Genomic DNA, 54,654 nt, shown 5'->3' with positions numbered 1-54,654 from the left:
GGGCGTCAGCGAGCCGGGCCTCCGGCGAGCCGGGCGCGATGCCGGGTGCGCTCGACGCGCTGACCGGCGACGCGTGTGCGGCCTGAGTGGGCGTCTGGGCTGCGGCCGCCGGGCTGCCGACGGCCGCGCCGGGGACGGCCCGCGAGCCGTTCGGGACGTACGGGTTGCTCGTCGCCCGCTTCAGCGCGGCGACGGTCAGCTCGGCCTCGGCGACGGCCTTGGCCGGCTTCGGCTGCACGGTCTTGAGCCGGCGGATGCCGACGAGCGCCAGGACGCCGGCCACGAGGAGGAAGAACACGGTGACGATCAGGTAGCTGAGCCACTTCGGCAGGCCGGCCGCGGTGATGCCCTCGGCGATCGTGATGAAGATGAAGTAGACGGAGTAGAAGGCGATGACGCCGGCCGCGGCGAGCAGGACACCGCCCATGCCGGCCTTCTTGACCTGCGAGCTGAGCTCGGCCTTGGCGAGCGCGATCTCCCCGCGGATGATCGTCGAGAAGTCCTGGGTGGCGGAGGCGACGAGCTGGCCGAGGGTTCGCTCGTTGCGGTCCTGCCCGGGCTTCATGGTGCTCATCGGCTGCACTCCTCACCTGGCTGACGCGCGCCCGCCGGGCGCCTGACCGTTCTCACCCTACTGTGCCCACTGCGAGCAGGGCTCAGACGCGGCGGGTTACGTCACGCTCGGGCTGGCTCCCGTCGGCCGGTATGCCGCTGAGCGGGGTCCCGCTCGACCGTCGCCTTTGGCGCGTCGTCCCACCGCGGGGTCGATGTATTACCGCGGCGTATCGGCCTCGGTTTCACATCCACCGGCCGCTCAGTCCCAGGGGTTCTCTTCCCCGGACGCGACCTGGTACTGGGTGCTCACGCGGGCGTGCGGCCCGAGCCACATGTCGATCGACCCGGGCTCGTTCGGGTCGAACCATCGGGGAGTCCAGCTCGCGTCGTCCTCGATGCGGCGCACGCCGTAGGAGTACTCGTAGGTGAGGCCTTCGGGACCCTTGAAGTAGAGGAAGATCGCCGTCGACTGCGGGTGGCGTCCCGGGCCCTGTTCGATCTCGACCCCGTTCGCCTCGAGGAAGTGCCAGCTGCGCATGACGTCGTCGATCGACTCGACCTGGAAGTTGATGTGGCAGAGGCCTGGCCGCTCGCCCTTGAAGATGGCGAGCTTGTGGTGCACGGGGTCGATGCGCATGAGGCAGGCGCCACCGCTGACCCAGTCGGACACCTTGGCGTTGAAGTGCCGCGTCCAGAACTTGCTGGCCTCGAAGATGTCGGGGGCGTCGAAGCACATGTGCCCGAACTCGGTGATGCCTGCGGGCCGGTTGAACTTCACCGGGGTCGGCAGGGTGACCTGACCAACGACGAGGTCGATGCGGTTGCCGAAGGGGTCCTCGAACTGGATGAAGTCGTGGACGTGGCGGCTCAGGGCGCCCTCCTTGGAGCCGCGCTTGACCATGAGCCCGGCCTGTTCGAGCTCGGTCTCGGCGTTCTCGAGGGCGTCGAGGTCGGCGAGCGTGAAGCCGGAGCTGAGCACGCCCGACCTGCCCTCGACGAAGGCGAGGCAGTGGTGGCGCTGGTCGCCGCGCAGGTAGGCGACCCCGTCCTCGTGCTTGACCAGCTCGAGTCCGACGATGTTCGTCGCGAACTCGACCGCGGTGGTGATGTCGGCCGCGCCGGATCGGACGTAGGCGATGTCCATGAGCTCGATCACTGTGAGTGCTCCTTGTCGATGAGGTGGTGCCAGATACGAGTCAGCAGCTCGGGGGCGACGGCGCGCCAGGCCTCCTGCTCGTCAGGGGGCAGGGGGGTCGGGGTCCCCGCGGCCGCAGCGGCGGCGTTCAGCTCCGCGCTCGCCTCGAGCACCCACATCAGGGCCACTGCATGTGCCACGGTCGGACCGACCGTGACGGCACCGTTGCCGCGCATGATGACGGCGTCGCCCCGGAGGCTCTGCGCGAGAGCCCGCCCGCTCTGCTGGTCGCGCACGAGGCGCGAGTCGGGGTGGACCGGCACGCAGTCGCCGAGGAAGGCGCCCTGGCCGTGCAGCGGGCGGATGGTCACCTCGGCAGAGCTGAGTGCCGTCGTGACCTTCGGCTGCGCCCGGCAGACCGCCTGCACGTCCGGGCGGCTGGCGTAGAGCTCGCGATGGATCCACGCCTCCTTCGGCACCCCCGGCGGCAGCCCGGCGTCAGCGAGCGAGACCGCCATGACGTCACCCGCGCCGAAGCGGTTCAGGGGAACGGGCGGGGAGATGACGAAGCTGTCGTCACCGGTCCGCACGGAGACGTGCCCGAACGCCGTGACGAGACCGCTGCGGGCGAGCGCAGCCCCGGCCTGCACGAGCAGGGCGGCGTGATCGGGCACCTTTGCCTCCAGTCAACGACGATGGGCCAGACGCTACCGTCCTAAATAGGAATAGTCCATAGTCGGAATACCGTCTACGCTCGACCCATGTCCCTGAGACACGCACTGCTCGGGGTGCTGAGCGCCCGGCCGATGAACGGCTACTCCCTGGCCCGCTTCTTCCTCGCCTCGCAGAACTGGGTCTGGTCCGCGCCCCGCAGCCAGATCTACTCCGCACTCAAGTCGCTCGAGGACGACGGGCTGATCGACGCATCCCGCGAGGAGGGCCGGAACGGGCTGGTCACGAAGGTCTACTCGCTGAGCCCTGCGGGGCAGGCCGAGCTCGACCACTGGGTCTCGACGCCACAGCCGCCGTCGCCGCATCGCGACGCTTTCGCAGTCCAGGCCCTGCACTTCGACGCGATCGACCCCGAGGACGCAGCCACGGTGCTCCGGGCCTACCTGGACGACCAGCGCCGGCAGCTCGCCGAGTGGGAGAGCCACCGGGACGCACTGGCAAGCAGGTCCACGCCGTTGCTCAAGGAGCGGCTCGCCTCGCGGCCCGCCGGCGAGCACGAGCGCATCGCCACCCTCAAGGCGCACGTCTTCGAGGGGCAGGCCATGCAGGCGCTGGCCCGGATCGCATGGGCCGAGCAGGCGCTCGAGCTGGTTGCCGCCGGCGTCTCCGTTGCGACACCGACGGGATGACATCAGCCCAAATCATTACTATGATTTCTGCTCGTGACGACTGGTGAAACGACGCTCCGGCCTACCGCGGGCGCTCGAACCTCGAGGGCTGAAGCCGTGGCAAGTGACCTGGCCGAGCAGATCCTCGGCAAACAGGTCCAGGCCGGCGACCGGCTCGGCACCAAGGATGAGCTCCGGGAGCGCTATGGGGTCGCCTCCGGCACTCTCAACGAGGCGATCCGGCTGCTCCAGACGCGGGGCCTGGTCGACCTGAAGCCCGGGCCGCGCGGCGGCATCTTCGTCGCGGCGCCGCCCGCCCACATCCGCCTCAGCCACCTGATCCTTGCCCTCGGTGACGAGGCCCTGTCGGTGGCCGACGAGTTCGAGGTGCGCAACGCGCTCGAGGTGCCCATCGCCGTCAATGCTGCCAAGAGCGCCGGGTCTCGCGACATCAGCCGGCTGCGGCGGCTCGTGGACCGGATGGGGAAGGCGGGCGAGGACCCGGCCGAGTACCTGCGCCGCAACTGGGAGCTGCACGAGGCCATCGCCCGGCTCTCGCCGAACGAGCTGCTCCGCACGATCTACGTGACGCTCCTCGACAGCGCCCGCGACGCCGTGCGCACCGTCGCCCCCGACGAGGAGTTCCGTGCCTCCTGGCGGGACAACTGGCAGCTGCACGTGGACCTCGTCGAAGCGATCGCGTCCGGGGACCCGGCCCGCGCGGTGGCGGCGGCCGAGGCACACCGCCCGATGTCGGCGATGGTGCCAGGGCTGGGCTCCTGACGCCTCGCTCGGCCTGAGGACTTGCCCTGTAACCAATATAATGATTACAGTTGGCCGCACGGCCATCCCAAGGAGGGCAAGTGGGCAACGTCGCCGCGCCAGTGCAGGCACACGCATGAGCGCCATCACGTCGAGGATGGTCAGGAAGCAGTCCGGGCGCCGCCGGGCCGGCGGACGGGTCGGCCGTGGCATCGTCGGGGTGGCCGTCGCCGTCCTCGCAGCGCAGCTGCTCTCCGTGAGTGGCGCCATCTCGCCGACGTCGCTGCCGCCGATGTTCGAGGTGCTCGGCTCGACGGGCCACCTCTTCGTCGACCCGTCCTTCCTTCGCGAGGTTCTCGCGACGATCCAGGCGGCGGTGACCGGTCTCGCGATCGCGACGGCGATCGCCGTGCCAGCCGGTCTTGTCCTCGGGTCGTTCCGGCTCCTCAACCAAGCGGCGTCGGCCGTGGTGGAGTTCCTGCGCCCGATTCCCTCCGTCGCGCTCATCCCGCTGGCGATCCTCCTCTTCGGCCAGGGCGCGCAGATGAAGGTGTCGCTCGTCGTCTATGCCTCCGTGTGGCCGATCTTCTTCAACACGATCTACGGCGTGCGTGATGTGGAGCCGCTTGCCAAGGAGACGGCTCGGATCTTCCGGATCCCGCCCCTGCGAGTCCTCACCCACGTGCTGCTTCCGTCTGCCGCGCCGTTCGTCGCGACGGGCATCCGGGTCGCGGCCGCGATCGCGCTCATCGTCACGATCAGCGCCGAGCTGCTCGCCGGCTCCGCGGACGGGCTGGGCGCGTGGATCCTGCGGATGAGCAGCGGGGGCGCCAACCTCGCCCTCGTCTATGCCGGCACGATCTTCGCCGGCCTGCTCGGGCTGGTCGTGAACTGGCTCCTCGTCCGGGGCGAGCAGCGTCTCTTCCGTTGGCGGCGTGAGGGAGTGGGGGCGGCATGAGCACGGTGTCCGGGCGAACCGACTCCAAGGCGGCCCTCCCGGGGGCGGCGACCCGGCGGTCCGGCCCGATGCTCCGCTGGCTGGGCACCCGCGGTCCGCGGGAGTTCGTGCTGCGGTGGGTCGTCCTGTTCGCGCTCTTCATCGGGTGGGAGCTCGCCGCGAAGGCAGCGGAGTCGCCATACTTCCCACCCCCCAGTGAGTTCGCGGCGCGCGCGGCCGAGCTGTGGCTACCGGCCGACGGAACCTGGCTGACCGAGGCCACGGCCAACGACGTCCTGCCGAGCCTCGCGCGGATGTTCGGCGGGCTCGCCCTCGGTTCGCTCGTCGCGGTCGTGCTCGGCGTGGCGATCGGGCTCAGCCGTCGTCTGGGCGACTATGTCGACCCCCTCATCCAGTTCTCGAGGGCGATCCCGCCCCCGGCGCTCATCCCGATCTTCCTCGTCCTGTTCGACCGAGGGGCGCTGATGCGCGTGCTCCTCATCGCGTTCGGGGCAATGTGGCCGGTCCTGCTCAACACGATCGAGGGGGTGCGCAGCGTCGACGTCATCAAGTACGAGACCGCGTCGATCTTCCGCATCGGGTTCGCCGACAAGCTGGTGCGGATCGTCCTGCCTGGCGCTGCACAGAAGGTCTTCGCCGGGCTGCGCACCTCGTTGGCCCTCGGCCTCATCCTCATGGTCATCTCGGAGATGGTCGCGAGCACGGGCGGCATCGGCTTCCACATCGTCCAAGCGCAGCGCAGCTTCCAGATCCTCGACATGTGGGCAGGGATCCTCCTGCTGGGGGTCCTGGGCTACCTGCTCAACCTCGTCCTGACAGTCGTCGAACGCCGGGTCCTCGCCTGGCACCGGACCACCAACCGCGAGATCGCCTGAGCCCGGGAGGGACCCCTCATGCTGACTGCCAACCACCTGTCCCACACCTATGGCTCTGGCGCGGGTGCCCACGCGGCGCTCGCCGACATCGACTTCACCGTCGAGCAGGGCGAGTTGGTCTCCATCGTTGGGCCCTCCGGCTGTGGCAAGACCACGCTCCTGCGCACCCTCTCCGGGCTCATGCGGCCCACCGGCGGCAGCGTCACGTTCCACGGTGACGAGATCGTCGAGGTGCCGACCGGTCTCGCCATGGTGTTCCAGGACTACAGCCGCTCGCTCTACCCCTGGCTCACGGTCGAGGACAACGTCCGCTTCCCGCTCCGACGACTGCATCTCCCCAAGGAGGAGCTCCGCTCCCGGATCGACGAGGCGCTCGCCGCCGTGGGCCTGACCGGCCACGCCGCCAAGTACCCGGGCCAGCTGTCCGGCGGTATGCAGCAGCGGGTGGCCATCGCGCGCGCACTCGCCTACCGCCCCGAGATCCTCCTCATGGACGAGCCGTTCGCCTCCATCGACGCCCAGACCCGAGAGGACCTCGAGGACCTCGTCCTGGAGGTCAAGCAGCGCTTCTCGATGACGATCATCTTCGTCACCCACGACATCGACGAGAGCGTCTACCTCGCCGACCGGGTCGTCGTCCTGTCGAAGCCCCCGACGCGCGTGGTCACGATTCTCGACGTGCCCCTTCCCGGCGAGCGCGACCAGATCTCGACCAAGGAACTGCCGGAGTTCATCCGGCTCCGCGGTGAGGTGGCACGGCTCATCCGCCACCCCCGCGACGCCCAGGAGCCCGTCGCTGCGGCTGCCGGCTGAGCATGGACCTCGGGCTCGAGGGGTGCCGCGCGTCGTGACCGGTGCCGCCGCCGGCATCGGTCGTGCGGTCGTCGAGGCACTCACCCGTGAGGGCGTCAACGTCCTCGGCGTGGACCGCAACGAGGCGGTGATCAGGGAGCTGGGGGAACGGCCGGCCGTCACATCGCTCGTCCAGGACCTGCTCTCCCCGCCCGCCGGCCACATCACAGGCACGGTCGTGGCCGTCCATGGCGGCATGGCAACGCATCTTCTCTGACCCCGTTGACACTGGTATTGATTGTATTCAATACTCTGCACATCACTCCTTCAGAAGGGACTGTCCAATGCGTACACGCTTCTTCCGGTGTGCTGGCGCGGGTCTCGCCGCCGGTGCCCTCGTCCTCGGGCTGGCCGCGTGCGGTGGCGACGAGGTGCCCACGGCGGACGCCAAGGGCAAGGGCGGCGTCGAGGTCTCCAAGCTCACCGTCGGCATCGTCCCCGTCATCGACCACGCCGCCATCTTCGTCGCGAAGGACAAGGGCCTCTTCACGGCAGAGGGGCTGACCGTCGAGCCCCGGCCGCTCCAGGGTGGCGCCGCCGCCGTCCCGGCCATGATGTCCGGCGACCTGCAGGCCGCCTTCGCCACCTACCCGTCGTTCCTCCTCGCCGAGGCCCAGGGCATCCACGTCAAGATCGTCGCCGAGGGCGTCCGGGCAACGGACAAGACCGGCGGCGTCTACGTGTGGAAGAACTCGCCACTGAAGGACGCCGCGGAGCTCGCCGGCAAGACGATCGCCGTCAACACGCTGAACAACACCGGCGACGTCACGATCAAGGCGGTCCTCAAGGAGAAGGGGGTCGACCCGAACAGCGTCAAGTTCATCGAGCTCCCGTTCCCTGACATGGCCGGTGCCCTCGAGCGCGGCAGCGTCGACGCAGCGTGGGTGGTGGAGCCGTTCCGGACGGGGATCGCCGCTGCCGGTGGTCGCCAGATCCTCGCCTCCTACTCGGGGATCGCCGAGGGCATTCCGGTCTCAGGACTGGGGATGTCGGCCAACTTCGTCAAGGACAACCCGAACACGGCTGCCGCCTTCGCGCGGGCGATCGAGAAGGCGAACGCCCTCATCGCGGACGACCCCAACCTGGCGCGCAACGAGGTGACGAAGTACTCGAAGAGCACTCCGGAGCAGGCGAAGGCGATGGAGCTGCCCAAGTGGGTCAAGGGAGCGCCTGACGTCAAGGAGCTGACCCGCGTCAACGACCTGATGCTGCAGACCGGGGCGCTCAAGAAGCCCGTTGACGTCGCCTCCATGGTGCTGACCAAGTGACGGCCCCGACCCAAGCGGGCTGGACCCTCGAGCGGGTCGCCGACGAGCTCCTGGCCGCCGAGGCGGAGCGCCGTGACCGGGGCCCGATCACCGACGAGTTCCCCGGGCTCGACCTCGCCTCGGCGTATGCCGCTCAGGACCTTCTCGTCGAGCGCAAGCTCGCGACGGGCGAGCAGCTCATCGGTGCGAAGCTCGGTCTGACCTCCGAGGCGAAGCAGCGGCGGATGGGCATCGATGCACCCTTGACCGCCTGGCTGACCGACGCGATGCCGATCCCCGCCGGCGAGCCGGCCCTCCTGGGCGAGCTGATCCATCCTCGCGTGGAGCCCGAGATCGTCTTCGTCCTCGGTGAGGACCTCGCCGGGCCCGGTGTGACCGCCGAGCGTGCCCTCGCTGCGGTCGACCGCGTCTACGGCGGCTACGAGATCATCGACTCCCGCTACCGGGACTTCAAGTTCACCCTGCCCGACGTCGTTGCCGACAACGCGTCCTCGGCCCGCTTCGGGATGGGCGCGGTCGAGCTGCGACCGGACGAGCTCGACCTTGCCGCCGAGGAGGCCATCGTCGAGGTCGACGGCACCGAGGTCGACCGGGCGACGGGCGCCGCCGTGCAGGGTCACCCGGCCGAGGCCCTCGCCCTGGCCGCCAACGCCCTCGGGCAGCGTGGCCGGTCGCTGAAGGCCGGATGGGTCGTCCTGACCGGGGGGATGACCGACGCGGTCTTCCTCCACCCGGGGAGCACCGTCACTGTGCGGTTCACCAACCTCGGCACCGTCAGCGTGAAGGGAGTCTGACCATGCCACTTGTCGAGGTGACGCTGACCGAGGGGCGCGCACCGGAGGCGCTCCGCGAGCTCATCCACCGCGTCCACGCCGCGGTCGAGTCCTCGCTCGGTGCCAATCCCCAGAGCATCCGGGTGATCGTGCGGGAGGTGCCGCGCACGCACTGGGCTGCCGGTGACCAGACCCTGGCCGAGCGTGACGCGGCCCAATCGGCCGCCGCCCCCGCCGAGCCCTCGACCGAGCACACGACCGAGCACACGACCGCCCCGCCGTCCCAGGAAGGAGACTGACGTGGAGTCATTCGGACATGTCATCGACGGCGAGGAGATCTTCTCCGAGTCCGGCCAGACCTTCACGTCCATCGACCCCTACACCGGGGAGGCCTGGGCCGAGTTGCCGCTCGGAGGTACTGCCGAGGTCGACCGGGCGGTTGCGGCCGCCCGCCGAGCCTTCGACGAGGGCCCGTGGCCGCGGATGGGCCGAGCGGAGCGGCGCCGGATCATCAACCGGTTCTGCGAGCTGATCCTCGAGCACGGGGACGAGCTTGCCCTGGCGGACACCCGCGACATGGGCAAGCCGATCACGCAGAGCCGCGGCAACGACGTGCCCCGCACGGCCGACAACTTCAGGTTCTTCGCCGACCATGCGCTGCTTACGCCTGCCGAGGCCCTGCCCATGGACACCGGGCATCACGCCTACACCAGGTACGAGCCGGCGGGCGTCGTCGCCGCGATCGCGCCGTGGAACTTCCCGATGATGCTGGAGAGCTGGAAGGTCGCGCCCGCCCTCGCCTGGGGCAACACCGTCGTCCTCAAGCCGGCAGAGGACTCTCCCACCTCGGCCACGATCCTCGCCCGGCTCGCCCTCGAGGCCGGCATCCCGCCGGGCGTCTTCAACGTCGTGCACGGCTACGGACCCGACTCGGTCGGGGAGGCGCTGACCCGGCATCCGGACGTCGACCGGATCACCTTCACCGGCGAGTCCACGACCGGACGGATCATCTCGGCCGCCGCGGCCGCCAACCTCACCCCGGTCAGCCTCGAGCTGGGCGGCAAGGGCGCAAACGTCGTCTTCGAGGACGCCGACCTCGACAAGGCCGTGGCGTGGTCGATCCGCGCGATCTTCACCAACTCCGGCCAGGTGTGTCTCGCCGGCTCGAGGCTCTACGTCCACCGGTCGATCCTCGACGCGTTCCTCGAGCGGTTCGTCGCCGCGGCAGAGGCGATGGTGGTCGGTGACCCGAAGCAGCCCGCCACCCAGATCGGACCGCTGTCCTCGCAGACCCACTACGAGAAGGTCCGGCGCTACTTCGACACCATCGAGCAGGAGGGCGGCACGGCGGTCACGGGCTCCGTCGGTGACGGGCTCTTCATCCACCCGACCGTCGTGACCGGCATGCCCGAGGACGCCCGACACCAGTGCGAGGAGATCTTCGGCCCCATCGTCACCGTGTCGCCGTTCGACACGGAGGCGGAGGTCATCGGCCTCGTCAACGACTCGCCGTTCGGCCTCAACGCGATGCTCTTCAGTGAGAATCTCTCCCGCGCCCACCGGGTCGCAGCGAAGCTCGACGTGGGCACCGTCTGGGTCAACTGCTTCTTCATCCGCGACCTGCGAGCGCCCTTCGGCGGGGTGGGCGACTCGGGAGTCGGGCGTGAGGGGGGCTCCTACAGCCGCGAGTTCTTCACCGAGCCCAAGGCCGTCGTCATGCAGATCGACGAGAGCGCGTGAGCGGGTCGTCCATGCCAGACACGCAGACAACGGCCTCCGACCTCGTCACCGCCGCGGTCGAGCGGCTCACCGCCGCAGCGGAGAGCGGCGTGCCCTGCGCCCCCGTCCGGGACCTGATCGGCACCGACGACGTCTCCGTCGCCTATGCCGTGCAGCAGCAGCTGACGCGGGGCCGCCTGGCCGCGGGCGCGCGGGTCGTCGGGCACAAGATCGGCCTGACGTCCCCCGCCGTGCAGCAGCAGCTGGGCGTCGACCAGCCGGACTTCGGCGTCCTCTTCGACGACATGGACGTCACGACCGGCAGCGAGGGCGGTGCCGGAGTCGTCCCGTCGGGGCGCCTCATCCAGCCGAAGGTCGAGGCCGAGATCGCCTTCGTCCTGGGTGCCGACCTCGACGATCCTGACCTCGACGACCCGGACCGCGGCCCAGCCATCGTGCGGGCGGCGGTCGACCACGAGGTGGCTGCCATCGAGGTCGTCGACAGCCGGGTGGAGGGCTGGGACATCCGGATCACCGACACCGTCGCCGACAACGCCTCGAGCGGGCTCTTCGTCCTCGGGGGCCAGCGCCGCAAGCTCGCGGAGGTCGAGCCCGCGGACACGCCGATGCGGCTCTATCGCAACGACGAGCTCGTGTCCGAGGGCACGGGCGCGGCGTGCCTCGGCGACCCGCTGACCGCCCTGCTCTGGCTGGCCCGGACGGCCCGCAACCACGGCGACCCCCTCCGGTCCGGGCAGGTCGTCCTCTCCGGCGCGCTCGGCCCGATGGTGCCGGCCCTGCCGGGCGACGTCGTGCGCGCCGAGATCTCCGGCCTCGGCACGGTGGCCGTGACCTTCGCGAACGAGGAGTGATGATGAGCAGGACCAAGGTGGCCGTGATCGGCTCCGGCAACATCGGGACCGACCTCATGATGAAGGTGCTCCGGCTCTCGGAGACCCTCGAGATGGCGGCGATGGTCGGCATCGACCCCGACTCCGACGGCCTCGCCCGGGCGCGAAGGCTCAAGGTGCCGACGACCGACCAGGGCGTCGACGGGCTGATCGCCATGGACGGCTTCGACGAGATCGCGATCGTCTTCGACGCCACCTCAGCGAAGGCCCACGTGGCCAACGCGGCCAAGCTCGCGCCATACGGAAAGAAGCTCGTCGACCTCACGCCGGCGGCGATCGGGCCGTATGTCGTGCCGCCCGTCAACCTCGACGTGCACCTCGACGAGGGCGCGGACAACCTCAACATGGTCACGTGCGGCGGCCAGGCGACGATCCCGGTCGTCCACGCCATCTCGAGGGTGACACCCGTCGCCTACGCCGAGATCGTCGCGTCCATCGCGTCCAAGTCGGCCGGGCCCGGGACGCGGGCCAACATCGACGAGTTCACCGAGACGACGTCGGCTGCGATCAAGAGCGTGGGCGGGGCGCGCCGCGGCAAGGCGATCATCGTCCTCAACCCGGCCGAGCCCCCGCTGGTCATGCGCGACACCGTCTTCGCGCTCGTCGGCGACGCTGACCACGACGCGATCCGTGCCTCGGTCGCCCAGATGGTCGAGACGGTCGCGGAGTACGTGCCGGGCTACCGGCTCAAGCAGGACGTGCAGTTCACGGCGGTTGCGCCCGACGAGCCGGTCCACACGCTTCTCGCCGACGGCGCGGCGGAGGTCACGACGAAGGTGTCGGTCTTCCTCGAGGTCGAAGGGGCCGCCCACTACCTGCCCGCCTACGCCGGCAACCTCGACATCATGACGTCGGCAGCCCTGCGCACCGCGGAGGCGATCGCCACCCGGCTCGGCGCCACGACCGCCGGGGTCTCCCGATGACCGCCACCACCCACGCGACTCCCGTGAGGACCACCCCGATGCAGGATGCCACCGCCCCGGTCGACCTCTACGTCCAGGACGTCACGCTCCGCGACGGCATGCACGCGGTCCGGCACCGGATCCGGCCGGAGGACGTCGCCACGATCGTCGCCGCGCTCGACGCAGCAGGCGTCGACGCGATCGAGGTCGCGCACGGCGACGGGCTCGCCGGCGGGTCGCTCAACTACGGCCCGGGGTCCAACACCGACTGGGAGTGGATCGAGGCGGCCGCCAGCGTCATCGAGCGAGCGACGCTGACGACGCTGCTCCTGCCCGGCATCGGCACGATCGCCGAGCTCGAGCACGCCTATCGGCTCGGTGTCCGCTCCGTCCGCGTGGCCACGCACTGCACCGAGGCCGACGTGGCGGCCCAGCACATCAGCACCGCCCGCGAGCTCGGGATGGACGTCTCCGGCTTCCTCATGATGAGCCACATGGCCCCCGCGAAGGAGCTCGCGGCGCAGGCGAAGCTGATGGAGACGTATGGCGCGCACTGCGTCTATGTCACCGACTCGGGCGGCCGGCTCACGATGGACGGTGTCCGCGACCGGATCCGCGCCTACCGCGACGTCCTCGACGAGGGGACGCAGATCGGCATCCACGCCCACGAGAACCTCTCGCTCTCCGTGGCCAACTCCGTCGTCGCGGTCGAGGAGGGCGTGCGTCGGGTCGACGCCTCGCTCGCCGGACACGGGGCAGGGGCCGGGAACTGCCCGATCGAGGCCTTCATCGCGGTGGCCAACCTGCAGGAGTGGAAGCACCGCTGTGACCTCTTCGCACTGCAGGACGCGGCCGACGACTTGGTCCGCCCGCTGCAGGACCGCCCGGTGCGCGTGGACCGCGAGACGCTGACACTCGGCTATGCCGGCGTCTACTCGAGCTTCCTTCGGCACGCCGAGCGCGCCTCGCGCGAGTACGGCCTCGACGTGCGCACGATCCTGCTCGAGGTGGGCCGTCGCAAGCTGGTCGGAGGGCAGGAGGACATGATCGTCGACATCGCCCTCGACCTGCTCTCCGAGCAGCGGGCCGGCTGACACTAAGGCCGTATGCCGCTGGGCTTGGGCCCGCTTCGACGGCTCGGTCCGGAGGGGGTCGGGTCAGTGGCGCCGACGGGAGGAGAAACGGGTCAGGCCGAGACACGCCAGCATCCCGGCGGAGAGCCAGACGACTCCGGTGATGATTGCGGCGATGACGTCCATGCCGACGAGGTACATACGGACCTCCCGTGGAGGGGGAAGGAGAGAGCCATCGTCTACCCCGTCCTGACACCGCTGCACCGGCGCGCCCCGAAACGTCCGGCTTTCTCCCGCGTGTCGCCCCCACGGCCGCCCTGCCTCCTCACCCCCCCACGCCGGGTCGATGTATCTGCGAGGCGCATACGCCGCGGTGATACATCGACCGCGAGAGGGGGCGCGTGGGACGGAGAGGCTCAGGCGGCAACGATCTCGTCCGTGAGCCCTCGGACGACCTGATCGAGGAAGCGGTCGGTCTCGAGCCGGAGGCCGATGATGTTGATGCGGAGCACTCGGTCGCCCTCGAGCACCACGTCGTTCTGGCGCAGGTTGTCTTCCATCACGGCCAGCTTCTCCTGGTGCTGGGCCCCGTCGATCTCGACGGCCAAGGCGTATTCCTCCCACCCGACGTCGAGGTAGATCCGACCTCCGGCAGTCTCTCGGACCACCTGACGGCTCGGCTCGGGGAGGCCGCGCTCGCGACAGAGCCGGGCGAAGTCGAGCTCGCCGAGGCTCTGGACGCCGAACGCGATGTCTCGCACGACCGCCCGAATGAAGGCTCGGCGGGTCCTGCCTCGAACGAGCCGTTGTGCTGCGGCAAGGCGCCGCGGTGTCGTGAGTCGCTGCTGGACGGTCATCAGCAGGATGAGCGCCGCCTGTCGATCGGAGACCGCCCAGTGCGCCGCCCGGATAGCAGCGACCTCTGGGCGTGCCCGTGGGAGACCGGCGCCCACGAGCTCTCCGGTGACTCGCCGGATCACCTTGTGGATGACGGCGCCCTCGAGCCGGCTGGTGTTGTGGTTGTGCACCGCCGAGATGTGAACGCGGCCATCGACATAGCCGGTGAGGCCCGCATGGTGCAGGGCCGACACACCGTCGACGGCAGCAATGTCCACACCGGTCTCCCAGATCGCTTGCCAGCGGCGGGCCAACTCGGTGACCGGCCCCGTGTGGACGGCGACTGTCTGGCGGCCGGCGCGTCGCCAACGGCCACTGGCAACCTCTGTGGCGACGTCGTGGCGCGTCACGCCATGCGCCGCGAGCTCGGCCCGGGAGACCACGCCATCATGGGGCTCGGCCAGGTTTGCCGCGACAGCACGCCGTCGGTGTCCATCCATCGGTCGAGTCTGTCGACGAGCCGATCCGTCGGCAGCGCCCGACGTCCGACCTGAGGACAACCGTCGAGGAGTCACCGACGTTGTGGACAGCGGCCCTCGTCCCGCCTCCGAGTCGATGTATTTCCGAGCCCGATACGCCGCGCCAATACATCGAATCGGGGGTTAGGTTCACATGTCGCGGCGCTCGTCCTGCTGGTAGGCGTCCGGCACCCCGTCGCCGTCGTAGTCGGCCTGCTCCTCGGCCTGGATCCTGGCGTAGTGCCGGTTCCGCCGCCGGAGCACGACCGTCGCGAGAACGGCGGCGAGGACGCTCCCGACGAGGACCGCGAACTTCACGTGGTCCGTCTGCGCCGACCCAGCGCCATACGACAGCTCGGCGACGAGCAGCGCGACAGTGAACCCGACCCCGCCGAGCACCGAGAGGCCGAACACGTCGGTCCAGCTGAGCGACGGGTCGAGCTCGGCCCGCGTGAACCGGGTGAACGCCCACGTCCCGCCGAAGATGCCGACGGCCTTGCCGGCCACGAGACCGACGACGACGCCGATGGCGGCCGGGTCGCGCAGCGCCTCCCCGAAGCCGCCGCCGACGACGGTCACGCCGGCTGCGAAGAACGCGAACACCGGCACCGCCACCCCGGCCGAGAACGGCTGGAGCCGGTGCTGCATCCGCTCGGCGATCGACCGGTACTCCGGGTCGTCCTCGGCCCACCGCGCGACGGGCACGAGCAGCCCGAGCAGCACGCCGGCGACGGTGGCGTGGATGCCGGACGCGTGGACGAGGCCCCACGTGACGAGCGCGATGACGGCGAGCACGACCGGGTTCGTGAACCGGCGCCGCAGCAGGACGTGCCACACCACGAGCGGCACGACGGCGAGGGCGAGCCACAGCAGGTGCAGCTCCTGCGTGTAGAAGACGGCGATGATGGTGATCGCGATGAGGTCGTCGACGACGGCGAGGGTGAGCAGGAAGGCCCGCAGCGCGCTCGGCAGGTGCGTGCCGATGACCGCGAGTACGGCGAGCGCGAATGCGATGTCCGTCGCGGTGGGGATCGCCCACCCATGGAGTATGCCGCTGAGCTCGCTCCCGCTCGCGCCTGAGGTGAACATCGCGGTGATCACGAACAGCGCGGCCGGCAGGATGACGCCGCAGGCCGCGGCGGCGATCGGGAGGGCGGCCTTGCGCCGGTCGGCGAGGTCGCCGGCGACGAACTCGCGCTTCAGCTCGATGCCGGCCACGAGGAAGAAGATGGCGAGCAGTCCGTCGGCGGCCCAGGCGCCGATGCTGAGGTCCAGGTGCAGTCCGCCGGGCCCGAAGGTCGTGTCGCGGAGCCCGGTGTAGGCGTCGCGCCACGGGGAGTTGGCCCAGACGAGGGCCACAAGGGCGGCGATGAGCAGGACGGCGCCGCCGACCGTCTCGGTGCGGAGCAGGTCCTGCACGTAGCGGACCTCGGGCCAGCTCCCGCGGGAGAGGATGCGGCGCGGGAGGGAGGGCTTCGACGGGGAGGGAGTGGGCGGCATACGACGGAGTCCTCAATGGGTAGGCGTCAGGTCACGCCGACCAGACTTCCCGGCACACCGCCGTCCAGTCTACGGGTGGTCTGCCCGACCGCGTCAGAGCAGGCTACGAAGGAAGAGTGGAGAGGCGATGGCGACGACGGCTCCGAGCAGCATCGAGGGACCGTAGGCGAACTCGTCCTTGCGACCCTTGCGTCGAGTGACGAGCAATGCGGCCGCGACGACGCCGCCGATGAGGAAGGTCGCCATCGTGGCGATGATGATGTGCGACCAGGTCAGCCAGCCGAGCAGCATGCCGAGCAGGCCGGCGAGCTTGACGTCGCCGAACCCGATCGACCCGGCGGGAAGCACGAAGATGAGCAGGAAGTAGAAGAGCCAGAGGGCTGCCCCGCAGATGCCCGCCCGCAGCAGTGCACCCCAGTCGCCGGTGAGGTGGCTGCACACGGCAAGGAGCGCGGCGAGGACCGGGTAGGCGGGCAGCTGGATCTTGTCGGGCAGGCGGTGGACGTCGAGGTCGATGAAGGCCAGCGCGACCATGACCCAGCCGGCGACGACATAGGTGGCCGGGATGAACGGCGGGAAACCCGGCGCGAGGATCGCCCAGAGAAGCATGGTGAGGACACCGGTGACCGGGATGATCCACACGGCCGAGCGCTTCGGCAGGTGGTGCTCGTCCTCGAGCCGGTAGCGCAGGTGCACGAGCTGGGACTGCATGGCGGCGCCCGCCACCACCCCCGCGAGAGCAGTGCCGAGCAGGACCGACAACTCCGGCATACCGGCACTGTATTCACCGGGGCTGCCCCGGAGCAGCCAACCCGCTGAGTGGGCAGCCGCGATCTTGCAGCCTTCTTGCAGATATCGCACGGAAGCCTTGAGATCCGTTCGGCAGAGTCACTCCTGTCAGCGGAACCGCTGGCGACGCGGGAGCGGGGGGAATGCCGGGGGGAGGCGAGGTCGATGGGTCAGTCGCATGACTGGGGGGCCATCGACCCCACCGTCCTCGAACGGTTGGCCGAGGAGTTGGGGAGCCTTGGCGTGGCTCAGCGGATCGGCCGGATCTATCTGGAGCTGCTCGAGGAGCGGGTGAGCCGGCTCTGCACGGCGTGTGAGGCAGGGGACGTTGATGCGGCGCTCGAGACGGCGCTGACGCTCAAGGTGACCTCGGCGACCGTGGGAGCGGCCGCGGTCTCGGGCTGTGCGGAGCGAGTGGAGCGGGGGCTTCGGAACGGTGGGCTCCGGGGGGAGGGCGGCTCCCGGGGAGTCAAGCGGCTCGAGGCGCTGCGGCGGGCGGCGACGGACACGCTCGTCACCGGGTTTGGCCTGGGGAGGCCGACGGGGAGGGGGCGCTGACCGGCTGGGTCGGGGGACCTGGTCATCAGAATTGGAAGGGTGTGGCGAGGTGGGGCGCGACACCCTTCCAAACTTGGCACCTTGGGGCACGCGCATATGCGGCAAGTACGACATAGCGGGACATTGCGCCCACAAAGTGGCCGAATTCGGCTGGCGTCAAAGGCGTTTCTCGGAGGGTCGGATGTCGACCCTCGATAGAGTCGGTAGCGGGGATTGTTCAACAAGGGGTGGATTGATGAACGACAAAGCTGGATGGTTCTATGTCGGCGACGGCTTGCTCCGCTATCGCGACGAAGCCGGTTGGACCGAGCACTTCCTCGAGGCCGAGTCGGTGAGGGGATTCGACGGGCCGCCGCCACCACCCGTGGGCAACGACGAGACCAGGGTCGATGTCGTCGAGGCGACACCTAGTCTCGAATCGGGGAAAGGCGGCGGTCTGCAGATCCGCGCACGGCGACTTGCTCTAGGAGGCCGGCGGCGCCGGTGAGCACGTCGCTCGCTGGCCGTCGAGCTGGGCCGGGTCCTCCATCCGATAGCCGACGCCGCGAACGGTTCGGATGAAGGGGAGCGGCGCAGTCGGCTTGGCGGCCCTGGACAGCTTGCGGCGAAGGTTTCCGACGTGGACCTCGACGAGGTGTTCGTCGTCGGTCCAGCCGTCCCCCCAGATCGTGCGCAGCAGCACGTCGCGACCCCAGACCCGACGCGGCTTGGCGATCATCGTGGCGAGGAGGTCGAACTCCGTCCGCGTCAGCTCGACCTCGTCGTCGTCGATAGACGCTGTCCGGCTGTCGGTGTCGACGCTGATCCGACCGAGGACGATATCGGCCCCGTCAATGGGCGCGTGTGACTCGGGCGGTGAGACGGAAGCCGGGGCGGTCGTTGGGGCATCGGCGTCGGCCGCTGTCGGCTGCTCCATCCATCCCTGCGGGGCTCGCGGGCGACGGAACATCGCGTTGACTCGTGCGGTGAGCTCGCGCGGGCTGAAGGGTTTCGTCAGGTAGTCGTCGGCGCCGATCTCGAGCCCTACGAGCCGGTCGACCTCGTCGACGCGGGCACTGATCATGACCACGTAGGCATCGGACTCCTGGCGGATCCGGCGGCACACCTCAACGCCATCGAGGTCGGGCAGCCCAAGGTCGAGGGTCACGAGGTCCGGCGCCCGCTGCCTGACAATCTCGAGGGCGCGGTGGCCCGAAGATGTCGAGTGAACCGAGAAGCCTTGCATCGCGAGTGAGTGGGTCAGCAGTTCGCGAATGTCGGCGTCATCCTCTACGACGAGCGCCACCCGTTGGGCGGTGTCCATGCCGGTCAGTCTCTCAGAAGCGGATATACCGGGCAGAGGAATGGCGGAGAGTGGCTGTGACCACGGTCGTTGACTCGCCGACATCCTGCCAAGCGTGAAGGCCAGCCAGGGCGCAGCACGGGGCGCGCCTCTGGCGGAGCTGCACCTGCTGAATGGGGTGTTCCCCTGCAGCGTGCTCACTCGTGGGATACCGTCCGAGGCGGCGTCCGGAAGCCTGGGTGCGAGGACCACGACCTGCGGAGTGTGGATCGAGTGGCAACTTCACGAGGAGGCGTCGCGGCCCAGGTGATGACCCTCTCGGTCATTGGACTCGTGGTTGCGCTCCTGTCGTATGGCGTCACGGTCGGCTCCGACACGATGTGGCTCGTGGCGCTCGGGAACGACATCGCGGCTCATAGGGCTATTCCGGTCGGCGTCCCGTTTCTCGACGCAGACACCACCCACTGGGTCAATGTTCCGGTGCTCGGAGAACTGGTGATGGCAGGAGCAAATGCTCTCGGAGCATGGGGCTTGGTGACCCTTCAACTGCTCCTCGTCGTCGTGACCCTCGTGCTTCTGGCGATCACTGCCAGCAGGCTGGGCGCCGCGGATGGGGCCGTCGCCGTAGTGCTCTTCCTCTTCGTGGTTGGGTCCCTCTCCAGCCTCGGAGTGGTGCGCGCACAGACCCTCTCGTTGCCGTGCTTTGCCGCACTCCTGCTTCTGCTGCGGCGCGAGCAAATGAGGCCGAGCAAACTCATCTGGCTCGTGCCCGCCATCACCCTCGTGTGGGGGAACCTGCACGGTGGGGTGCTGATGGGCGTTGCTGTCGCGGGTTGTCACCTCCTCTTCTCCCGTGCACGACGGGACCCGCGAACCGCGATGGCCGTGGGTCTGGCGATGGGCGTCTCGCTCTGGGTCACTCCCGGTGGCCTGCGAACCCACGTCTACTACTGGGACGTGCTCAACAACGCGGCGGCCAAGCGAGGAGAGGGGTTGTGGGCGCCCCTCAGCCTGGGGTCCGCTCTCGACATCGCGTTGGTCTTTGCTGGGCTGGTGCTGCTCGCCCTCGCCCTCGTGGGCCGGCTGCCGGTCTGGGAGTACGTGGCCGTGGTCGGCCTGCTCGTCGCCACCGGGCAGACATCCCGGCACGGCGTCTGGCTGTTGATGCTGCTGGTGCCGCACGCAGCTCGTCACCTCGACCGGCTGGCCCGAAGACGCGTGCGAGTCCCTCGACCCGCGCCAGGGGCTCTCCTTGGCACACTCGTGATCGTCGTCGCGCTCGGAGGGGCGCTACCCGGCGTCGCACAGCGAGCCGGTGCCGTGGCCGCAGCTGCCGATCGCGCGGAACGGCTCGCGGCCCAGGCGGGCAGCGACCGTCCCACGCTCGCCCCGTCTCCATTGGCGGAGTCGCTGGCGGTGGCTGGTGTCCGCCTCTGGGCAGCGAACCCCATCGACGCCCTGCCGCAGGGCAGACAGGCGGCCTACCTCGACTTTCTGGCCGACCCAGCTCGATTCGCCACGACGAGAGAGCACGCGCCGCAGGTCGTCGTGTTGCCTGCGGGGCAACAGCCTCCAGCGTGGATCGGGGCCCGCTACCGGTTGGAGGCGCAGAGCGGCCCATACGTCGTCTACAGCAGTCCGCGGTGAGCCAGGAGTCGGAGACCCCTCAGGGCATGAAGGTGCCGGGCGAGACGACGAGGAACTTGTCGATGTAGTAGACCTGCAGGGCGAGGCCCAGCACACAAGCCGCGGTGACGACGAGGACCCGGTTGCGGGGTGTGAAGATGCCTCGACTCGCTGCCGGCAGGAGGGCGACGCTCGGGCACAGGGCCAGGTAGCGCAGAATCCCACCCGACATGCCGGTGGCAGCCAACAGGAAGGTCGGATAGACCCACAACCAGCTTCGAAGGGTGTGTGGCCAGTCATCGGTCCAGCGGTTCCGAGAGATGGCGAAGAGGATGAGCACCAGGATCGCGAGGGTGACAGCGAAGGGCCAGTTGCCGTCGCGTACAGAGTGGCCGAACCAACCCAAGTTCAGCATCGAACCGGAGGAGGTGCGCTTTGAGGCGGCTGCCGAAGTCGACTGGAGGTGGGCTGCCATCCCGGACCAGAGCCAGATGCCGACGATCCCAATCACTCCGACTGCGGCCAGACCGAGGGCGTCCCGTCGGGAGAGCCGCGCCCCTCGGCGCCAAGCGATCGACGCGAACAGCAGAGCACAGACGACCGTCAGGGGCACCGTGATGAGGCGGGTGAAGGCAAGGAGGGCGGTCAGGCTTGCTGCTGAGAGGTAGTGGCGCCCTTCGATGGCCCACAGGGTCGATACGAGCAGGAGGAGGGCCAAGGATTCGCTGTAGGCCATCTGCAGGATCGGGGCTCCGATGAAGCACGACGTGAGCAGGACTGCACTGACTCCAAGCGCGACGCCACCCGTTCGCTCCACGAGTCGGTAGAACACGATCATGGCCGCGGCCCCGAACAGGAGGTTCAGGGCTGTCGCGGCAACGGGCATCGAGAGCCCTGACATCAGCATGACGGCACGGACCGCCATGGGGAAAAGGGGTGGGAAGGCCCAGGCCCAATAGGGATCCGGATTCGAGCCGGTTGCCGTCCCGGCGGCTCCTGCGCCTGGATAGCCCTCCGCCGCGATGTACTCGTACCACTGTCCATCCCAGTTGATGATGACACCAAAGTATCCGGGGTCCGGTGGCAGATCTTGATAGACAAACATGCCCGGATTGCTCCCGCTCGTCAGGGCCATTTGGTCGTGCGAGGCAAGGATGATGATCAGGGCATCGAAGGCCCGGATGAGGCCGAAAGCCGCCACCGGGAACCACCAACGGAAGCTCCGGGAACGGGCGCTGCGTGCGATCGTCGCCCTCAAGCGGTGCCGACGGGACCGCTCCTGACTCATGGCACCGCGTGCGATCTGGGCGGTGCCGTCGATCGCCTTGGATGATCCCCTCACGGCCCAGAGCCTGCCATGGGGCCTGCCCGGATAGTGCCATTTCGCGGCAAGTGATCCGCTCCTACCGCACAACTGGTTCGGCTGCCTCCCGAGGGTGGGTCGAAGGCGGGCAACACGACTTTCGGGGGTTTTGTCAATTCTGTCCCCCGTCGAGCAGAGATGCCCTACCGTTTCGCTCGGGAGGTGGATCTCATGGGGTGGCACTGGATCCAAGACTGGACTCTTCGAGGCCGGCGGAGGCACGACTCGGGGGCGACGGCGGTGGAGTACGCCATCATGGCGTCTCTCATTGCCGCCGTCATCGCGGCAGCCGTGGCGCTCATCGGGCCGCCTCTTGAAACCATCTTCGCGTCTATGGCGAACGGCCTCTAGCCGGTACGCTTCACTTTTTCAGGACAAAGTAGCATTAGAGCACATACGGTTGCCTCGGGACACACGGGGTGGCCCACCGCAATGGGAGGAAATTCAGATGACCAAGCTTGCTGCCAAGCTCCAGACCATCCGCGCCGAGAAGGGCGCCACCGCCGTTGAGTACGGGCTCATGGTTGCCCTCATCGCCATCGTCATCATCGTGGCCGTGACCCTTCTGGGCGGCAACCTCAGCAACCTCTTCAACACGGTTGCGACATCGATCTGACCGCCGCGCTGGTGGCTCTCGGGAGCGAGGCTCCTCGGAGCCTCTCCTTCCGGGAGCCACCATTCATATAGGCGGTGGGGGCCGCTTGACTTTGGGGGAGGGATGGGAATGATGCTTGTTCGGCGACGCACCGATCGCGGCGCTTCGGCGGTCGAGTTCGCGTTGGTTCTGCCCCTCTTCCTGCTCGTGATTGCTGGCGTTGTCGACTTCGGACGAGCCCTCTTCACCCAGGTGGTCCTCACCAACGCGGCCCGTGAGGGCGCCCGCGCTGCCATATTCACTACTTCGACACCAGGGCCATCGGTCCGCGCCAGCACGGCCGCGCCTGGTGTCAGTCCGTTGGCGATTCAGGTGATCGCCTGCCCCAGCACGTCGACCACGGCCGTGTATGCGACGGTCGTCGCGGCCGTTCCGACGTTCGACTGGATCATGCTCAAGCCCGTCATGAATATGTTCGGCGCCGGCGGTGCACTCCCCACATCGCTGTCAGGTAAGGCGGTCATGAAATGCGGAGGATGACTAGGCGAGGCCAGTTCAAATTTTCGGGCCATCGGACCCGTGAACGTGGCGCGGTCGCGGTGGTCACGGCGATCTTCACCGCCTTCATCGTCATCGCAGCCTTGGCGGTGAGTGTCGACGTCGGTCGTATCACCTCCGAGCGTAGCCAACTACAGAACGGGGCTGACGCAGCGGCTGCTGCGCTGGCGAGCTTCTGCGCCGACGGCTCCGTCAGGTGCAGTGCCGACCCTTCGGTGAACAAGCTGCAGGAGTTGGCGGGACGGAATGCTCAGGACGGCAGTGCTGACCTAAGCGGAGGTAGCTACGGTGGAGGATCGTGGGATCCAGCTTGCTTCCACGGGACTTTAGACGTCCCGCTCCCGGGCGTGAACTGTCCAGCCGGTGAATATGTGGACATCTCGAATTGCCCGCCGGCTCCTGACTGGCTCACGGCCGACTTTCCGTATGTCGAGACGCGACCACACACCCTCGAGAAGGACTCGACCACCATCCTGCCGAACATCTTCGGCAAGGCGCTGTCGGGAGCCTCGACTGGCGACACGTACCGCACCTGTGCGCGAGCAGCATGGGGCTCTCCGAAGAGCTACTCCAGTACGGTTCCCGTCACGTTCTCCATGTGCGAATGGCAGGAGTTCATGGCTACGACCGGGAACGTGTATGGGGACAAGCCCGTCGGGAGGCCAGGGTATGGAGGCGCCGACCAGCCGCCTTGGCCATCGGCCAACTATGACCAGGTCATCTACTTGGCCAACTCCGACAAGTCGGCGCCCTGCACCAAAGATGGAAGAGACGGACCTGGCGGGTTCGGCGATGTGCAGGCTCCGGGGTGCCAAGCCACGGTGTCAACCGGCGGATGGCTGGTGGGCGACAATGGAGAGAACATCGCAAGCGACTGCAAAACCGTCCTTGCCAACCTGAGGGGCACCGTCGTTTCGATTCCCGTATTCGATTGCCTCTACAAGCTGAACACGACGTACAACGGCCCACTGCCCGGTAACGATGTCTGCGACGGAAGCGGCAGTGGGGGCACGTACAACTACCATGTCGCAGGTTGGGCCAGGTTCTACATCTCCGGATACTCGTTCCCGGGCGTGCGGTCGCCCAGCTACATCGCGGCGACAAATACGAGTCCTCAGGGCTATCCCTGCACCAACAGCGAGAGCTGCATCTCCGGCTGGTTCGTCAAGGGCGAGCTGGAAGCGGATGCGATCCTCCCCCCTGATGGATCGAGCGACTACGGCTCGTACGCCATTGTTCCGGCAGGCTGAACGAGAGAGAGCATGAAGATGAACCGACGCTTGATCGTGATCCTGTCGGCCGTGCTGCTTGCGTTGCTCGGGACTGCCCTCGTCATCAACTACGTGCGAAGTGCGGACGCTCGCGCCATTGCGAGTCAGCAGCCGGTCAAGGTCTATGTCGCCGAAAAGCTGATCCCGGTCGGAACGACCCTCAAGGATGCCCAACGCACCCAGCTGATCGCCGAGACCCACGTTGCGGCGCAAGCACTTCCCAAGGGCGCCCTTCAGGACATCAATCCCGAGAACAACACCCTGCTGGCGCTCTCGGACATCCAGCCCGGTGAGTTCCTCATGTCGGCCCGTTTCGGAAACACGCCGGTCGGGGAAAAGGCGATCGAGGTTCCGCCCGGCATGCTGGCCGTGTCCCTGCAGCTCTCTGACCCGGCTCGCGTCGGCAAGTTCGTCACCCCCGGCTCGCACATCGCGATCTTGGCCACGCACACCATCAAGGCAGTCGGAACGGATCCGGAGGTGAAGGCGTTGAACGACCTCGCCCTCACCGGCACGTCACCCCTCCTGCCCGATGTCCAAGTCATCGCCATGGGCGACACCCCTCTCGCCGCCCCTAACCAGGACTCGAAGGATCAGGCGAAGACGCCGGGCTTCCTCGTCACGGTCGCGGTGTCACCCGACGACGCGGTGCGTCTCGTCCACGGCATCAACAACTACACCCTCTATGCCGGGTTGCGCGGTCCCGACGTGAAGATGGACGCCAACACGCAGGCGAACGACGCCACGCTCTTCAAGTTCGACCCCAAGGCCCTGCTGAAGGAGGTGCAGTAGCGTGACCATTCTCTGGGATCTTGACCCGACGACGACCGAGAGCTATCGGTTCGCTCTCGGTGGCAGCGTCGAAGTCCTCGGGCACGGTCACGCGGTCGGCCGCAGCATCGAGGAGGGCGGGGAGCACCTCGTCGTCATTGGGCCCGACGTGGCACTCGCCGCTGCCTGTGAGCTGGCGGAGCAACTGCGGGTCTCGCATCCGGAGGTAGGAGTGATCCTCCTGCGCCACCGGCTCGAAGTGGGAGTCCTCGCCCAGGCGTTGCGGAGCGGCATACGAGAAGTCGTGCAAGCAGATGACCAGGCTGCCTTGGCCGATGCGGTCAGACGCAGCGAGGCCCTGACCGCCCAACTCGGTGGAACGACGATGGCCGCGGCGGCTACGGGCAAGGTCGTCACGGTGTTCTCTGCCAAGGGCGGGGTGGGCAAGACGACCCTCGCCACGAATATGTCGGCTTACCTGTCGTCAACGGGCGCGCGCACCCTCCTCGTCGACCTCGACCTCATGTTCGGGGATGTCGCGATCAGCCTGCAGCTCGTCCCCACGGGGTCCGTCATGGACGTCGTCGCCATGTCAGGCAATATCGACCTGGAAGGGCTCAAGTCGGTCGTCACGCGCCACGAGCCAAGTGGACTGGACGTCCTGGCGGCGCCCTCGGACCCCGGCGACGCGGAGCGGATCGGGGGCGACGTCATCACGGAGCTGCTCCGAGTGGCTCGGAACCACTACGACTACGTCGTCGTGGACACCCCGCCGTCCTTCACCGAGCATGTCCTTGCCGCCTTCGATGTGAGCGACCTGACGGTCCTCGTCGCCACCCTGGACATCCCTGCGCTGAAGAACCTGCGCATTGCGCTGCACACACTCGACGTCCTGGGGGCGCCCAAGGAGACGCGGACCGTCCTGCTCAACCGAGCGGACCTCAAGGTCGGCTTGGCCTCCAGTGATGTGGAGGCGGCCCTCAAGGTGCCGGTCGTCGCAGAGGTTCCCTTCAGTCTGTCCGTTCCTGCCGCCGTGAACCGCGGTGTGCCCCTTGTCCTCGAGGAGCCCCGCAGCGCGGTTTCCCTCGCGATGCGCCACTTCGTGGACCACGAGGTGCGCCAGCGCTTCGGAGAGACGATCCAGAACGGCGCTAAGCGCAGCTTCACCCTGCTGAGGAGCAAGAGATGACGAACCTTGCCGAGCGACTCGACCGCGCCCGCCAGGTCCAAGGCGCCTTCGGGCAGTCGCCTGTTCAGATGCGGGAGCCTCAGGCGCTCAGCTCCCAGGGCACCGCCAAGCGCCCCGTCGACCCCTTTGCGGCCGTCAAGGAACGCGTGCACCAAGAGCTGATGGACTCACTCGGCCCGCGGCTCTATGACCCGCACCTGCCTGAGTCGGAGTTGGCCGCTCAGGTTCGCGCGACCCTGCAGCAAGTCATCGATGCCGAACAGACTCCGCTGTCGCACGCCGACCGGATCAAGATCTCGCAGGACATCTCGGACGACATCCTGGGGCACGGACCGCTCGAGCCGTACCTGCGTGACACCGAGGTCAGCGAGATCATGGTCAATGGTCCGCACTCCATCTACATCGAGCGCTCGGGCAAGCTGTATCCGGTCGACGCTCAGTTCGCGGATGATGCCCACCTGCGTCGGACGATTGACAAGATCGTGAGTCGAGTCGGTAGGCGCGTCGATGAGTCCAGTCCACTCGTGGATGCCCGCCTGCCCGACGGCTCACGTGTCAACGCAGTGGTCCCGCCGATCGCCTTGGACGGATCCCTCTTGACGATCCGTAAGTTCTCCGCCGATCCGTTCACCGACCGGGATCTCATTTCTTTTGGAACGTTCTCGGTCGCGGTTCGCGACTTCCTCCAGGCCTGCGTGCTGGGGCGCCGCAACATCATCATCTCGGGCGGCACCGGGTCCGGAAAGACGACAACCCTCAACGTGATCAGCTCCTTCATCCCAGAGGACGAGCGCATCGTCACGATCGAGGATGCCGCCGAGCTTCAGCTGCGCCAGGACCACGTGCTCCGGCTTGAGTCCCGGCCGTCAAACATCGAGGGCAGGGGCGCGATCCCGATTCGCGAGCTGGTCCGCAACTCGCTCCGTATGCGGCCTGACCGCATCGTGGTGGGTGAGGTGCGCGACGGTGCTGCCCTCGACATGCTGCAGGCGATGAACACCGGTCACGACGGGTCGCTCACGACGGTCCACGCCAACACGCCTCGAGACAGCCTGTCGCGTCTCGAGACCATGGTGCTGATGGCCGGCGTCGACCTGCCCGTGCGAGCCATTCGGGAACAGGTCGCCGGCGCGGTCGACCTCATCATCCAGCAGACGCGGCTCAAGGACGGTTCCCGCAGGATCGTGGCGATCACCGAGGTGGTCGGCATGGAGGGCGAGGTCGTCACCCTGCAGGACATCTTCACCTTCGACTACTCGGCGGGCCGGGACGAGAGTGGGCGGTTCCGAGGACAGTTGGTGCCCACGGGAATTCGCCCGAAGTTCACTCAGGAGCTCGCCGACCTGGGAGTCGAGCTGCCCTTCACCCTCTTCTCCCGGGTGGGGCTGTGACACGAAGGCTCCCCAGCCTCTTGCTGGCTGTCGGCGCCTCCGCGGGCCTGCTCCTGGGCACGGCCTCGGCGGCCTCGGCAGACAGCGCTCCCATCGTGTCCATCAGCGACGTGAAGACGAGCGGGTCGACGGTCCAGGGAGTCCTCACGTTCCGAAGCGCCGGCGTCGTGCAGGTGGACGAGGGAACCTTCGTCGCGGCGATAGATGGCAAGGCGACGCCTGCCTCCATCACCAAGGCCACGCACATCGACCGCACGGCCATGTTGGTCATCGACACGAGCGGATCCATGGGGGCCCCTGGAATGGCGACCGTGCGCGCAGCCACCAAGTCGTACCTGCAGGAGGCCCCAGCGGATGTGCGCATCGGCGTCGTCACGTTCGCCGACACCGCGGGCGTCGACCTCAAACCGACTGAGAACCGGTCGGCCGTCCAGCGCGTCGTGAACGGGCTCGCCTCCCGCGGCGACACGAGCCTCTATGCGGCAGTCCAGGACGCCGTCGCTGCACTCGGCACGGAGGGCGACCGCAGCATCGTGCTGCTGAGCGATGGCGGGGACACGGTCAGCAAGAACCGTCAGGCGGAGCTCGGCAGGACCACGGAAGCCGTGCGAAAGGCGGGTATCCGCGTCGACGTCGTCCGCTTTCGGACCAATGACCCTGATGCAAGTGCGGCTCTGAGCCAGTTCGCAGGGGCAAGCGGCGGATCCGTCATCGCGGCCGACAATGCGGAGGCGGTGGGGGCCGCCTTCCAGACGGCGGCTCGAGCGCTCAAGTCGCAGGCCGCCTTCCAGATCCAGCTGCCTGCGCCGCTGGGTGGTGCGCATGCGATCAGGCTGAGCGGCACCGTGCAGGGCCAGCCGTTCTCCATCTCGCAGAAGGTCGACTTCGGAGCAGCCGCGGCAGTTCCCACGCCGCAGACACCTCGGGGCTCGCCCAGCGTTGCGTCACCACCGTCGAACCTCGCGATGGCCCCGTCCCGGATGCCGTGGATCGCCAGCTCCATCCTCGGAGTCGCGATCTTCCTGCTGGCGTTCGGCATCTTGACGCCCAAGCTGCAGACCCGGCGCGAGCGACGGCTGGCGACGATCGAAGCCTACGTCGCACCGATCCCGGTCATGTCGCGATCGGAGACCAAGGGACACCCCGCCCCCCTGAGCGAACAGCTCGTCGACCTCGGCGAGCGCGCCATGAAGGGGCGCAAGTCCACCGCCCGCACCCTTGAGCTCATCAACAGGGCGGACCTACCGCTGAAGGCGGGCGAGTGGTTCGTCCTCACGGTCATCGCCGTCGTGGTCGGGGCGGCCCTCGGTGCCATTCTCGCCGGTACGCCCGCCCTGGGCCTGCCCTTGGGCGCAATCCTGGGCGCGGTGCTGCCCCAGCTGACGCTGCGAATCCTGGCGAGCCGCAGGGCATCCGCCTTCGAACGCGTCCTGCCACAGTCTCTCCTCCTCGTCTCGACCGGACTGAAGAGCGGCTTCGGCCTGCCCCAGGCTCTCGACTCGCTGTCCCGGGACGGGGCAGAGCCGGTGGCCAAGGAAGTCTCGCGTGCCCTTGCCGAGACTCGCATCGGCACCGATATCGCCGATGCGCTGGACCACGTCACCGAACGGATGGGCAGCAAGGCCATGTCCATGGCGGTCATGGCCATCCGTATCCAGCGCGAGGTCGGCGGCAACCTGGCCGAGACCCTCGAGACGACGGCCCATACGTTGCGTGAGCGCGAGGCCCTCTACCGTCAGGTCCGAACGCTGTCCGCGGAGGGACGTCTCTCCTCGTACATTCTCATCGGCCTGCCCATTGGACTCTTCTTCTACATGCTGGGCGTCAACTACGGCTATGTGTCCCTGCTGTGGACCACCGGCATCGGCCTCGGGATGCTGGCGGGAGGCATCATCATGTTGGGCCTTGGGATCGTATGGATGCGTAAAGTCGTGCGGATCGAGGTCTGATCGTGATCACCTTGTACATCGGAGTGGGCCTGCTGGCACTGGGGATCTTCGCTCTGGCTCTCAGCCTCGCCCTCGGTGTGACCTCGGGGGGCCCGACCGGGGTGGCGAAGTCCCTGGCCCTAATTGAAGGGTCGGTGAGCCAGCGCACGGCCCTCAAGACCGAGCTTGCCACGAAGGACCGCCTCGTCACACCCCTCTTCGAGCGCACTCGGGCCCTGGCGCTGGCCCTTTCCCCGAGTGGGACCACGGAGCGCCTCACGAGGAGTCTCGACAGAGCCGGTAATCCCTCCCCGTGGACCGTGGAACGGATCATGGGTGTCAAGGGGACCGCGCTCATCATCGGCGCCGTCCTCGGTTTCCTCTACGGTGGCGGCCTCACCCTCGCGGGCATCGTCGTCTCCGTTGGGCTTGCCGCGGGCTTCTTCTATCTGCCGGACCTCCTCATCTACAACCTAGCGTTGAAGCGGCAGGAAGTCGTGGCTAAGGGGTTGGCCGAGGCCCTCGACATGCTCACCATTTGCGTCGAGGCGGGCCAGGGCTTCGACTCGGCCCTCATGCGGGTCGCCAAGAACGCCGAGGGCCCCATTGCGGGGGAGTTCGCGCGCGTGATCTCGGAGATCCAGATCGGCAAGTCCCGGGGCGAGGCCTTCGCGGCGCTGGGCGATCGAGTGACGCTGCCGGACATCAAGAACTTCGTCTCCGCAATCGTCCAGGCCGACCGCCTCGGCCTGCCGATCGCCGCCGTCCTTCGGGAGCAGACGAGCGTCATGCGGCTGACGCGCCGCCAGAGGGCGGAGGAGAAGGCCCAGAAGGTCACCGTCAAGATCCTCTTCCCGATGCTGCTCTGCATTTTTCCGGCGCTCTTCATCGTCATCATCGGGCCAGGTGCGATCCGCATGATGGACACGCTGTTCAGCGGCGGCCTCTAGGGCGCTGTTGCTCATCCCATGACCGCAACTCTCTCTCCGACGCGGGGCACTGCCGAACCCCGGCTCACGTTGCCCCGCAGGGTCGTCCCCTGGCTCGCCGGCAGCGCCATCGGGCTCCTCCTCGTCCGGATGACAGGTCCCGTCGTGGACCCGGACACGTTCTGGCACATCAGCACCGGGGACTACGTGCTGGCCCACGGGAACTTCGTGGGGCCGGACCCCTTCGGCGCCTCTGCCACGAAGCCTTGGGTGCTGAACCAGTGGCTCCCGGAAGTGCTCATGAGCTGGGCGGACCGACTGGGCGGGTTGGGCGCTGTGGTGTGGCTCTACGATCTCGTCCTGATCCTCTTGGTTGGAGCGATCTGGGTTTCCTGCCGGCGCCGGGGCTCTTCGCTCGTCGCGGTCGTCATCACGGCCTTGGCCCTCTGCGCGACGATCGGCAGCCTGTCGCCCCGACCGCAGGTCCTGACCTTCCTGTTCATGGCGCTCACCGTGGACGCGTGGCTCCGGACTGCCGACGACCGGCGGGCACGCTGGTGGCTCGTCCCCCTGAACTGGCTGTGGGCCTGCAGCCACGGGATGTGGTTCCTCGGCCCGGGAGTGGCGCTGCTCGTGATCCTGGGCATGGCGCTGGAGCGCCCCAGATCGGCGACGAGGCTCGTTCGACTCCTGCTCATACCCATCGGGTCTCTGGCAGCCGCTGCGCTCACGCCAGCCGGCTGGGCGATCCTCGTCTCCCCGTTCCAGGTCAACGAGGTCACCGGGTACATCCAGGAGTGGCAGCCGGTCGAGACCAGCTATCCCCCCTTCATCGCCGCACTCGTCCTGGTCTGCCTCGTTGTGCTGAGCGCGGGCCGCACCCGAGTCGGGCGGCGGTGGACCACCGTCCTACTCGCGCTCGCGGCCACCTTCCTGATGTTCCGGTACGGCCGCACGATCGCTGTTGCTGGGGCCATGCTGGCACCTCTCGCATCTGTAGCCCTCCAGGAGCTGACGGGAATGTCCCGAGAACCGGTGAATCGGCGGGAGCGCCTTGCGCTCTTTGCTGTTCCGGGCGTGCTCGTGCTCGCCATGACGCTCATGGTCCCGGCACTACGGCTGCCGGGAACGGGGCCCAACGCCCTTGACCCCCAGCTGGCGGCGCTGCCGAGCGGAACGATCGTGTGCAACGACTGGGCCGACGGTGGGTGGCTCATCTACAAACACCCCAACGTCCGCGTGACGATCGACCCTCGGGCCGAGATCTACTCGACTGATCACATCGAGGGCTACGGCAAGCTCCTGCAGGGCCAGCCGGGGTGGCAGCAGTACGTGGACGAGACCGGGTGCCGCTACGCCCTCTTCGGCAAGGACTCAGCAGCCGTAGAGGTGCTCAGGCTGTCGAAGTGGCAGCGGGTCGCGGCGGGCGACGACTACCTCCTGCTTCGTGCACCTGCGGCCGGAAGCCGGACCTGACCCGAGCACCAAAGACGGTGGTGGCGTGCGCAATTCGCGCACGCCACCATCGTGGTTCCCGCTGAGGGTCAGACTGCGCGCAGCCTCGGCTGTGCATTCAGCCGGTGCTCGCCGCGCAGCAGCGAGGCGGCCTTCGCCCGACGGACGCCACTGCGGCGCCGGCGGGGAGTGGTGGCCGGCTTCGGAGCGGCCTCCGGCTCGTGCTCGAGATGCTCGCGCAACCGCTCGAGGATCGCCCGGTGCAGGCGGGAGACCTGCATCTGGCTCACGCCGAGCCGCTCGCCGATCTCGGCCTGGGTGCAGCCTTCGACGTAGCGCCACCAGAGGATCTGGCGCTCGCGGTCGTCGAGGTGGGCCATGGCCGACTGCACGCTGAGCATGTCGTCAATGCGGGCGAACTCGTCCCCGTCGGCGGCGATCATGTCGGAGAGGGGAGCGGACCCCGCCTCGGCGTCACGCGTCGGTGCGTCGAGCGAACGGGAGTGGTAGGCCGCCTCCGCGCAGACGCACTCGCGCACTGCCGTCTCCGGCAGGTCGAGGTCGGCCGCGACGTCGGCGTGGGTGACGGTCCTGCCGAGGTCCTGCTCGAGCCGTTCCCGGCTCTCACGGACGTCGGCGCGCAGCTCCTGCAGCCTCCGGGGCGGGCGGACGGACCACGTCGCATCCCGGAAGTAGTGCTTGAGCTCGCCGCGGATCGTCGGACCCGCGAAGGACGTGAAGTTCCGGCCGGAGCCGGGACGGTAACGGCGCATCGCTGCCACGAGGGCAGCGCGCCCGATCTGGACGAGATCCTCACGATCGACGCCACGCCGCTGGAACCGCAGTGAAATCCGGTCCGCGAAGTCGATGTTGAGGCTGATGATCTCGCTCTCGAGGGCCTCCCGCTCGGCGGGAGTCGCATCTTGCATCTTCTCGAAGCACGCCTCCGTGCGCTGGTCACGGTCGTTACGGTCGGTGCGGGCGGTGGAGAGCTTCGAGGTGGTACGGGCGAAGGTTGAAGTCGCAGAAGACATCGCGCTGGGCTCCGTTCATTGCATAGTGCGGTGAAACTGAGCGGGCGCGTGGTTTGACCCGGTCTCGGTCCTTCGACCGTGCCACGAGTTACGACCAAGTGCAACCCGGCATGCGAAAGGAGACGGCTCGTGACTACCCCTGCAGCGAAGTGTTAACACTGTGACGTGCGTCATCTGTATGCCGCTCAGCCGGCGTTCAGCGGAAGGTCACCTTCCGCGCGGGCGGGCTCAGCGGCATACCTCGTGGGTGGTGGTGACGGCGCCGACCTCATGGGTACGTCCCGAGCGCAACCCAGCCAAGGAGGTAGGTCGACCATGGCCGACATCGCGCAGCGCGCCCAGTCGATGGTGCGCAAGGACGACAAGGGCGGCTTCCCCGCCCAGACCCAGGAGCCGCCGGGCTCGTTCCAGGTGATGGACCCGGTCCCCGACCATGGCGAGGAGACCTATCAGGGGCACGGCCGGCTCACGGGGATGAAGGCGCTCATCACCGGCGGCGACTCCGGCATCGGGCGAGCCGTCGCCATCGCCTTCGCGCGTGAGGGGGCCGACGTCGCGATCAACTACCTCGAGCCCGAGGAGTCCGACGCCAGCGACACGATCGACTGGATCGAGAGGGCCGGCCGCAAGGGCGTCAAGGTGCCCGGCGACATCCGCGACCGCGCGACGTGCGAGCAGATCGTCGCCGAGGCGGTCGAGCAGCTCGGCGGTCTCGACATCCTCGTCAACAACGCCGGCTTCCACTGGGACAAGAGCGAGCCCGGCATCGCGCACATGGCCGCGGAGCACGTCGAGCGGGTCTTCCGGACCAACCTGCACGGTACCTTCTACGTGACCCAGGCGGCGGTCGAGAACATGCAGTCCGGCGGCGCCATCATCAACACCACCTCGGTGCAGGCCTACGAGCCTTCACCGACGCTGCTCGACTATGCCGCGACCAAGGCGGCACTGACGAACTTCACGGTCAACCTGGCAAAGGAGCTGGGGCCGAAAGGGATTCGCGTCAACGCCGTCGCCCCCGGGCCGATCTGGACGCCGCTGCAGCCGGCCACCCGTCCGGAGGAGAAGATCGAGACGTTCGGGGCGAACACCCCGCTCGGTCGCGCCGGCCAGCCGGCCGAGGTGGCTCCCGCCTACGTCTTCCTCGCGTCGCCGTCCGACGCGAGCTATGTGTCCGGGACGGTCCTCGGTGTGACAGGTGGCGAATCCGTCTTCTAGCCCGCTTGGCGCCACTACCGTTGGTGCATGACGCGGACCGTGGGGGTCGAGGAGGAGATGATCCTCGTCGACCTCGGCACGGGCCGGCCGCTGTCGGTCTCCGGGGCCGTCCTCGCGAAGGCGACCCAGTCGCTCGGGCAGGACCCGGCCGCGAAGGTCGGGATCGTGCCGCGGGGCGCCGTCGAGGGGGAGTTCCAGCAACAGCAGCTCGAGATCCACACGTCCCCGGTCGTCGACCTCGCCGATCTCGATGCCGAGCTGCGGCACTGGCGCGGTCTCGCCATCGAGCTGGCCGAGTCGGTCGGTGCCGGGCTCGTCGCCCTCGGGACGTCGCCGATGGCGTTCGCGCCGCGGTCCGTGCCCTCTCCGCGGTATCAGGAGATCCGTGACCTGCTGGGGCTTACCGCCCGGCAGCACCTCACCTGCGCGTGCCACGTCCACGTCAACGTCGAGTCGGATGAGGAGGGCGTCGCGGTGATGGACCGGGTGCGGGTGTGGCTGCCCGTCCTCCTCGCCGTCAGCGCGAACTCGCCCTATTGGCAGGGCGAGGACACCGGCTATGCCAGCTATCGCACCCAGGCCCTGACCCTCTGGCCGTCGTTCGGGCCGCCCGAGCGGTTCGGCAGCGCCGCGGCGTACCACCGGCTCGTGTCGATCATGCTCGACAGCGGGGCGCTGCTCGACGAGGGAATGATCTATTGGGACATGCGGCTGTCGGCCCGCTATCCCACGGTCGAGATCCGGTCGGCGGACGTGTGCCTCGACGTCGCCGACACGGTGTTCGTCGCCGCCTTGTGCCGCGGCCTCGTGGAGAGTGCCGCCCGGGACTGGCGGCGCGGCGAGCCGGCGCCTGACGTGCCGACGTCCCTGCTGCGGGTGGCGACGTGGCAGGCCGCAAGGTATGGCGTTGACGGTGACCTCATCGACCCCCTGACGATGCGGCGGGCGCCCGCTCGGGACGTCGTCGCGTCGCTCGTGTCGTATGTCGCAGCGGCCCTCGACGAGTGCGGTGACCGGCTCGTCGTCGACCGGGGCGCGGAGCGGCTCTGGACCCGGGGGGCCGGCGCCTCCCGGCAGCGGCGGACCATGGAGGGCACCGGCCGGCTGGTTGACGTCGTCGAGGAAGCGGTCCGGCTCACGGCCGGCCAGGACGCCTGACCCCCGCGCCCTCCCTCCCTCGGGGATGAGGTAATCCGGGCGGTGAGTGCCGCAGTACCTCAAACGAGGCCAGTCGAGGGGACAAACGGGACATCCGGGCGATATCGTTTGTAGCGGTCACGAAGCGAACCTTCTCGGGCCAGCAGAGAACCAGTCCGACCAAAGGAAGAGAAATCGTGAAGACCATCCGCATTCGCAGGAGCGCGCTGCGCACCGCGGTCGCTGCCGGCAGCGTCGCAGCACTTGCCACGCTGGGCGGCGCCCTGGCCTCCGCCGACGACACCCCCTCGCCGTCCCCGATCGTTGCACCGGCCGACCAGTCGGAGCCGACGAGCACGGAGACGACCACGACTGAGCCGACCGAGACCGAGACGGCGGAGCCGACGGAGACCGAGACCGCGGAGCCGGCGGAGACCGAGGCCGCGGAGCCGACCGAGACGGCCGAGCCGACCGAGACGGCCGAGCCGACCGAGACGGCCGAGCCGACCGAGACCGAGACGGAGTCGCCCAAGCCCGCCTTCACGCCCAACCCCCGGGCCATCGCGAACCACAACGACGGCCGTGGCCAGGACGACAGCCACGCTGACGTCCGTGGCGGCGGCAACGTCGACCACCGCGCCGGTGAGCACAAGGCCAAGGGCGCCAAGCAGGGCAAGCACGAGAAGAGCGAGCGCGGCCACAGCGGCCGCTGACCGCACAGCCCGCCACGTAGGCCGCCCACCTCCGAGCGCTCGGAGGTGGGCGGCATACGTCTGCGGTTGTCCTCAGCCGAGCGGTTTCGGGGCCTTCTTCACGGTCGGCTTCTTCGCGACTGCCTTCTTGACGGCTCCGCTCTTGGCGACTGTCTTCGATGCGGAGGGCTTGGCCTTCGCAGTCTGATGGCTGCCTGACTTGGGCTTGTGGTCGGAAATGACAACCGGGCCGCCGTTACGGACGACGGTGAACAGGCCGATCGCCTCGGCGAGGTCGCTCAGCTTCTGGTAGCCGTAGCGCCGGGAGTCGAAGTCGGGCGCCTGCTTCTGGATGAGCCCGCCGACGACGCTGAGGTGTGCCCAGCCGTCCTCGCCGGAGGCCGCGTCGATCGCCGCGCGGAAGAGGTTGACCAACTTGGTGTTGCCCCGTAGCTGCTCGCTGGACTGTTGTTCTCGACTGGGGGTCGCGACGTCGGCGCCCTTGTCCTTGAAGATCTCGGTGTAGATGAACTGGTCGCAGGCGATGACGAAGGGGCGCGGGGTCTTCTCCTCGCCGAAGCCGATGACCCGCTTGCCCGACTCCCTGATGCGGGAGGCAAGCCGGGTGAAGTCGCTGTCACTCGAGACGATGCAGAAGCCGTCGAAGGTGTCGGTGTAGAGCAGGTCCATTGCGTCGATGATCATCGCGCTGTCGGTGGCGTTCTTGCCCGAGGTGTAGGCGAACTGCTGGATCGGCTGGATCGAGTAGTCGAGCAGCGTCTCCTTCCACTTGCCGAGGTTCGGCCGGGTCCAGTCGCCGTAGATCCGCTTGACGCTGGCGACCCCGAAGCGGCTCACCTCGGCCAGGAGACCCTCGACGATGGAGGGGTCGGCGTTGTCGGCGTCGATGAGGACGGCGAGCTGCGCGTTGCTGGAGTCGTTCCACTGCGGTGTTGCGGGCATGGGCACACTCTGCCGCACTCCTCCGCTGGTTCGAGGTATTGGGCCGCCACCGGCGTCCGGCTATTACCTCGAACGGGGAGCGGTCCGGGTTGAGGGTACGCCGCCTGTGGACAAAAGCGAGGCTGCGTATGACAATGGCATACGTTGAGTCGATGCAGGAGGTGGACTGGAGCAAGCGGGGCCTGTACATGTGGAACAGGCATGGCGTCCGCCCGGAATGGGCCGATGAGGCGTTGCGGGACGCCAACCGGTTGGTCCTCGAGCCAGACCCGGCGAGCACCTCTGGCCGGAGTGTTCGAACGATCGGCTGGTCTGCCTCGGTACGTAGAGTCCTGACGGTTATCACCGTTGAGGACCAAGGAATCGTCTATGGAGTGAACGGATGGGCCGCCAACAGGCACGACAGAAGGCTGTACGAGGGCGCTCGCAGGTGACGAAGTTGGACGCCCTTCTGGATGCGGAGGGCGCGGCGGCGGAGGCGAATGCCAATGCGCCAGTAACGAGTAGCACCAGGGTGACGAGGCCGGGGATGGAGCGTGCCAAGGTGCTCTCCGTTCGCCTGAGCGAAGACGAGTATGAAGAGCTCCTCCTCCTCGCTGCCCGGTCGGGCGTTGGTCCCTCAACCATGGCGAGGGGACTGATCCTGCAGGGCCTCATGGAGCCGCCGCCCTCGCCGTATGAGGCCTCCTTGGCGGCCCGAGTGGCCGTTCTCGAGGAGTGGGTTGCCGCTCACTGAGACAGGCGGTGGCGCCGAACGCTGACTCGACGGGAGCCGGCAACAGCGATGCCGCTCACTTCCCGCGAAGGAAAGTGAGCGGCATACGGCTGAATTCGGTTGTCGAGTCGAGGTATTCCGCGGTCACCGGTGACTGCGGAATACCTCGACCCCGTGCGGAGGGGGTGGTCAGGCGTTGGCGCCGCCCGCGGACATGCCCTCCTTGATGAGGTCCATGACCGAGCTGTCGGCGAGCGTCGTGACGTCGCCGACCTCGCGGTTCTCGGCGACGTCGCGCAGCAGTCGGCGCATGATCTTGCCGGAGCGGGTCTTGGGCAGCTCCTGCACGATCATGATCTGCCGCGGCTTCGCGATCGGGCCGATCTCCTTGGCCACGTGGTTGCGCAGCTCGGCGACCAGCTCGGTGCCCTCGCCGGGCTCGTCGGCCTCCTGGACCGCCTCCTGCCGCAGGATGACGAAGGCGCAGACCGCCTGGCCGGTCGTCGCATCGGTGGCCCCGACGACGGCGGCCTCGGCGACCTTCGGGTGCGAGACGAGTGCGGACTCGATCTCGGTCGTGGAGAGCCGGTGGCCGGAGACGTTCATGACGTCGTCGACCCGGCCGAGCACCCAGATGTCGCCGTCGGCGTCCTTCTTGGCGCCGTCGCCCGCGAAGTACATGTCGCGGAAGCGCGACCAGTAGGTCTCCTTGTAGCGCTCGGGGTCGCCCCAGACACCACGGAGCATCGAGGGCCACGGCTCCTTGATGACGAGGTAGCCACCGGAGCCGTTCGGCACCGACTCGCCCGCGTCGTCGACGACGTCGGCCGTGATGCCGGGGATCGGCCGCATCGCCGAGCCGGGCTTGGCCGCCGTGACGCCGGGGAGGGCGCTGATCATGATCGCCCCCGTCTCGGTCTGCCACCAGGTGTCGACGATCGGGCAGCGGTCGCCGCCGATGACCCGGCGGTACCACATCCACGCCTCCGGGTTGATCGGCTCGCCGACGGAGCCGAGGAGGCGCAGCGAGCTCATGTCGAACTTCGCCGGGATGTCCTCGCCCCACTTCATGAAGGTGCGGATCGCGGTCGGCGCCGTGTAGAGGATGCTGACCTTCTTGTCCTGGACGATCTCCCAGTAGCGGCCCTGGTGCGGGGTGTCCGGGGTGCCCTCGTACATGACCTGCGTCGCGCCGAGCGTCATCGGCCCGTAGACGATGTATGAGTGGCCGGTGACCCAGCCGATGTCGGCGGTGCACCAGTAGACGTCGGTCTCAGGGTGGACGTCGTGGACGACCGCGTTGGTGTAGGCGCACTGGACGAGGTAGCCGCCGGTCGCGTGGAAGATGCCCTTCGGCTTGCCCGTGGTGCCGGACGTGTAGAGGACGAACAGCGGGTGCTCCGCCTCGACCGGGGTCGGCGTGTGCTCGGCGCGGGCGCCCTCGATCGCCTCGTGCCACCAGAGGTCGCGGTCGTCGGTCCAGTCGGTGTCCTGGCCGGTGCGGCGCACGACGAGGACCTTCTCGACCGAGGTGTCGCCGTGCTCGAGGGCGGCGTCGACCGCCGGCTTGAGGGCGCTCGGCTTGCCGCGGCGGTAGCCGCCGTCGGCCGTGATGACGACCTTGGCCTGGACGTCCTGGATGCGCGAGTGGAGTGCCTCGGCGGAGAAGCCGCCGAAGACGACCGAGTGCGGAGCGCCGAGGCGGGCGCAGGCGAGCATCGCGACGGCGGCCTCGGGGATCATCGGCAGGTAGATCGCGACCGTGTCGCCCTTGCCGATGCCCAGGTCGGCCAGGGCGTTCGCGGCGCGCTGCACCTCGACGTGCAGGTCGTTGTAGGTCAGGTCGCGGCTGTCGCCCTCGGGCTCGCCGACGAAGTGGATGGCGACCCGGTCGCCGTGGCCGGCCTCGACGTGCCGGTCGACGGCGTTGTAGCACGCGTTGAGCTCGCCGTCGGCGAACCACTTCGCGAAGGGAGCCTCCGACCAGTCGAGCACCTGGGTGAAGTCGGTGCTCCACGTGACGTACCTGCGGGCCTGCTCGGCCCAAAACGCCTCGCGGTCGTCGGCCGCGCGGCTGTACTGCTCGGCGGTGCCGTTGGCCTGGGCGGCGAACTCCGGGGGCGGCGGGAAGGTCCGGGTCTCCTGCAGGAGGTTCTCGAGCGTCTGATCGCTCACGGCATCCACCTTTCGCATCGTCATTGATCGGGGTCCACTCAAGTGGACCGTTTGCCACGCTACAAGGGGCGCGTGGGAGCCGACCGCTGAGCGGTCCGATTTGGTCGACAGACGGTCCGCGGTATGCCGCTCACCTTGGTCCCGCTGCCACCTCACCTGGGTGGTCGGCGGGGATGCTTCCGGTTGCGGGAGTGCGGTGGGCAGGAGAGGCTGCGGGTCACAGGGGTCGAAATATCCGATATGTCCGTTTCTGCAGCTCCCTGAAAGGACTGGCATGTCCCGTCGCCGAACCCATCCTCCTCACCGTCTCCTGCGTCGCGCCACCGTCGCGGTCGCCGCCTCGCTCGGGCTGACCCTGAGCCCTGTCGTCGCCTGGGCGTGCGACGACGGCGAGCAACAGGCCACCGCCGAGACCGCCCCGGCCTCGCCCCATACGGCTCGTGCGGTCGCCGCCGGGCAGCTGGACGCGGTCGCTCCGTCCGGCGACTACGGCTCCGTCGAGTTCGTCGGCAACCTGCCCGAGGCGGTCGGGGCCACGGCGATCAACTTCCTCGACTACGGCGCCAAGCAGCGCGCCATGTTCGTCACCGGCCGGTTCGGGCTCAAGTCGTATGACGTCACGAACCCCGAGAAGCCACGGCTGCTCGACTCGATCGACATGCCCGGCTTCTGGGAGAACGAGGACATGGACGTCGACCCGAGCCGCAAGCTCGTCTTCCTCTCGCAGGACCCGCGCGCGTTCGGGCAGCCCCAGTCATCAGGAGAGTCCGGGGTCTACATCGTCTCGGCCCGCGACCCCGCGAACCTCGAGATCCTCAGCTTCGCGCACGTCCCGGCAGGCCACACGACGACGTGCATCAACGACTGCAAGTACCTGTGGACCGGCGGCCCGATGAAGGCCGACGACCAGCCCGAGGACTGGCAGGGCCGGCCGATCTTCGTCACCGACATCCGCGACCCGAAGCGGCCCAAGGTCTATCCCGACCCGGTGGACCTCGGGCGCAACGACGGCGTCACGGACTACGTCCACGACGTGCAGGTCGACGAGGACGGGGTGGCGTGGGCGTCCGGCCGTGGCGGCCTGCGCGGCTACTGGACCAAGGGGCGGCACTGGGACCCCGTGCAGAAGGTCTACCGCGTCGCGACGGCCTCCGACCCGGTGCCCTATGCCGGCGGCAAGTTCGTCCAGCAGCCCGACGTCGGCTTCCCCGGTGGCTCGTTCGCGCACAACGCGCTGCGGCCGACGCGGTCGATGGGTGGGCACCCGGCCGGGGACCTCGCCCTCGTGACGATCGAGAACTTCAGCGACTCGTGCGAGACCGACGGCAACCTGCTGTTCGTCTCGCTCGGTGACAGCCGCGACGGCCAGGGCTGGCGCTCGACGCCCGAGAACCCGTACCGGCTCAAGATCGTCGGCGAGTTCAGCCCCTGGGGGCAGGAGGGCAGCGACCCCACGACGGGCTGCTCGGCCCACTACTTCCAGCTGCAGGGCGACCTCGTGGTGCAGTCCTTCTATGGCAACGGGACCCGCTTCATCGACGTCTCCGACCCGGCACACCCGAAGCAGGTCGGCTACTACCGGCCCGACGGCGGGTCGTCGGCGGCTCCCTACTTCAATGGCGACGTCGTCTATGTCGCCGACGGGCGCCGCGGCGTCGACATCATCCGTCCGACCATGGCCAAGGTCGGCTGAGAGGTGACCGGACGGCTCCGGCTAGGTCGTCCGGCTCCCACCCGGTGGGTCGCACTGGGGCTGGGGGTGCTGCTCGCGGGCTGCGCGGGCAGCACCCCCGGATCGCCCGGAGCGGAGGGCGGCGAGCCGACGGGCCCACCGTCCGCGGAGCCGCTCGCCCTCGAGTGCGGGCTCAGTGTCGTCGACGGCGGGCAGGAGGTCGTGCGCTACTGCGGGGCCGGCGCGGCGCGCGTCACCGTGCCCGGTGGCTCGTATGACGCTGAGGGCGCCGAGTGCCGCCAGCGCGGAGAGTTCGTGACGGCCAACTTCGGCACCAACTACTCCAACGACGAGGCGGCGCAGGGCCAGTACGTCGGACTGCTGCTCGGTGGCGTGCCGGGCGCCGGGGCGTCGCCCGCGAAGGTGCGGCTGGCCGGCCTCGAGGTCACGGTCGGCGGCAAGCGGCAGCAGGTGGCGGCCGCCACGGCGACGGCTCGGCTCACGGGCGACCGGCTCGAGGGGACGGTGAGCGGTCGCGTCGGCGAGGATGCCGTGTCGATCGAGTTCCACTGCACCACCGCCTGATTCCCCCACATCACCGATTCGATGTATTGCCGAGGCCTATGCGCCTCGGCAATACATCGACCCGGTGAGGGGAGGCAGGGGGAGGGGGGCGCGGGTCAGTAGCCCATGCCCATGACTGCCCGCACAGTGGCGAGGGTGCGGTCGGCCACCTCGTTCGCGCGGGCGTTGCCCTCGTGCAGCACTTGTGTCACGTAGCCCGGGTCGCGGGCCAGCTCAGCCCGGCGCTCCCGGTGGGTGGCGAGCCCCTCGTTGACCGCCTCGGTCACGACCTCCTTGAGCCGTCGCGCGCCGCCGTCGCCGACGGCCTCCGCGACGTCGGCCGGTGACTCCCCGCGGAAGAGCGCCGCGATGGTCAGCAGGTTCGCCACCTCCGGACGCGCCTCCGGGTCGTAGGTGATGTGCCGCTCCGGATCCGTCCTCGCCGACCGGATCCGCGCCGCCGTCTCGTCTGCCGTGTCGCCGAGGTTGATGACGTTGCCCTTGGACTTGCTCATCTTCGTGCCGTCCAGGCCCATGAGGAGCGGGACATCACCGAGCAGGGCCTCCGGCTCGGCGAACACACTGTGCCCAGCGGCATACCGGCCGTTGAAGCGGCGTGCGATGGTCCGTGTCAGCTCGAGGTGCGGCAGCTGGTCGCGGCCGACCGGCACGACCCGTGCCTGGCAGAAGAGGATGTCGGCGGCCTGGTGCACGGGATAGGTGAGCAGCAGCCCGGAGAGCGGCCGGCCGCCCGACAGCGCCAGCTCGTCCTTGACGGTCGGGTTGCGGCGCAGCTCGGCGTCGGTGACGAGGGACAGGAACGGCAGCATCAGCTGGTTCAGCGCCGGCACCGCGCTGTGCGTGAAGATCGTCGTCCGCGCCGGGTCCAGCCCGGCCGCGAGGTAGTCGAGCACGAGGCCGCGCACGTTGTCGCCGATCGCCCCGACGGAGTCGCGGTCGGTGATGACCTGGTAGTCGGCGATCACGACGAACGACTCGACTCCCTTCTCCTGCAGACGAACCCGGTTGCGCAGGCTCGCCAGGTAGTGCCCGATGTGCAGCGGCCCCGTCGGTCGGTCGCCCGTCAGCATCCGGAACCGGGTCGGGTCCTGCGCCGCGCGCTCGTCGATGAGCGCGTCGAGCAGAGCGCTGGAAGCCAGCGCAGCGGCATACGTGTCGCGTTCGGTCGTGATGGTCATGTCACTCCTCGGGGTGGACCCACGGGTGACATGCAACGAGCCGCCCGTGGGCGGCTCGGATGGGTATGCTCGACAGGGCCGCCTCTCAGAGGGGCAGCCACCACGCGCGCAGGGCGGTCGAAGTCACAGACCGAGTGTACCTACAGTGATGGGGTGCCCGACGCCCAGCTCATCGCCCAGATCTCCTCTCTGACCGGCCTGCCCGGCGTCGCGGACAAGGCCGAGGCGGTCCGCGAGGCGTGCACCCGCCTGCGGTTCCACGAGGCGCTCCGACGCCGGATCCCCGAGGCGGCCGCCGAGTCGCGCGTCCGCGGAGCGGCGGCCAGTGCGGAGCTCGGCGGGGCGCAGCTTCCCGTCGACACGGTGCGCGAGCTGATCAGCGGCGCCCGGCCCTGGCCGGAGAACCCAGACCCCGGCGTCGCCGACGTGCGTGCCGCCGTGCAGGCCACCGCCGAGAGCGAGCGGGTCGTCGGGCTTGTGCGCACCGCGCCGTTGCAGGCGCTCGCGCGGCTGCACGTTGCCGGCTTCGGGCAGGTCATCGACGCCGCCGCCCTCGGCCGGCCGAGGGTCGGCGACGAGACGTGCGAGGAGTTCGCCGATGCTGGGCCGGCTCCGTCCGCGGACATCGTCGTGGCACGGCTCGCCGGGCTGACCGGGCTCGTCCGGGCGGCCGCGACCGGGCAGGTGCCGGGGCTCATCGTCGCGTCCCTTGTCCATGCCGAGATCGTCGCCGTCCGGCCGTTCGTCTACGGCAACGGGATCGTCGCCCGGGCGATGGAGCGTGCGTTGGTCCAGGCGACCGGCCTCGACCCGACCGGCGTCGCCGTCCCCGAGATGGGCCACCTCTCGCAGCGGACCCATGTGTATGGCGGCGCGCTCGCCGGCTATGCGCAGGGCAGCGCCGAGGGCGTGACCCTCTGGCTGGTGCACGCAGCCGATGCGATGCTGGCCGGCGTCGCGGAGGGGATGCGGATCTGCGACAGCGTCCGGGCGGGTCGCCTGCCGCGCTGAGCAGCGGCCGGGAGTGAGCGGCATACGGTGCTGTCTGACGTGAGGGACAGAACTTCCGGGCGGGGCCGCCAAACCCTAGCCCGCCCCAATCGCGTGGGGTAGAAAGGGAACAGGAACCACAACGCCGAGAGGCGTCGGCCGGGTCCACGGCAAGAAGTGACAAGACCGAGGTGAGACCAGGTACCCACGCGAGAGCAGTTCACTTTGAACCGTCCACCCCCGGGGACACAACCGGGGCGACAGACGAATCGCACGCATGGTAGCCGGATCGCTCGGGGAGGCCCCGCGACAGCAGTCGCGGGGCCTCCATCGTGCCGCTGGAACGTGCGCGACAGCGGCGGGCCGGGCCGCAATTGGACATGACGTCGATGACACGCGCGCCGGTTTGCATTTGGCCGTGCGGAGTAACACGATGGTCATAGCGCTCCCCTTCGGGGTTGAGTGCCGCGCGGCTGGAGCCTCCCCCCCCGGCGCCAGAAGCGTGAGGTGGCCCCGGTCGACCCCCCCGACCGGGGCCACCGCCTTTCTCCGCTGGGTTCTGCGTCCACATCCCCGGGGGGGCGGCGCGGGTTGTCCACCGAACGACGCTGCGGAGTCGTCGTGTCGGCCGGTGGGCGGCAGGGTCGGGGCATGGGACAGATCATCGCCGTGGTCCCCGCCTCGGGCGGCGTCGGCGCCACGTCACTGGGCGCGGCCCTCGCAGTGCGGGCCTGCGCTGCCGGGCGCAGCGCGGTGGCCGTCGACCTCGATCCGTGGTCGGGCGGGTTGGACGTCACCTTCGGGCTCGAGCAGGAGCCGGGGTGGCGGTGGGACCAGCTGCGCGAGGCTTCGGGGATCGTCGACGGCGAGCGGCTGGCGGCGCGACTGCCGTCGGTGCTCGGGGTGCCCGTTCTCGCCATGCCGACGCCCGGTGGTGTTGTCGGGACGGACGCGCAGCTCAATCCAACCGCGTGGGTCGAGCGCGTGCCCGACGTGCTCGCAGGCCTCGCCGATGCGCATGACGTCACGGTTGTCGACGCCTGTCGCGACGAGCGGGTGCTGCAGGTCGTCGTCGCCGAGGCCGACGCCGTCGTCGTGGTGGTCGGCACACGGACGCCCGAGCTGGCAGCCGCCGCAGCCGTGTTGCCGGCACTGCAGGCGCTCGGCGCGGACCCGTGGGTCGTCCTGCGTGGGCCGGGCGCCGGTGAGCTGGAGGACATCATCATCGACGAGCTCGACGTCGAGGTGGTGGGCGTCCTCGGCGAGGACGGCAAGCTGGCCGGCGAGGTGGCCGAGGGCGTCCCGCCCGGGCACCGGGGCCGCGGGCCGGTCGTGGCGCTCGCTGACCGGCTGCTGCTGCGCCTCGTGACCGTCGCTGAGCTCGGGAGGACCGCGTGAGCCTCAGCCCCGCGATGTGGGAGCAGGCCCGGGCGGGGCAGCTGCCTGACCCGGATCGCGTCGTCGACGTGGCCCGTGAGGAGGTCGGTGCGCTCGGCCTCACCAGGGTGGCGGCCTCCGCCGGCGAGCTGTCATCGCGGGTGCTCGGGGCGGGACCGCTCGACCCCTGGCTGGCCGATCCCGATGTCACCGACGTGGGAGTCAACGGCGACGGGCGCGTCTGGGTCGACCGTGGTGGTGGGCCGGAGTGGGTGGGGGCGCCGCTCGAGGCGGAGGTGGTGCGGGCGCTCGCGGTCCGGCTGGCTGGCGTGGCGGGTCGCCGGCTCGATGACGCGAGCCCGTGGGTCGACGGACAGCTGCCCTCCGGTGCTCGCCTGCATGCCGTGCTGCCGCCGTTGGTCGCCGGTGGTGCCCACATCACGATCCGGGTGCCGGCCCGTCGACACCTCGCGCTCGGCGACCTCGAGGACGCGGGCATGTTTCAGGAGTCGGTGGGCGCGGTGCTGCGGCGACTCGTCACGGCCCGGCTCGCCTTCGTCGTCTCGGGCGGGACGGGTGCGGGCAAGACCACCTTGCTCGCCGCGCTCCTCGGGGTGGTCGAGCCTCAGGAGCGGCTGCTCGTCGTGGAGGACGTGCGTGAGCTGCACGTCGCCCATCCCCATGTCGTCCGGCTCGAGGCTCGGCCGCCGAACGTCGAGGGGACGGGTGAGGTGACCCTGACGACGTTGGTGCGCCAAGCACTTCGGATGCGCCCCGACCGGATCGTCGTGGGGGAGGTGCGAGGTGCTGAGGTGCGGGAGCTGCTCGCTGCCCTGAACACCGGGCATGAAGGCGGGTGCGGCACGGTGCACGCGAACGCCGCCGAGGACGTCGTTGCGCGGTTCGAGGCGCTGGGCGCTCTCGCCGGGCTCAGCCCCGAGGCGGTGCGGGTGCAGCTCGGTGCCGCCATCGCGGTCGTGCTCCACTGCGCGAGAGTCGACGGCGTGCGGCGGCTGGCGACCGTGGGGGTCGTGGACCGCTCCAATGCCGAGCCGGTCGTCCGCACGGCGCTCGGGTGGGACGGCGCGTCTTGCCTTTTGGGCGATGGCTGGCCCCTGCTGCAGCGGCGGCTCGGACTGGTCGGGTGGGAGCCGACATGATCGCGCTGGACGTTGCCCTGGCGGTCCTGCTCGGAGTGCTCGTCTGGCCGGGTCGTCGGCCGCGGGTCGGCGTGCTGGCTCGCCGGGCGGGCACCGCGGTAACTGGTGCTGCGGCTGGTGCGGCGGCTGGTGCTGCGCCTGGTGCTGCGGCGGGTGAGGACGAAGAGCCGACTTCGGGGCTAGCGGCCCTGTGGCACGAGGATCCCGTGGAGGTGTGGCGTCGGCGACGCCGTCAGCGTGCGGGTGAGCCCTTCGAACGGGCGGTGCTCGCCCTCCTCGACGGCACGGCGGCCGCGCTGCGTGCCGGGCTGCCGCCGGCCCGGGCCCTCGAGCTGGGCGGCGCCACCTTGCCCGGATCATCACCGCCGGGCGTCTTCGAGATCGTCGCCGAGGCGGTCGCCGCGGGCGCTGCCGGCCTGCCGGTGGCGCCCGTATGGCGTCAGGCCGGCCTACGCACGCAGTCCCCCGTCGTGGACGCCGTGGCGGCGGCATGGGGACTGTCCGAGACGACCGGGTGCCCTCTTGCGGAGGCGGTCGAGCGCGCCGCGGCACAGCTGCGCAGCGCCCTGGCGACGCGTCGGAAGGTCCGCGCTGCGGTGGCCGGCCCCCAGGCCACCGTCACGGTGCTCACGGTCCTGCCGCTGACGGGACCGCTCTTCGGCCTCGCCTGCGGTGTGTCGCCGCAGGAGCTCTATGGCAATGGCATCGGCTTGCTCTGTCTTGGCGCGGGGCTGGGACTGATGGGGGTCGGGCGGCAGTGGTGCCGTCGACTGGTCCGTCGAGCGGAGTACCCGCGATGAGATGGCGCGCTCCCGCGGAGCCCGATGTGTCCGGCACTCTCGTGCTGCTGGCGCTCGCCTACCGCTCTGGGCTGCCGACGGTCGGAGTGCTCGAGGCGGTCGCGGCCCAGTCGCCGGAGGCCGTGGCGCGGGACCTGCGCCAGGTCGCCGCAGCGGTCCACTGGGGCGCTTCAGAGGAGGAGGCGTGGGCCTCCGTCGGTGAGCCGTGGGAGCCGGCCGGACGCGCCATCGCCCTGGCCCAGCTCGCCGGACTTGCACCGGGTTCGCTGCTGCTCAAGGCCGCCGACGACGTGACGGCGGACCGGATGGAGCGCATCGACGTCGCGGCAGCCAAGGTCGGCGTCCGGCTGGTGGCCCCACTCGGCCTCGTTCTGCTGCCGGCCTTCTGCTTGACGACGGTGGTGCCCTTGGTCGTGGCGCTGGCCCGTGCCCTGCTCGCCGGCGCCTGACCGGTGATCCACAGCCCCCGGGCACCCGCTCGACCCTCCACAGACGCGCGAGGTCGGGTAGTGCTCCTGCCCGGATCACGGTCGAATCGAGGTGAGGCGAGAGGGACTCGCTCTAGGAGTGAAGGAGTCGAAAAGTGAAGCGTCTGTTGAGGATTCGGCATTACGTCGCCCGACTGCAGCGCCGCATCGCCGGGAGCCGCACGGGCGAGCGGGGCATGACGACGGCTGAGTACGCCGTCGGCATCATGGCCGCGTGCACATTCGCGCTCGTGCTCCTGGGCGTCGTCCGGTCGGATGCCGTCCGCTCGGCGCTCACCGGCATCGTGCAGAACGCGCTGGGCCTCGCGGGCTGATGAGTGCCGCTGGGCGCGACCGGGGGATGGTGACAGCGGAGCTCGCGGTCGCCATCCCCGTCGTCGTGCTGGTCCTGGCCATCTGCGCGGCGGGGATCGCCGCGGGCATCGACCAGATCCGCTGCATCGATGCGGCGCGAGCCGCCGCACGCTCGGCCGCCCGAGGGGATCCGGCCGTGCAGTCGCGTGAGCTTGCCCTCCAGGCAGCACCACCCGGAGCGGGCGTCGAGATCCACCGCGGGAGCGGCGTGGTCCGCGTCGTTGTCACTGCGCGAGCGAGCGGGGTGGGCGGTCTTGTGCCCGGCTGGCAGCTCCGGGCAGAGGCGACCGGACCGGTCGAAGCAGCGGCCTCGTGACAGCTATGAGCGTCGTGATGCGGCCCCGGGCCGTTCAGCGCGACCGGGGCGCGGCCAGTGTGCTCGTGATCGGAGTCGTCGCCGCGCTCCTGCTCCTGACGGCCGGCGCGATGACCGTGATCGCCGTCGTCGCCGCGAGTCACCGAGCGAGGCTGGCTGCCGACCTGGCTGCCATCGGGGGAGCGCTGCAGCTGCAGGGAGTTGACGGGGCAGACGCGTGTGCTGCCGCTGCAGTGGTGGCAATGCGCAACGGTGCGCAACTGGCCGGGTGCGTGGTGGACGGCCAGGACGTGAGCGTCACGGTTCATGTGGCGCCGACCCGCTGGCCAGCGCCTGCCGTGGCGCGCGCGAGGGCGGGGCCCGACCTGTCCACGGCGCTGCCCATATCCTCGACGCATGAGTGATGCGCGACCCGAGCTCGAGCACCTTCGGCTCCTCGTCGCCATCTCCGACCACGAGAGCCTCGGAGCGGCGTCACGGGCCTTGGGGATCGCGCAGCCCAACGCCAGCCGGTCCCTCCGCCGGCTCGAGCGACAGCTCGGGTTGAGCCTGGTCCTCCGCAGCCCAACCGGTTCGCGGCTGACTCCGCAGGGGGCCGTGGTCGTCCATTGGGCCCGCGAGGTGGTCGAGGCGGCTGAGCGACTCGTCGCCGGGGCGAAGGCGCTCTCCGCCGAGGCGAACGCCAGCCTCGCGGTCTCGGCGAGCATGACGGTGGCCGAACACCTCGTCCCCACCTGGCTGTCCGAGTTCCGCACTGTCGACCCCCCGGTGCGCGTCAACCTGAAGGTCTGCAACTCCCGAGAGGTTTTCGAGCGGATCCAGCACGGCGGTTGCGACCTGGGTTTCGTCGAGTCACCAACGGTGCCACGGGGGATTCGGTGGACCGTCGTGGGCCAGGACGAGCTGCTCGTCGTCGTGGCACCGACCCATCCCTGGAGCCGCCGGCGACGACCACTCACCCCCGAGGAGCTCGCCGCGACTCCGCTTGTCGTCCGCGAGGTCGGGTCGGGCACCCGGGTCAGCCTCGAGCACCACCTCACCGACCACCGACTCGTCGAGCCGGCCGTCGAGCTGAGCAGCAACGCAGCGGTGAAGGTCATGGCGGCGAGTGGTGCGGCTCCGGCCGTCCTCAGCCGACTGGCCGTGGCGCAGGCGATCGAGGTCGGCGAGCTCGTGGCCGTCCCCGTCGAGGGACTGCGCCTGTCACGACGACTTCGAGCGGTCTGGCGCGGTGACCTGACACCGCCGGCGGCCGAGTTCCTCGCCGTCGTCCGTGCACGGCAAGCGCGCCCGGCACCCGCCGCACCAGCGCGCGGAGGCGGCTGAGCGGCATACGACCGCTTGGCGTGGCCTGGTGCGCGTGGCGCCTTCGCTGCTCCCTTCGTCGAGGTTGCTCCCGCTGGCTGCCCGCGGGGGCGTCACGCCGTGCCGAGGAGCGTGACGCCGAGCAAGGCGGTGGCTGCGACGACGGCTGTCGACAGGGCCGCGAGGATGAGCGGACGGACGCCGCCACGTCGCAGGGCCGCCAGCCGCACTCCGCAGCCGAGGGCGAACATCGCCATCGTCAGCGTCACCGTCTGGGCGACGTGGACGACATCGACGACGCCGGTGGGCACCACCCCGGTCGAGCGCAGCAGGGCCAGGGCCAGGAAGGCCGCGACGAAGAGCGGAACGATCGGCGGGCGCGAGGACCGCGAGGACGACCGCGTGACGTCGGTGCGCCGCCGCATCCACAACGACACAACGGCGAGAACCGGTGCGAGGAGAAGCACCCGGCCGAGCTTGACCAGGACGGCGACCGTGAGCGCCCCGCCACCGATCGCGCCGCCCGCTGCGACGACCTGGGCCACCTCGTGGATCGAGCCGCCGGCCCAGAGCCCGATCTCGTGGTCCGGCATGCCGAGCAGGCGCCCGGCGAGCGGAACGATGGGGATCATCAGCGTGCCGAACAGGACGACGAGCCCCACGGCGCTCGCCGCCTCGGACTCGTCGGCGTCGATCACGCCGTCGGCCGCTGCGACGGCGGCCGCGCCGCAGATGGAGAATCCGCACGCGATGAGCAGCCGCTGCGTGAGGCCGATGCCGAGCCAGCGGCCGATGAGCAGGGTGGCGCCGATGCCGACCACGACCACGACCACGATGGCCCCGACCATCCCGAGCCCGAGCCCGAGGATGTCTCCCACCACCAGCTGAAGGCCGAGCAGTGCCACGCCAACACGGAGGATTCGCTTGGCCACGAAGCCGATTCCCGGTGCCGTCCGAAGGGGCAGCGCCCGGGTGTTCGCAAGGATTGCGCCGAGGATGATGGCGACGAGCATCGAGCTGACACGCGTCAGCTGGGTGGTGACGAGTGCTGCTGCTGCTCCAAGGATCGCTGTCAGGACGCCGGGCGTGAGGCGTCTTGCGCTGGTGCGGAGGGAGGTCCGGGTGGTGACGGTCGTGGACACGCTCGACAGGCTTTCGTCATCCACGGGCTGCGGCTAGACGGGAATTCGGCATGGAGGCATATCGAGTTGATATGCCTAGCGAGGGCGCGCGAGCGCGCTGACCCGAAGAACCGGTCCTGCCATCGTGGTCGTCTTGGTGTCTGGCTCTAGTCGGCCGCGGACGGTGACCCGGGAACCGGGCTCGGCCTCGACCGTCCAACCGGGTGGGAAGAGCAGCTCGTACGTCGTCCCGTCGAGCCCGTCGAGGACGAGTGGGCCGCCCTCGATCTCCAGACGACGCAGTATGCCGCTCACCTCGGTCTCGGGAGCTGGTCGAGTCGCGCTGGTGCGCGTCAGTCGGCGGAGCCGTTCGAACTCCGGACGCAGGTCAGGGAGGTCCCGGCGACGCCGGCGACCTCCCTGACCTGGTGCTGTGCTCATCCCGTCAAGGATGACTCACGGTGTTACGGCACGTCGACCCGCACGATGGTCGGGTTGGGCATGCCCTTCGCGCCGCTGTAGGCGACCGACCCGAGCCACTTGCCGGCATCGAGCTTCGAGACGTCGAGCGTGACCGTGCCCTTGTCGCCGGCTGTGACAGCCGTCGGAGCCGTGACCTTCATGTTGTCCGCATCGGTGCCGTCGAGCACCCAACGGTGGAGAGTGAAATCGGTCGGGGTGGTCCCGCTCACGACGCCCCAACCGTGCACGACCATGATGTAGTTCCCTGCATCCGGGTCGGTGAGGCTCACCTCCTCGTTGGAGCCACCGTTACCGCTCAGGGCGATGTTCTGGTAGCCCTTTTCAGTCTCCTTGAACAGGTAGAGGTCGAGGTCGTCTCCAGGGTTTCCCGCACCAAAGAGCGACCACCGAACGTAGGTGGTGCCCTCGTCGATCGTCACCGGGAACTGAGCGAGCGATTCCTTCGGAGCGGTGTTGAAGTCGTCCGTTGGGTCGTCCGCGACCTGGCCAGGCAACTCGGTCGACTTGACGAGCCCACGGGGCGTGGCGGCAAAGTTACCGGTGTAGCCGAAGGTGACGTCGTAGCTCGTCGAGCCGTCGGCCTTGGCGGTGACCTGAGCCGGGGCCGCAAGGGCAACGGGGCGGACCACGATCGGGGAGCGAACGGTGGTCTTACCGCTTGTCCAGGTCAGCGTGCCTGCGGTGTACTCGTTGACTGCCGCCGAACCGGTTTTGATCGTCACGGTGAACTTCGCCGTCTCGCCGGCCTTGAGCGTGAGCGTCGCCGGGGAAACCGTGACATCGAAGCCCTCGACGGATGCTGCGGCCGTGAAGGTGGCGGTCTTGCCCGAGACGTTGGTGACCTTGCGGGTCACCGTCTGCGAGCCGGCGAGGTCACCGATCGCGATCGACGGGACGTTCATGTCGCTCGCGTCGGTGCTGTAGCCGGCCTTCGTGAGCTTCTCGCAGGAGTCCGGTCCGACAGCCTCGGTCGAGCCGCAGAGGAAGGCGAGCCAGTCGTTCCTGTTCGAGTCGTAGACGAGACCCGGGTTGACGGCCTTATTGGGGTCGACGTGGCCAGCGCCCTGACTGAACGCCTTGCTTGCGGCGTCGGTCTTATCCTTGACGTCGTCGGCCGTCGTCATGAGCGCGCTCTTGATCGCCATCGGCGACCAGTCCGGGTGGCGGTCCTTGAAGAGGGCCGCGATGCCGGCGATGTGCGGGCTCGACATCGAGGTGCCGCTGTAGAGGTTGAAGCCGTCACCGTTGTTCGACGCCGGGGAGACCGCCGCGAGGACGTCCTGGCCGGGCGCGATGATGTCCGGCTTGAGGAGGTCACCGCCACCCGCGAGGAGCGGGCCGCGCGAGGAGAAGCTTGCCGTGAACGGCGCCGGAGCGTCGGTCGACAACGTGAACTTGTCGATCGTGGCCGTCGCGCCGGAAGTCTCCGCGTAGGAGTGCAGGGCAGCACTGGCCGTGGCTGGCAGATGCACTGAAGGGACCGCGTGGAAGTCAGCGTTGAGACCGTCTTCGTCCTTCAGGTTGACGAGCACCATGCCGACACCGCCGGCCTCCTTGACCGCGAGGCTCTTGTTGACGCGGGCCGTGGCGCCCCGGTCACAGAGGACGATCTTGCCCTTGACCTTGGCCGGGTCGAGGGCAAGGCCGCCATCGGCGCTCGAGTAGCAGAGCTGCGCCTTCTCGGCGTCGACTCCCGGGGCCGCGACGTCGCCCGCGTAGACGAAGTCACCGCTCACCTGGTGGTCCGCAAGGGAGGGCCCTGTGTAGGTCTTGCCGTTGCCGAGGTGGACCGTCGTCGTTGTGGCCCGGTTGTGGGTGCCGGCCGCGACCGTGGTGATCCACGGCGACGGGTGTGCGACCGTGGAGGGAATCGGACCGCTGTTGCCAGCCGACGCGGCGACGAAGACACCGGCGTCGGCGGCGAAGAGGAAGGCGATCTCGGCCGGGTCGGCGAAGTTCGTCTGCGAACCGCTGATCGAGTAGTTGATGACATCGACGCCGTCGGCGACCGCGGCGTCGATGGCCGCGACGAGGTCACTCGTCGTGCCGCCGGCCGTGCTGCCGTCCTCGGTGGACCAGAGGGCCTTGTACGCCGCGATCCGCGCGCGCGGCGCCATACCGCTGATGCCCTTCGGCGCGAGGACGGACGTCTGGCCGGTCACCGGAGTGGCGTAGTTGCCCCCAGCGGTGCTTGCGGTGTGGGTGCCATGACCGTTGTAGTCACGCGGGGAGTTGAACTCCCACGGCTTGGCCTTCTGGATCCCCGGGTTTCCACCCTGACCTTCATTGAAGTAACGCGCGATGGGGAGCTTGTTGTTGCAGTCCTGCTCGCTCCACCGCTCACCGTTGACGCAGGCCCTATTCAGCTTGTCGACCTTTGGCAGCTTTGGAGACGAGTAGACCACCCGCCCCTTCGGGGCAGCGACGGGCCTGCCCGCCGCGTCGACGCGGTCGGAGAAGGACAGCGCCTCGGGCCAGATGCCGGAGTCGATCACACCGATGACGACATCCTCGCCGGCGCCCTTCGGGCCACCCAGCTGGTCCCAGATGCCGTCCGGCTTGTCGAGCTCGAGGAAGCTCGGCGTCGTGGCGGTGTTGATCGTGTAGGTCTGCTGCTTGGAGACGGCGAGGACGCCGGGCTGCTTGGCGAGGGCCGCCGCCTGGTCACCCTTGAGCTGGGCGGCGAAGCCGTTGTAGGTGTAGGCGTAGTCGTAGAGCTTGTTGGAGGCGCCAGCCTGCTTGAGGGCGCCGAGGTGCTTGCCCTTGAGGTGGTCGACGTAGCGGGCAACGTTCTGCGACGCCGGGTCGATCTTCTTGCCCTTGCCGGGCTTGGTGGCTGCGAAGCCCTGGACCCGGCCGTCATACGCGACGACGGGCAGGTCGGCCATCTGGACGACGTATATGCCATCCGTGTACTGCGATTCGAGCTTCGGGCCGGCTGCGTGTGCCGACGCGGTCCCGAACGCAGTCACTGCGAGCGGCAACGCGGTCAGCGCGCCGAGCATCCTGCGGTTCATGAGTCTCCTGTCACGGGTATCTGCGCTCCCCCGAGCACAGGCGCGAAGAGGCTCCCGCCGCCCCACGCCTGCGGGAACCGTAACCGGGGGCAGGGCCGGAGAGAAGAATCCTTTAACAACTATTTACCTTCAGTAGCCAAAGGGCACTCGGGCGGCGCCAGCCGCGGGCCGGAGTTTGCGCTCAGTCGACG

General features: G+C 69.1%; 56 protein-coding genes. 41 read left to right on the top strand and 15 right to left on the bottom strand.

Going from position 1 to position 54,654, the window contains the following annotated elements; genetic code table 11:
* The 3 genes from N864_RS02025 to N864_RS02015 all read right to left on the bottom strand — a co-directional run.
* The coding region (locus tag N864_RS02025) for a phage holin family protein (RefSeq protein WP_081793286.1) at positions 1-574 on the bottom strand (574 nt) is incomplete at its 3' end.
* A 240-nt stretch (positions 575-814) separates the two neighbouring features.
* Positions 815-1,711, bottom strand: coding sequence for a VOC family protein (locus tag N864_RS02020; RefSeq protein WP_034712812.1), 897 nt, complete (start codon positions 1,709-1,711; stop codon positions 815-817).
* Entirely contained in the window at positions 1,708-2,364 is a 657-nt protein-coding gene (locus tag N864_RS02015; protein ID WP_051518073.1) for a class II aldolase/adducin family protein, read from the bottom strand. Before N864_RS02015 ends, N864_RS02020 begins: the two co-directional genes overlap by 4 nt.
* 87 nt (positions 2,365-2,451) lie before the next feature.
* Here N864_RS02015 and N864_RS02010 point away from each other — a divergent pair, with 87 nt between their 5' ends.
* The 13 genes from N864_RS02010 (at position 2,452) to dmpG (ending at position 13,144) form a co-directional block, all read left to right on the top strand.
* A complete protein-coding gene (locus N864_RS02010; protein ID WP_051518072.1) occupies positions 2,452-3,051 on the top strand; it encodes a PadR family transcriptional regulator in 600 nt (199 codons plus the stop codon).
* Between the two features lie 96 nt (positions 3,052-3,147).
* Positions 3,148-3,813: a FadR/GntR family transcriptional regulator gene (locus N864_RS02005; protein ID WP_051518071.1), complete on the top strand. Its 666-nt coding sequence runs from the start codon at positions 3,148-3,150 to the stop codon at positions 3,811-3,813.
* Positions 3,814-3,928: 115 nt separating this feature from the next.
* Positions 3,929-4,750: an ABC transporter permease gene (locus N864_RS02000; protein ID WP_081793284.1), complete on the top strand. Its 822-nt coding sequence runs from the start codon at positions 3,929-3,931 to the stop codon at positions 4,748-4,750.
* Positions 4,747-5,625: an ABC transporter permease gene (locus N864_RS01995; protein ID WP_034712809.1), complete on the top strand. Its 879-nt coding sequence runs from the start codon at positions 4,747-4,749 to the stop codon at positions 5,623-5,625. Before N864_RS02000 ends, N864_RS01995 begins: the two co-directional genes overlap by 4 nt.
* 18 nt (positions 5,626-5,643) lie before the next feature.
* Complete coding sequence (locus tag N864_RS01990; RefSeq protein WP_034712806.1) at positions 5,644-6,438, top strand: ABC transporter ATP-binding protein; 795 nt, start codon at positions 5,644-5,646, stop codon at positions 6,436-6,438.
* 34 nt (positions 6,439-6,472) lie between these two features.
* Complete coding sequence (locus tag N864_RS01985) at positions 6,473-6,694, top strand: SDR family NAD(P)-dependent oxidoreductase (RefSeq protein ID WP_205620840.1); 222 nt, start codon at positions 6,473-6,475, stop codon at positions 6,692-6,694.
* 67 nt (positions 6,695-6,761) lie between these two features.
* Positions 6,762-7,745, top strand: a complete 984-nt coding sequence (locus N864_RS01980; protein ID WP_034712802.1) for an ABC transporter substrate-binding protein — start codon at positions 6,762-6,764, stop codon at positions 7,743-7,745.
* The gene (locus tag N864_RS01975) at positions 7,742-8,539 is read left to right on the top strand and encodes a 2-keto-4-pentenoate hydratase (RefSeq protein WP_034712800.1); all 798 of its coding nucleotides are present in this window, start codon (positions 7,742-7,744) and stop codon (positions 8,537-8,539) included. Before N864_RS01980 ends, N864_RS01975 begins: the two co-directional genes overlap by 4 nt.
* A 2-nt stretch (positions 8,540-8,541) precedes the next feature.
* On the top strand, positions 8,542-8,817 hold the full coding sequence (locus tag N864_RS01970) for a tautomerase family protein (protein ID WP_051518069.1): 276 nt from the start codon (positions 8,542-8,544) through the stop codon (positions 8,815-8,817).
* 1 nt (position 8,818) lies between these two features.
* A complete protein-coding gene (locus N864_RS01965; RefSeq protein ID WP_034712798.1) occupies positions 8,819-10,258 on the top strand; it encodes an aldehyde dehydrogenase in 1,440 nt (479 codons plus the stop codon).
* An 11-nt stretch (positions 10,259-10,269) separates the two neighbouring features.
* The gene (locus N864_RS01960; protein ID WP_034712849.1) at positions 10,270-11,109 is read left to right on the top strand and encodes a 2-keto-4-pentenoate hydratase; all 840 of its coding nucleotides are present in this window, start codon (positions 10,270-10,272) and stop codon (positions 11,107-11,109) included.
* Between the two features lie 2 nt (positions 11,110-11,111).
* Positions 11,112-12,071 carry an acetaldehyde dehydrogenase (acetylating) gene (locus N864_RS01955; RefSeq protein ID WP_034712848.1) on the top strand — a complete coding sequence of 320 codons (960 nt, stop codon included), beginning with the start codon at positions 11,112-11,114 and terminating at the stop codon, positions 12,069-12,071.
* A 38-nt stretch (positions 12,072-12,109) separates the two neighbouring features.
* Positions 12,110-13,144 carry a 4-hydroxy-2-oxovalerate aldolase gene (gene dmpG, locus N864_RS01950; protein WP_034712796.1) on the top strand — a complete coding sequence of 345 codons (1,035 nt, stop codon included), beginning with the start codon at positions 12,110-12,112 and terminating at the stop codon, positions 13,142-13,144.
* 395 nt (positions 13,145-13,539) lie between these two features.
* Here dmpG and N864_RS01945 read toward each other — a convergent pair whose 3' ends face one another.
* From N864_RS01945 to N864_RS01935, 3 genes are all read right to left on the bottom strand, one after another.
* The gene (locus tag N864_RS01945; RefSeq protein WP_034712793.1) at positions 13,540-14,460 is read right to left on the bottom strand and encodes a PDDEXK family nuclease; all 921 of its coding nucleotides are present in this window, start codon (positions 14,458-14,460) and stop codon (positions 13,540-13,542) included.
* A gap of 168 nt (positions 14,461-14,628) precedes the next feature.
* A complete protein-coding gene (nhaA, locus tag N864_RS01940) occupies positions 14,629-15,978 on the bottom strand; it encodes a Na+/H+ antiporter NhaA (RefSeq protein ID WP_081793282.1) in 1,350 nt (449 codons plus the stop codon).
* A gap of 93 nt (positions 15,979-16,071) precedes the next feature.
* Positions 16,072-16,749, bottom strand: coding sequence for a prepilin peptidase (locus N864_RS01935; protein ID WP_034712790.1), 678 nt, complete (start codon positions 16,747-16,749; stop codon positions 16,072-16,074).
* Between the two features lie 183 nt (positions 16,750-16,932).
* On the opposite strand from N864_RS01935, the gene N864_RS23365 reads away from it, so the two are divergent.
* Complete coding sequence (locus N864_RS23365; protein WP_155892780.1) at positions 16,933-17,325, top strand: Hpt domain-containing protein; 393 nt, start codon at positions 16,933-16,935, stop codon at positions 17,323-17,325.
* Between the two features lie 235 nt (positions 17,326-17,560).
* On the top strand, positions 17,561-17,812 hold the full coding sequence (locus tag N864_RS24485; protein WP_155892779.1) for a hypothetical protein: 252 nt from the start codon (positions 17,561-17,563) through the stop codon (positions 17,810-17,812).
* On the opposite strand, the gene N864_RS01925 is transcribed toward N864_RS24485, so the two are convergent.
* Positions 17,789-18,628 carry a response regulator transcription factor gene (locus N864_RS01925; RefSeq protein WP_051518067.1) on the bottom strand — a complete coding sequence of 280 codons (840 nt, stop codon included), beginning with the start codon at positions 18,626-18,628 and terminating at the stop codon, positions 17,789-17,791. The two genes, N864_RS24485 and N864_RS01925, sit on opposite strands and share 24 nt — an antisense overlap.
* Positions 18,629-18,880: 252 nt before the next feature.
* Between N864_RS01925 and N864_RS01920 the strand changes: the two genes are divergently transcribed.
* Positions 18,881-20,254 (top strand): hypothetical protein, encoded by a 1,374-nt coding sequence (locus N864_RS01920; RefSeq protein WP_155892778.1) that lies wholly within the window; start codon positions 18,881-18,883, stop codon positions 20,252-20,254.
* 19 nt (positions 20,255-20,273) lie between these two features.
* On the opposite strand, the gene N864_RS23360 is transcribed toward N864_RS01920, so the two are convergent.
* Positions 20,274-21,575, bottom strand: a complete 1,302-nt coding sequence (locus N864_RS23360; protein ID WP_155892777.1) for a hypothetical protein — start codon at positions 21,573-21,575, stop codon at positions 20,274-20,276.
* A gap of 159 nt (positions 21,576-21,734) precedes the next feature.
* Here N864_RS23360 and N864_RS26210 point away from each other — a divergent pair, with 159 nt between their 5' ends.
* The 10 genes from N864_RS26210 (at position 21,735) to N864_RS01875 (ending at position 31,704) form a co-directional block, all read left to right on the top strand.
* Positions 21,735-21,947, top strand: a complete 213-nt coding sequence (locus N864_RS26210; RefSeq protein ID WP_034712784.1) for a Flp family type IVb pilin — start codon at positions 21,735-21,737, stop codon at positions 21,945-21,947.
* 97 nt (positions 21,948-22,044) lie between these two features.
* A complete protein-coding gene (locus N864_RS01905; RefSeq protein ID WP_034712781.1) occupies positions 22,045-22,212 on the top strand; it encodes a Flp family type IVb pilin in 168 nt (55 codons plus the stop codon).
* A 108-nt stretch (positions 22,213-22,320) separates the two neighbouring features.
* Positions 22,321-22,731: a TadE/TadG family type IV pilus assembly protein gene (locus N864_RS23970; protein WP_162164488.1), complete on the top strand. Its 411-nt coding sequence runs from the start codon at positions 22,321-22,323 to the stop codon at positions 22,729-22,731.
* Positions 22,732-22,790: 59 nt separating this feature from the next.
* A complete protein-coding gene (locus N864_RS23965) occupies positions 22,791-23,999 on the top strand; it encodes a Tad domain-containing protein (protein WP_162164487.1) in 1,209 nt (402 codons plus the stop codon).
* 12 nt (positions 24,000-24,011) lie between these two features.
* Complete coding sequence (gene cpaB / locus N864_RS01900; RefSeq protein ID WP_240474169.1) at positions 24,012-24,812, top strand: Flp pilus assembly protein CpaB; 801 nt, start codon at positions 24,012-24,014, stop codon at positions 24,810-24,812.
* 1 nt (position 24,813) lies between these two features.
* A complete protein-coding gene (locus N864_RS01895; protein WP_034712778.1) occupies positions 24,814-25,980 on the top strand; it encodes a CpaE/TadZ family protein in 1,167 nt (388 codons plus the stop codon).
* A gap of 68 nt (positions 25,981-26,048) precedes the next feature.
* Positions 26,049-27,371 (top strand): TadA family conjugal transfer-associated ATPase, encoded by a 1,323-nt coding sequence (locus N864_RS01890; protein ID WP_420805197.1) that lies wholly within the window; start codon positions 26,049-26,051, stop codon positions 27,369-27,371.
* A 95-nt stretch (positions 27,372-27,466) separates the two neighbouring features.
* A complete protein-coding gene (locus tag N864_RS01885; protein WP_240474168.1) occupies positions 27,467-29,320 on the top strand; it encodes a type II secretion system F family protein in 1,854 nt (617 codons plus the stop codon).
* 2 nt (positions 29,321-29,322) lie between these two features.
* Entirely contained in the window at positions 29,323-30,249 is a 927-nt protein-coding gene (locus N864_RS01880) for a type II secretion system F family protein (protein WP_081793279.1), read from the top strand.
* An 18-nt stretch (positions 30,250-30,267) separates the two neighbouring features.
* Positions 30,268-31,704 carry a hypothetical protein gene (locus N864_RS01875; protein ID WP_034712766.1) on the top strand — a complete coding sequence of 479 codons (1,437 nt, stop codon included), beginning with the start codon at positions 30,268-30,270 and terminating at the stop codon, positions 31,702-31,704.
* Between the two features lie 68 nt (positions 31,705-31,772).
* On the opposite strand, the gene N864_RS01870 is transcribed toward N864_RS01875, so the two are convergent.
* Positions 31,773-32,717 carry a sigma-70 family RNA polymerase sigma factor gene (locus N864_RS01870; protein ID WP_051518065.1) on the bottom strand — a complete coding sequence of 315 codons (945 nt, stop codon included), beginning with the start codon at positions 32,715-32,717 and terminating at the stop codon, positions 31,773-31,775.
* Positions 32,718-33,032: 315 nt separating this feature from the next.
* Here N864_RS01870 and N864_RS01865 point away from each other — a divergent pair, with 315 nt between their 5' ends.
* The 3 genes from N864_RS01865 to N864_RS23355 all read left to right on the top strand — a co-directional run bounded on the left by N864_RS01865 (position 33,033) and on the right by N864_RS23355 (position 35,785).
* On the top strand, positions 33,033-33,935 hold the full coding sequence (locus N864_RS01865; protein WP_034712763.1) for a glucose 1-dehydrogenase: 903 nt from the start codon (positions 33,033-33,035) through the stop codon (positions 33,933-33,935).
* A gap of 27 nt (positions 33,936-33,962) precedes the next feature.
* Positions 33,963-35,093, top strand: a complete 1,131-nt coding sequence (locus tag N864_RS01860; protein ID WP_034712760.1) for a carboxylate-amine ligase — start codon at positions 33,963-33,965, stop codon at positions 35,091-35,093.
* A 176-nt stretch (positions 35,094-35,269) separates the two neighbouring features.
* On the top strand, positions 35,270-35,785 hold the full coding sequence (locus N864_RS23355) for a hypothetical protein (protein WP_051518064.1): 516 nt from the start codon (positions 35,270-35,272) through the stop codon (positions 35,783-35,785).
* Between the two features lie 72 nt (positions 35,786-35,857).
* Here N864_RS23355 and N864_RS01850 read toward each other — a convergent pair whose 3' ends face one another.
* Positions 35,858-36,727, bottom strand: a complete 870-nt coding sequence (locus N864_RS01850; protein WP_081793278.1) for an NYN domain-containing protein — start codon at positions 36,725-36,727, stop codon at positions 35,858-35,860.
* A 430-nt stretch (positions 36,728-37,157) separates the two neighbouring features.
* Here N864_RS01850 and N864_RS01840 point away from each other — a divergent pair, with 430 nt between their 5' ends.
* Entirely contained in the window at positions 37,158-37,463 is a 306-nt protein-coding gene (locus N864_RS01840; protein WP_034712759.1) for a hypothetical protein, read from the top strand.
* A 168-nt stretch (positions 37,464-37,631) separates the two neighbouring features.
* Here the strand turns inward: N864_RS01840 and acs are convergent, their stop codons facing one another.
* A complete protein-coding gene (acs, locus tag N864_RS01835) occupies positions 37,632-39,641 on the bottom strand; it encodes an acetate--CoA ligase (protein WP_051518063.1) in 2,010 nt (669 codons plus the stop codon).
* A 250-nt stretch (positions 39,642-39,891) separates the two neighbouring features.
* Here acs and N864_RS01830 point away from each other — a divergent pair, with 250 nt between their 5' ends.
* Positions 39,892-41,310 (top strand): LVIVD repeat-containing protein, encoded by a 1,419-nt coding sequence (locus tag N864_RS01830; protein WP_051518062.1) that lies wholly within the window; start codon positions 39,892-39,894, stop codon positions 41,308-41,310.
* A gap of 3 nt (positions 41,311-41,313) precedes the next feature.
* Positions 41,314-41,874, top strand: coding sequence for a hypothetical protein (locus N864_RS01825; RefSeq protein WP_155892775.1), 561 nt, complete (start codon positions 41,314-41,316; stop codon positions 41,872-41,874).
* A gap of 95 nt (positions 41,875-41,969) precedes the next feature.
* Here N864_RS01825 and trpS read toward each other — a convergent pair whose 3' ends face one another.
* On the bottom strand, positions 41,970-43,052 hold the full coding sequence (gene trpS, locus N864_RS01820) for a tryptophan--tRNA ligase (protein WP_034712755.1): 1,083 nt from the start codon (positions 43,050-43,052) through the stop codon (positions 41,970-41,972).
* Between the two features lie 153 nt (positions 43,053-43,205).
* On the opposite strand from trpS, the gene N864_RS01815 reads away from it, so the two are divergent.
* The 9 genes from N864_RS01815 to N864_RS01775 all read left to right on the top strand — a co-directional run bounded on the left by N864_RS01815 (position 43,206) and on the right by N864_RS01775 (position 49,863).
* Positions 43,206-44,063 carry a Fic family protein gene (locus N864_RS01815; RefSeq protein ID WP_034712753.1) on the top strand — a complete coding sequence of 286 codons (858 nt, stop codon included), beginning with the start codon at positions 43,206-43,208 and terminating at the stop codon, positions 44,061-44,063.
* Between the two features lie 630 nt (positions 44,064-44,693).
* The gene (locus tag N864_RS01810; protein ID WP_034712751.1) at positions 44,694-45,440 is read left to right on the top strand and encodes a CpaE-like family protein; all 747 of its coding nucleotides are present in this window, start codon (positions 44,694-44,696) and stop codon (positions 45,438-45,440) included.
* Positions 45,437-46,579 (top strand): TadA family conjugal transfer-associated ATPase, encoded by a 1,143-nt coding sequence (locus N864_RS01805; RefSeq protein WP_240474167.1) that lies wholly within the window; start codon positions 45,437-45,439, stop codon positions 46,577-46,579. The genes N864_RS01810 and N864_RS01805 overlap by 4 nt, the downstream gene beginning before the upstream one ends.
* Complete coding sequence (locus N864_RS23350) at positions 46,576-47,379, top strand: type II secretion system F family protein (protein ID WP_155892774.1); 804 nt, start codon at positions 46,576-46,578, stop codon at positions 47,377-47,379. The genes N864_RS01805 and N864_RS23350 overlap by 4 nt, the downstream gene beginning before the upstream one ends.
* 26 nt (positions 47,380-47,405) lie before the next feature.
* Positions 47,406-47,828 carry a type II secretion system F family protein gene (locus tag N864_RS01795; RefSeq protein ID WP_051518060.1) on the top strand — a complete coding sequence of 141 codons (423 nt, stop codon included), beginning with the start codon at positions 47,406-47,408 and terminating at the stop codon, positions 47,826-47,828.
* A 134-nt stretch (positions 47,829-47,962) separates the two neighbouring features.
* Positions 47,963-48,181 carry a DUF4244 domain-containing protein gene (locus N864_RS01790; protein ID WP_051518059.1) on the top strand — a complete coding sequence of 73 codons (219 nt, stop codon included), beginning with the start codon at positions 47,963-47,965 and terminating at the stop codon, positions 48,179-48,181.
* The gene (locus N864_RS01785; RefSeq protein WP_240474166.1) at positions 48,181-48,537 is read left to right on the top strand and encodes a TadE family type IV pilus minor pilin; all 357 of its coding nucleotides are present in this window, start codon (positions 48,181-48,183) and stop codon (positions 48,535-48,537) included. Before N864_RS01790 ends, N864_RS01785 begins: the two co-directional genes overlap by 1 nt.
* Positions 48,538-48,542: 5 nt before the next feature.
* The gene (locus N864_RS01780; protein WP_051518058.1) at positions 48,543-48,941 is read left to right on the top strand and encodes an Rv3654c family TadE-like protein; all 399 of its coding nucleotides are present in this window, start codon (positions 48,543-48,545) and stop codon (positions 48,939-48,941) included.
* On the top strand, positions 48,934-49,863 hold the full coding sequence (locus tag N864_RS01775; RefSeq protein WP_034712749.1) for a LysR substrate-binding domain-containing protein: 930 nt from the start codon (positions 48,934-48,936) through the stop codon (positions 49,861-49,863). The genes N864_RS01780 and N864_RS01775 overlap by 8 nt, the downstream gene beginning before the upstream one ends.
* Before the next feature lie 92 nt (positions 49,864-49,955).
* Here N864_RS01775 and N864_RS01770 read toward each other — a convergent pair whose 3' ends face one another.
* From N864_RS01770 to N864_RS01760, 3 genes are read right to left on the bottom strand one after another with little or no spacing between them, the layout of a single operon-like run.
* Entirely contained in the window at positions 49,956-51,008 is a 1,053-nt protein-coding gene (locus N864_RS01770; RefSeq protein WP_155892773.1) for a YeiH family protein, read from the bottom strand.
* A gap of 51 nt (positions 51,009-51,059) precedes the next feature.
* On the bottom strand, positions 51,060-51,404 hold the full coding sequence (locus N864_RS24480) for a hypothetical protein (RefSeq protein ID WP_155892772.1): 345 nt from the start codon (positions 51,402-51,404) through the stop codon (positions 51,060-51,062).
* A gap of 23 nt (positions 51,405-51,427) precedes the next feature.
* Positions 51,428-54,463, bottom strand: coding sequence for a S8 family serine peptidase (locus N864_RS01760; protein ID WP_051518057.1), 3,036 nt, complete (start codon positions 54,461-54,463; stop codon positions 51,428-51,430).
* Positions 54,464-54,654 lie beyond the last annotated feature (191 nt).

Source organism: Intrasporangium chromatireducens Q5-1 (genome assembly GCF_000576575.1).
GTDB classification, from domain to species: domain Bacteria; phylum Actinomycetota; class Actinomycetes; order Actinomycetales; family Dermatophilaceae; genus Intrasporangium_A; species Intrasporangium_A chromatireducens.
Note: the sequence above shows the minus strand (reverse complement) of the source record. Positions and strands in the feature narration are given on the sequence as shown.

Coding starts and splice junctions, on each gene's coding strand:
- N864_RS01830 (WP_051518062.1), top strand. CDS start 39,892: ATGTCCCGTCGCCGAACCCATCCTCCTCACCGTCTCCTGCGTCGCGCC.
- N864_RS01775 (WP_034712749.1), top strand. CDS start 48,934: ATGAGTGATGCGCGACCCGAGCTCGAGCACCTTCGGCTCCTCGTCGCC.
- cpaB (WP_240474169.1), top strand. CDS start 24,012: ATGAAGATGAACCGACGCTTGATCGTGATCCTGTCGGCCGTGCTGCTT.
- N864_RS01780 (WP_051518058.1), top strand. CDS start 48,543: ATGAGCGTCGTGATGCGGCCCCGGGCCGTTCAGCGCGACCGGGGCGCG.
- N864_RS01810 (WP_034712751.1), top strand. CDS start 44,694: ATGGGACAGATCATCGCCGTGGTCCCCGCCTCGGGCGGCGTCGGCGCC.
- acs (WP_051518063.1), bottom strand. CDS start 39,641: ATGACGATGCGAAAGGTGGATGCCGTGAGCGATCAGACGCTCGAGAAC.
- N864_RS01955 (WP_034712848.1), top strand. CDS start 11,112: ATGAGCAGGACCAAGGTGGCCGTGATCGGCTCCGGCAACATCGGGACC.
- N864_RS23970 (WP_162164488.1), top strand. CDS start 22,321: ATGATGCTTGTTCGGCGACGCACCGATCGCGGCGCTTCGGCGGTCGAG.
- trpS (WP_034712755.1), bottom strand. CDS start 43,052: ATGACCATCACGACCGAACGCGACACGTATGCCGCTGCGCTGGCTTCC.
- dmpG (WP_034712796.1), top strand. CDS start 12,110: ATGCAGGATGCCACCGCCCCGGTCGACCTCTACGTCCAGGACGTCACG.
- N864_RS01995 (WP_034712809.1), top strand. CDS start 4,747: ATGAGCACGGTGTCCGGGCGAACCGACTCCAAGGCGGCCCTCCCGGGG.
- N864_RS02000 (WP_081793284.1), top strand. CDS start 3,929: ATGAGCGCCATCACGTCGAGGATGGTCAGGAAGCAGTCCGGGCGCCGC.
- N864_RS01980 (WP_034712802.1), top strand. CDS start 6,762: ATGCGTACACGCTTCTTCCGGTGTGCTGGCGCGGGTCTCGCCGCCGGT.
- N864_RS01990 (WP_034712806.1), top strand. CDS start 5,644: ATGCTGACTGCCAACCACCTGTCCCACACCTATGGCTCTGGCGCGGGT.
- N864_RS01970 (WP_051518069.1), top strand. CDS start 8,542: ATGCCACTTGTCGAGGTGACGCTGACCGAGGGGCGCGCACCGGAGGCG.
- N864_RS24485 (WP_155892779.1), top strand. CDS start 17,561: ATGAACGACAAAGCTGGATGGTTCTATGTCGGCGACGGCTTGCTCCGC.
- N864_RS01960 (WP_034712849.1), top strand. CDS start 10,270: ATGCCAGACACGCAGACAACGGCCTCCGACCTCGTCACCGCCGCGGTC.
- N864_RS01850 (WP_081793278.1), bottom strand. CDS start 36,727: ATGCCCGCAACACCGCAGTGGAACGACTCCAGCAACGCGCAGCTCGCC.
- N864_RS01860 (WP_034712760.1), top strand. CDS start 33,963: ATGACGCGGACCGTGGGGGTCGAGGAGGAGATGATCCTCGTCGACCTC.
- N864_RS01760 (WP_051518057.1), bottom strand. CDS start 54,463: ATGAACCGCAGGATGCTCGGCGCGCTGACCGCGTTGCCGCTCGCAGTG.
- nhaA (WP_081793282.1), bottom strand. CDS start 15,978: ATGCCGCCCACTCCCTCCCCGTCGAAGCCCTCCCTCCCGCGCCGCATC.
- N864_RS01875 (WP_034712766.1), top strand. CDS start 30,268: ATGACCGCAACTCTCTCTCCGACGCGGGGCACTGCCGAACCCCGGCTC.
- N864_RS01945 (WP_034712793.1), bottom strand. CDS start 14,460: ATGGATGGACACCGACGGCGTGCTGTCGCGGCAAACCTGGCCGAGCCC.
- N864_RS01870 (WP_051518065.1), bottom strand. CDS start 32,717: ATGTCTTCTGCGACTTCAACCTTCGCCCGTACCACCTCGAAGCTCTCC.
- N864_RS01905 (WP_034712781.1), top strand. CDS start 22,045: ATGACCAAGCTTGCTGCCAAGCTCCAGACCATCCGCGCCGAGAAGGGC.
- N864_RS23365 (WP_155892780.1), top strand. CDS start 16,933: ATGGGTCAGTCGCATGACTGGGGGGCCATCGACCCCACCGTCCTCGAA.
- N864_RS01890 (WP_420805197.1), top strand. CDS start 26,049: ATGCGGGAGCCTCAGGCGCTCAGCTCCCAGGGCACCGCCAAGCGCCCC.
- N864_RS02010 (WP_051518072.1), top strand. CDS start 2,452: ATGTCCCTGAGACACGCACTGCTCGGGGTGCTGAGCGCCCGGCCGATG.
- N864_RS01865 (WP_034712763.1), top strand. CDS start 33,033: ATGGCCGACATCGCGCAGCGCGCCCAGTCGATGGTGCGCAAGGACGAC.
- N864_RS24480 (WP_155892772.1), bottom strand. CDS start 51,404: ATGAGCACAGCACCAGGTCAGGGAGGTCGCCGGCGTCGCCGGGACCTC.
- N864_RS01935 (WP_034712790.1), bottom strand. CDS start 16,749: ATGCCGGAGTTGTCGGTCCTGCTCGGCACTGCTCTCGCGGGGGTGGTG.
- N864_RS01925 (WP_051518067.1), bottom strand. CDS start 18,628: ATGGACACCGCCCAACGGGTGGCGCTCGTCGTAGAGGATGACGCCGAC.
- N864_RS26210 (WP_034712784.1), top strand. CDS start 21,735: ATGCCCTACCGTTTCGCTCGGGAGGTGGATCTCATGGGGTGGCACTGG.
- N864_RS23350 (WP_155892774.1), top strand. CDS start 46,576: ATGATCGCGCTGGACGTTGCCCTGGCGGTCCTGCTCGGAGTGCTCGTC.
- N864_RS01785 (WP_240474166.1), top strand. CDS start 48,181: ATGAGTGCCGCTGGGCGCGACCGGGGGATGGTGACAGCGGAGCTCGCG.